The organism is Streptomyces sp. NPDC046759, from assembly GCF_040645475.1.
GTDB lineage: Bacteria > Actinomycetota > Actinomycetes > Streptomycetales > Streptomycetaceae > Streptomyces.
In genome coordinates, this window is record NZ_JBEYYJ010000006.1 from 1 (window position 1) to 56704 (window position 56704).

A 56704-nucleotide genomic window follows, 5' to 3' on the forward strand; every position below is an offset into this window, starting at 1 on the left:
AACAGCGAACTGGTCGCCGAAGAGATCGTACGCACCCTGGTCGGATCCATCGGACTGGTCGCCTCCGTACCGGTCACCACACTCCTCGCCGCCCTCGTCGTCTCAGCCGACCGCCCCGGCGCGGACAGCCCGGGCCGGGCCGAGCGCACCCCGGTACGCGGTGGCCGGGGGCGGCGCCGCAAACGGTAGGCCCAGCAGCCCGGCGGTGGACCCGACCGGGCCGGCGTGAGCCACTGTCTGCCCGGCTGAGTCCGGACAGCCCCTGCAGAAGCGTTCCTGCACGATTCCATGCGGCTCGGCGGAGCGCTCGGCGCCCGATGCCGTAACGCTTCAGCCGGCGCTCTGCTCCTCCCGCAGGATGCGGTCGAGAGCCTCTTCCAGATGAGCGTCGAAATCGGCGAGCGCACCCTCCTGACCGAGCGGCACCAGCTTGTCCGTACGGTCCAGGAAGGCCACGAGTGGAGGAACGGAGGAGCGGAACAGAGCCTGGTCGCTGCCGACCTGAAGCCTGATCAGCACCTCGCCCAGCACCTCGCAATCTGCGGGAGCGATGCGGACATCCCCTTCCCCGCACGGCCGTCCGACACCGTCGATCAGCAACTCACGTCCGAAGGCCCAGGTCACCGGTGCATCGCCGGGCAGATGAAAGGTGAGCCGCACGGCATAGGGATCACTGGTCTCATAGCGCAACTCCACCGGGATGCGGAAGGAGAGCTCCTCCGAGACGAGAAAGCTCATCATGACTTCTGCCTGTACGGAATCGCGCATCGTCTACCCCGTCATATGGACATGGACTGGCCGGGATCGATCCCCCTGACCGTGGTCAAATCTTGCTGAAAGTACACGGGAGATCACAAGGAGTAAGATTTCAGATACTGATAGAGAGGGTGAGCGTCCCCAGATGCCGGCCGATCTCCGCCTGCAGCCGACGGGCCGCGGGCAACAGCCGGTCGGCGTGGTGGAGGGGAAGCGACATGGCCATCGTGGCCACGGTGGTGCCGACCGTGATCGGTACCGCCGCGCAAACCGTTCCGACTGCGTATTCCTGCCGCTCCACCACGGGTTCCATGCGTGGCATCCGGGCGAGGCGCCGCAGCAGGGCGTCGTTGTCGCGCACGGTGTACGGCGTCAGGGACTGCACGGGATAGCGGGACAGGTGGTCGCGGCGTGCGTCCTCGTCCACCTGGGCGAGCAGGCACTTGCCGATCGCGTGCGCGTGGCCGGTCTCGCGGAAGTCGGCCCATTCCTGCACCGCCGGCGCCGTGGGGGAGTCGGAGACGCACATGACCTCGATCTCGCCGTCCCGGTACATCGCGTAGTACACGGGGACACCGATGGAATCGCGCCAGTGCGCGAGCGTGTCCGCCACCGCGCTGCGACGTTTCTGCTGTGCTCCACTGCTACCCAGCCGTTCGGCCGCGTCGCCGAGGAAGAACAGCCCCTTCTCACGGCGCAGATAGCCCTCGTGCACCAGGGTGCGGAGCAGGTGGTACGTCGTCGGAAGCGCGAGGCCGGTCTCGCGGGCGAGCTGTTTGGCGGGGGCGCCGTACACGTGTGTGGCGACGGTCTCCAGCAGACGCATGGCGCGCTGAACGGATCCGATCAGGGTGGCGGCCGCTGGCGGACCGGGGGCATCGACGGGGTGCGGTTGTCCGGGGACCGTGACCGAGGGCGGCCGCTGGGTGGGGGGTGCGCAGGAGCGCGGCGGGGCGGGGGGTGCGTGCGGTTCTGCCGGTGTGGTGTCGACCGTGGCCAAGGGTCACTCCCTGAGCGCGAGGGGCAGCCCGTGCGGGGCAGCACGGAGGGGATCTGCGCCGCCCGCGGGGGTCGGACCCCGCGGGAGTTCCGGACTCTAACCGTCCGTCGCCGTGCGCAGACGGCCTCACGGGGAAACTTCCCTCGCGCGAGGGAAGCCGGTGATCGCCTTGCCAGGACCGGTGGTTCCGTCGCCGGTCACCAGTCCCGGGCCGTCACCAGTCGCCGCGCGACGAGGAGTTGGACATGAACTTCCGCACGATGTAGATGAGTCCGCCGACCAGCGCGACGAAGACCAGCGCCTTGAACAGCAGGCCGATCACGAATCCGACCACGGTCGCTATCAGGCCGCCGAACACGACCAGGGCGATGACCGGCACCGCGACCCACTTCACCCACCACGGCAGTCCCGCGAAGATCTCTCGCATCGCCCTCGTCCTTTGCGTTCTCGTACGTCTGTCTTCTCTGACAGCGGTTGATGTTCTGCACTCGATGCTAGGGCCGAAGAGGGGTCCCGCGGACGCCTCGCGTCCCTTGTCCTCCCCTGACCCGTCCCCTAGGGAATCCCGGGGCGGGGGTCACGCCTCGGGCGGAGAGAAGACGACGAGAACCCTCAGGTCCTCGCTGATGTGGTGGAACTTGTGGGAGACCCCGGCCGGCACGTACACCACGCTGCCGCGCGCCACCTCGGTCGTCTCCAGTCCGACCGTGATCGACGCCCGGCCGCTCACGACGAAGTACACCTCGTCCTGGTTGTGCGGCTTCTGCGGGTCGTGCCCGCCCGCGTCGAGGGCGTACAGGCCGACGGACATGTTCCGCTCCCGCAGGAACTGAAGGTAGGCGCCTTCGTTGGCGGTACGCTCCGCCTCCAGTTCGTCCAGCCGGAATGCCTTCATCGCCGCTGTCGCCCTCGCCTCACTGCTCAGTTCCGATCCGGTCTGCCACGATCAGACACATGAAGAATTTCGTAGTCAAGACGATCGCCAACGCGGGCGCCCTGGCGGTCGCCGTGTGGCTGTTGGACAAGATCACACTCACGGGTGACAACACCGCCAAGAAGGCCGGCACTCTGATCGTCGTCGCGCTGATCTTCGGTCTGGTGAACTGGCTGGTCAAGCCCATAGTCAAGGTGCTCACCTTCCCGCTGTTCATCCTCACCCTGGGCCTGATCACCCTGGTCGTGAACGCGCTGATGCTCCTGCTGACCTCCTGGGTGTGCGGCAAGCTCGACCTGAGCTTCCATGTGGAGGGCTTCTGGACGGCCGTCCTCGGCGGTCTGATCGTCTCCATCGTCTCCTGGGCGCTGCACGTCGTCCTGCCCGACGAGGACTGAGCGCTCCATGAGTTACCGCGTCTGCTTCGTGTGCACCGGCAACATCTGCCGTTCCCCGATGGCCGCATCCGTCTTCCGCGCCCGTGTGACGGAGGCCGGCCTCGAGGAACGGGTCGAGGTCGACAGCGCCGGAACCGGCGGCTGGCACGAGGGGGAGCCCGCCGACCCGCGGACCGTCTCGGTCCTCGAGGAGCACGGCTACGACGGTGATCACGTCGCGCGCCAGTTCCAGCCGTCGTGGTTCTCCCGCCTCGACCTGGTGATCGCTCTCGACACCGGTCACCTCAAGGCCCTGCGCCGCCTCGCGCCCTCCGAGGAGGACGCGCGCAAGGTCCGTCTGCTGCGCTCGTACGACTCCGCCGCCGGTGACGATCTCGAGGTGCCCGATCCGTACTACGGACACCGGGACGGCTTCGAGGAGTGTCTTGAGATGGTGGAGGCGGCGAGCACCGGCCTGCTCGCCGCCGTACGCGAGCACCTGGAAGGACGGGCCGCATGAGCGACACTGGCGAGGACGAGGGTCGTACCGGCGAGGGCACGCGGGCGGTGCGCGCCGGACTGCCCGAGCCGGTCAAGCACGAGCCGACCCTGCCCGGGCCGGTGTTCGCGGCGCACTTCCATCTGCCCGGCGAGGTGACGGGCCCGTACTCCTACGGCCGCGACGACAACCCGACCTGGACGCTGCTGGAGCGGGCCATCTGCGAGCTGGAGGCGCCCGGGCGCGACGACGTCGAGACGCTGGTCTTCGCCTCCGGCATGGCGGCGATCTCCTCCGTGCTCTTCTCCCAGCTGCGCGCCGGTGACGCGGTCGTTCTCCCCTCCGACGGCTACCAGGCGCTGCCGCTGGTCCGCACCCAGCTGGAGGCGTACGGCATCGAGGTGCGCACCGCCCCGACCGGTGGTGATGCGCAGCTGCAGGTCCTTGACGGCGCGCGGCTGCTGTGGATCGAGTCCCCGTCGAACCCGGGGCTCGACGTGTGCGACATCCGGCGGCTGGTGGCAGCGGCCCACGCGCAGGGCGCCCTGGTGGCCGTCGACAACACCCTCGCGACCCCGCTCGGGCAGCGGCCGCTGGAGCTGGGCGCCGACTTCTCCGTGGCCAGCGGCACCAAGCAGCTGACCGGCCACGGCGACGTGCTGCTGGGCTATGTCACCGGCCGCGACGGCGAGGCGATGGCCGCCGTACGGCGCTGGCGCAAGATCGTCGGGGCGATCTCCGGCCCCATGGAGGCGTGGCTCGCGCACCGGTCCATCGCCACGCTGCAGATGCGCGTCGACCGGCAGAACGCCACCGCCCTGGCCGTCGCCGAGGCCCTGGAGCAGCGGCCCGAGGTGTCCGGCCTGCGCTATCCCGGGCTGGCCGGCGACCCGTCGCACAAGATCGCCACGCAGCAGATGCGCCGCTACGGCTGCGTGGTCTCCTTCACGCTGCCCACGCGCGCGCGTGCCGAGCGTTTTCTCGCAGCTCTGCGCCTGGTGGAGGACGCGACGAGCTTCGGCGGGGTGCGTTCGACGGCCGAGCGCCGCCGCCGCTGGGGCGGGGACGCGGTCCCGGAGGGCTTCATCCGCATGTCCGTGGGCGCCGAGGACCCCGATGACCTGATCGCCGATGTGCTGCGGGCCCTGGACGACTCCGCCGGGTGAGCCCGTATCCGTCCTTCGCCCCGTACCGACCTCGGGCTGTCGGCGCACGACGGTCCGAGCCTCCCCCCTCGTGGCTCGGACCGTCTTCGGCTCCGCGCGCGAAGAACCGCGTGACCAAGGCTAGTTGACTCTGTGTCAGTGTCCAATCACGCTAGCGACAGAGACCTATCGACTTATTTATAGTTGGAGCCTGCCTGGGGGCCGGAGGAGGGCAGAGACAGAGGAGGGCACACCATGGACCTGGCCTTGCTGCGCACTTTCGTCACTGTGCACCGGGCTGGTTCCTTCACCCGCGCTGCCGCCCTGCTCGGCCTCTCCCAGCCCGCCGTCACCTCGCAGATCCGCACACTGGAACAACAGCTGGGCAGGCCTCTCTTCCTCCGCCAGGCGCGCGGCGTGACGCCGACCACCATCGGCGACGAACTCGCACACAAGGCCGCGCCCCATCTCGACGCACTGGTGGAGATAGCGGAGACCGGCCTGGACGAGGAGTCCTCGCTCAGAACCCTGCATCTCGCCGGGCCACCGGAATTCACCGCCGAACGCGCCCTGCCCGCCCTGACGGAGCTCACCGGCGACGACGGCCAGGGGTTCGCGCTCCGCGCCTCCTTCGGCACGGCGGAGGAGACGCTGGAGGGACTGGCTTCCGGACACCATGATCTGGCCATCAGCACGGCCCGCCCGCGTGGTTCCCTTCTCACCGCGACTCCGCTCTGCGACGAGGAACACGTGCTGGTCGCGGCTCCTCGCTGGATGGATCGGATCGGTGCCGAGGCGCTACGGCGGAAGGGTGCGCCCGCGCTGGAGGATCTGCCCGTCGTCGAGGTCCACGAGTCGCTGCCCTTCGTCTCTCGCTACTGGGCCTCCGTCTTCGACTGCCGTCCGGCCGCCTCGGGCACGGTCATCGTCCCGGATCTACGGGCGGTGCTCACCTGCACGATCGCGGGCGCCGGACTCGCGGTGCTGCCCCGCTACTTGTGTGCTGCGGCCCTCGCCGACGGCACCGTCCAGGCCCTGCAGGATCCTGCGGTACCGCCGTTGCGCACCTACTTCCTGGTGGTACGCACCGGCACCCTCGCCATGCCGCATATAGCGCGAGCCCACGAGTGGCTTCAGCGGGCGGCCACGGCCTGGTGCTGAGGCCCTCACGTTCGGCTTCTACACGCAGTGAACGGGGGGTGACTTTTTGCGATGTTTCACGTGGAACCAGCCGGGCCACATTTCTCCCATGACCGTCCGACCCGTGGTCAAGCGCACCGCCCGTGCCGTTCTCCTCGACGGTGACGACCTGATCCTCATCAAGCGCACCAAGCCCGGTGTCGATCCCTACTGGGTCACCCCCGGTGGCGGGGTCGAGCCCGGGGACTCGACCGTCGTCGACGCCCTGCACCGAGAAGTGTCCGAGGAGCTCGGCGCCAAGATCACCGACGTGGTGCCGTGTTTCGTGGACACCGTTGAGCACATCGGTGAGGACGGTGGCGCGACCGGTGTGAAGGTGCAGCACTTCTTCGTCTGCCGGCTGGAGTCCATGGATCCAGCTCTGCGGCACGGTCCCGAAATGGACGAGCCCGCCGGCGAGTACGAGATCGTACGCGTCCCGTTCACGCGTGTCGGCATCGCCTCCGTCCACCTGGTCCCGCTGTCACTGCGGCACTATCTGGACGGCAATATCGAGGGGGTACGCGCCATGCACGCCCCCGACCTCGGTTAGCGCACTCAGTTCACGGCAATGAGCATTTCGTCCACCGAGTCGTGCCGGATACGGCTCGACGGGATGCCGATGTCCCGGAGCGTGTCGACACCGCTGCGGATCATTCCGGGCGGGCCCGAGAGATAGGCGTCGTACCCGGTCCAGGGGCCGTGGTCGCGCAATGCGTCAGGGAGCTGGATGCGTGCCTGCTCGTCGACGACCGTCCGGACGGACAGCCAGGGGTGGCGCTGCTGGAGCCGGAGCATGGTGTCGACGTCGTAGAGGTCGTGATCGGTGCGGGCGCCGTAGAACACCTCGACGGGCCGACGCTCGCCACGCTCGGCGACGTCCTCGACCAGGGCCTTGATGGGCGCTATACCGGTGCCACCACCCAGGCAGAGCAATCCGCTGCCGGTCGTATGGTCGACGGTCATGGAGCCGACAGGCGGCCCGAGGCGTATGACGTCTCCGGGCCGGGCGCGGTGCACCAGTGCGTTGGAGACCCAGCCGGCCGGCACGGCCTTCACATGGAACGTCAGCAGACCGTCCGAGCGGGGCGCGGAGGCGAATGAGTAGTGCCGCCACACACGGGGCCACCAGGGTGTCTCCACGCTCGTGTACTGACCGGCCAGGAAGGGATAGGGCTGGTCCGGGCGGATGGTGAGCACGGCGACGTCCGGGGTTCTCAGGTCGTGCATGACGATCTCGGCCTGCCACCAGGCCGGAGCCCGCAACTCGTCCGCCGCCGCTGCGTCGATCATCACCTGGGACATCGTCGTGTACGCGCGCACCCAGGCCGTCTCGGCCTCCGGGCTCCAGACGGTGGTGGCGTACTTGCCCAGTGCGTCGATCAGGCACTCCCCGAGTGGCGGATAGTACGCGGCGTGCGTGCCGTACTTGCGGTGTCCACGGCCCAGATTCTGCAGGTAGTCGACGAGCACCCGGGTGTTGTCCAGGTGCTCGGCCGCGGTGAGCAGCGCCTTCAGCAGGCGTTCCCGCTGGATGTCCATCGCTGCCGGGAACAGCGTCCGCAGCTCGGGATGGCGGACGAAGAGCAGCGCGTAGAAGTAAGAGGTGACCTTGTCGGCGACCGGCCCTATCTCGGCCAGCGTGCGGCGTATGAGGACAGCATCCGAAGACCTTTCGACGGGCGGGCCCAGCTGCTCAGCCGGCGCCGGGGCCGTGGGTGTCATGCGTGGCAGGAACCAGCCGTCCCCGCCGGACATGCCGTTCTCCCCCGGCTCGGTGGTCGGAGCGTCCATGGTGTGCCTCGCCTCAAACATCTTTCGGTCGTTCTGCGCACCTCCTGCCCTGAAGGTGCACACTTTCCCCCGGCGGGCGGCCAGCCGTAGCACGGCGTGAACCGGAGTCGACCCTACCGGCCGGCACCACGCACACAAGTCCCCCACCCTTCCTCTCGAGTCAGGCAAGGGCGCGCACCAGGGCGCTCGTCACCTAGCGGACCACGCGCACGAGTTCATAGGCATCCCACAGGTCCCGCCCCAGGTAGGAGTGCGTCGCGAGTCCAGCCAGATGGGCATCCGCATTGACCGCCACGGAAACCGGTACGGCAGCAAACAGATCCTTGTCCGACAGCGAATCGCCGTACGCCACGCAGTCCGCCCGCGTCACCCCGAACTCCTCGCAGAGCCGGTCCGCGATGGACACCTTGGCGGCTGCACTGAGCACCCCCGACGGATCGACGGGCTCGGTGAACGGCACGGCCGGGAAGCGGGATCCATGCGCCGCATGAGCGCCCCAGTCGAGAAGCCGTTCCACGAAGAAGGACGGCGAGAGAGACACCACAGCACAGTATTCGCCCATCTCTCTGATCTCTGTCCAGACCTCACGGATGCGGGTCAGCCAGGGAGCCGTGGCGAATGCTGCGCCGACATGCGCCTCGGTCAGTTCGGCCCACAGGTCGTACACCTGCGCCGCGTACTCCGGCGGTCCGATCCGCCCCTCCGAGATCGCCCGGTCCAGGGCCACCGTCTCCGCTTCCAGCCCCAACTGGCGGGAGATCTCCACGGGTGCCGTACTGCCGTGCAGCAAGGTGCCGTCGAGATCGAAGATATGAAGTCTCGCCACGGACCGAGGCTATCCGGGGGTCTATGTTTCACGTGAAACACATCTGGCTGACCACAGGTTGTGCATAGGGCCACGGCATGACCAAAAGCACGTCCGTCTCCCTCGAAACGGGTGGACGCCGGGGGTGCCGGTCGGACAGCCTGACCTGCGTGTCGACTCCTTCCCTCGCTGCTCTGCCCATTCGCCGTCTGACGCTCCGCGATCTCACCGCCTGCGCCGACTTGTCCGAGGACAGGGGGTGGCCACGCGAGGAGCACAAGTGGGGATTCCTTCTCGCGGCCGGAAAGGGATTCGGCATCGACGATCCCCAGGGCGGTCTCGTCACTGCATGCGTCGTCACGCAGTACGGATCTTGGGAGCGCCCGGATCTCGGCGCCATCGGCATGGTCCTCGTGGCCGAACGTCATGCCCGCCGGGGCGTCGGGCGCCGCTTGATGCGCCATGTCGTGTCGACCATGGGAACCACTCCGCTCACCCTGCACGCCACTCCCAACGGACGTCCGCTGTACGAGGAGTTGGGCTTCAAAGTGACGGGCCGGGCGGAGATGCTGATGGGCCGCTTCACTCCGGACAGTCGGACCGGTGTGCTCACCCGTGACGCCACCGCGGAGGACCTGCCCTCGATTCTGCGTCTCGACGAGGAGGTGTTCGGCGCCGACCGCACTCCCCTGATCACCCGGCTGCCCGCCTTCGCCGACCAGTTGCGGGTGGCCGAGGAGGACGGCCGGATCATCGGCTACACAGCCGCCTGGCCCAATATGGACACCCACGTCGTAGGTCCGCTTGTCGCCCGGGACACGGAGACGGCCAAGGCTCTGATCAGCTCGCTGGCAGCCCGTACGCACCGTCCGCTGCGCACCGACATCGATGTGCGCCATGAGGAGTTGCTGACCTGGGCGAAGGCACGGGGGCTGGCCTCCGTGGCCTTCAACGCCGTGATGACCTACGGCATCACAGAGCTCCCGGGGGACTGGACCCGCCGGTTCGCCCCGCTGACCGTGGCCGCAGGCTGATCCGACGCACGACGGACGCCGGCCCCGCCGCGTCTTGAGGCGGGGCCGGCGCTGTCCCTGCACGGTTCGGCTCAGGCGAACGCCCGTACGGCCGCGGCGGCGAAGCCGTGGTCCTGCTCGGGTGTACCGCCGCCGACGCCGATCGCTCCGATCAGCCGCCCGTCCCGGTGGACAGGCACACCTCCTGCGATGAACAGCAGGGGCCGGTCCAGGGCCGTGGGCAGCGTGTGGAAGAGGCCACCGGGCTGGACGGCCTCGACCAGGTCGGCGGTGGGGGTGTTCAGCTGGAGGGCCGTGTAGGCCTTGCGGGTGCTGGTCTCGCCGGAGATCAGCACGGCCCGGTCGTCCCGGCGGAAGGCCAGCAGATGGCCTCCGGCGTCCAGGACCGTGACGCTGACGGTCACCCCGGCGTCCTCGGCCGCGCGGCGGGCCGTGGCGACGAGCAGTTCGGCGTCCTCGATGGACAGCGGGGCGACGGCGGTGGTCATGAAGGTCTCCTAGGCGCTGCTGAGAGGGGTGCTTGCCGCACCAGGGCCCCGCCCCGGTACGGAGGTGTGTCGGATGGGCTGGTGAGGCGCCCGGGGCTGTCGGGGGAACTCAGCGATGGACCGGCATCCGCCGCTCGGCAGGCGCCCCGGAGGCGATCACGTTGCCGCGGCCGGCGTCGTGGCGCTCCAGTGCCGCCGACAGGACGGCCAGGACCAGGGCGGCCGCTGCCAGGGCGGCACCGACCCAGTTGGGGGCCGTGTAGCCGAAGCCGGCCGCGATCACGATGCCGCCGAGCCAGGCGGACAGCGCGTTGCCCAGGTTGAAGGCACCGATGTTCACGGCCGACGCGAGCGTCGGGGCATCGTGCGCCTGGTCGAGCACGCGCTTCTGCAGCGGCGGCACGGTCGCGAAGCCGAGCGCGCCGATCAGGGCGATGGTGACGGCCGCCGCGATCTTGTTGTGTGCGGTGAGCGTGAAGAGCGCCAGAACGAGAGCCAGGGCGCCCAGGGAGACGTACAGCATCGGCATCAGGGCGCGGTCGGCGAACTTGCCGCCGACGAGGTTGCCGCCGACCATGCCGAGGCCGAACAGGACCAGCAGCCAGGTGACCGAGCCGTCGGCGAATCCCGCGATGTGGGTCATCATCGGCGCGATGTACGTGATGGCTGCGAAGACGCCACCGAAGCCGAGGACGGTCATCGCCATGGCGAGCAGAACCTGGGCGTTCTTGAAAGCCGCCAGCTCATGCCGAAGGTGCACACCCTCGGGCCGCGGCATCTCGGGCACCAGTTTGGCGACGCCGGTGAGACCCACGACCCCGAGCGCGGCGACGATGCCGAAGGTGACACGCCAGCCGACGTGCTGGCCGATGAGCGTGCCCAGCGGGACGCCGACGACATTGGCGACGGTCAGGCCGGTGAACATCATGGCGATGGCGCCGGCCTTCTTGTGGGGCGCCACCAGCTCGGCGGCGACGACCGAACCGATGCCGAAGAAGGCACCGTGCGCGAGCGAAGCGACCACGCGTCCGATCAGCATGACGGCAAAGGTGGGGGCCACCGCGGACAGCAGGTTTCCGGCGATGAACAGGCCCATCAGCAGCATCAGCATCCGCTTGCGCGAGACCTTGGTGCCGACCACGGTCATCAGCGGAGCGCCGATGACCACCCCGAGGGCATAGCCCGTCACGAGCAGGCCCGCCGTGGGGATGGAGACCCCGAAGTCGCCCGCGACCTGGGGCAGCAAGCCCATGATCACGAACTCGGTCGTTCCGATACCGAAGGCCCCGATCGCGAGGGCCAGAAGCGCGAGAGGCATGAAGGGGTACACCTTCCCAGACGATTGCAGGTGCGCTTTGCGTGCGTCCACAATAATTGCAGACGCGGGCTAACTGCAAGCGCCCACTATTGCGGGCTTGCTCTACCCTTGATGCAGCCGCTCCGGGACGGAGGAGAACGCCCATGACAGCGACGGATCCCGCGCTCACTGCCCTCGCACAGGGCTGGTGTGCCCTCTCTGCCCTGCACGGACGGATCGAGGCGCACATCGAGCGCGCCCTGCAGGCGAGGCACGACCTGAGCGTGCGCGAGTACTCGCTGCTCGATGTGCTGAGTCGCCAGCACGACGGCGAGGGCGGCCATCTGCAGATGAAGCAGGTTGCCGACGCGGTCGTCCTCAGCCAGAGCGCCACCACACGCCTGGTGACCCGGCTGGAGGACCGCGGCCTGCTGGAGCGCTATCTGTGCCCCACCGACCGGCGCGGCATCTACACGAACGTCACCGAGGCAGGTCTGCGGCTGTTGGAAGAGGCACGGCCCACCAATGACGCCGCGCTGCGAGAGGCCCTGGACGCGGCGTCCGGGAGCCCCGAACTGGCTCCGCTGGTACGAGTGGTGGAGTCGCTGCACGCGTCCGCATAGGGTGCGCTCATGGGAGATCTTGAAATACGGCGTGCGACCGCCGACGACCTTCCGGCGATCGTCGCGATGCTTGCCGACGACCCACTGGGCGCAGCGCGCGAGTCCCCCGATGACATGGCCCCCTATCAGGCCGCCCTGGAACGCCTGGAGACCGATCCCCACCAGCATCTCGTCGTCGCAGTCCGCGAAGGCCGCTTGATCGGAACCCTGCAGCTCACGATCGTCCCCGGGCTCTCGCACCGAGGGGCGACCCGCGCGCTCATCGAGGCCGTACGCGTCCACGCCGACGAACGGGGAAGCGGGCTGGGCAGCCTGCTGATCGAATGGGCGATCGACACCGCGCGCCGGCTGGAGTGCGGGATGGTGCAGCTGACGTCCGACAAGACCCGCACCGACGCCCACCGCTTCTATGAACGGCTCGGCTTCAGCGCCACGCACGAGGGATTCAAACTGCGGCTCTGACGGCGCTGCCGAACGCGAGCGCCGCGGGGCTGTGTTTCACGTGAAACACAGCCCGGCATCACGGAGACCTAGCCGATGCCCCGCCACCCCTGCGGGTCCACCCCGCCCGGCACCGGAGCCTCGGGGTCATAGGGCCGACGGGTGAACATGAACGAGCCTAGGTCGAGATGGCTTAGGCCCCCGTCCGCGCGCCGTACCGGCCGCAACAGCTCTCCGGCGTAGTACCCCTCCAGTCCCGTCCAGGTGCCGTCACCGTTCGAGCGGAAACGGGAGCGCCGGCCGGTTCCGGTCAGCGGACCGAGCACCAGAAGGCCGTCCGCGGTCACCCGCAGGCCGAAGGCGTTGGTTCCCCAGTACCACTGCCCCGCCAGCTCCAGGACCGTCTGATCGACGTCGCGCAGCGGGCGCCAGGGCTCTGGGATCCGTGGCTCCGCCTCGGCGACGATCCGCACGAGGTCGGCGCCCACCGCTCCCAGCAGCGGTCCACTGGTGCAGTTGGCGAGCACCACTGCGGCCACGTCGTCCTGCACGCTGATGGTGAGGTTCGCCAGGAAGCCCGGCAGCGAACCGGAGTGTCCGACCAGAAGCCGGCCGTCGCGACGCTGGATCTGCAGGCCGAGACCGTAGGTGGCCCCGTCCAGCACATCCGCCGGCTCACCCGGGGCCGCGGGCGTGCGCATCTCCTCCACCGACTCCGCGCTCAGTACCCGGTCGTCCCCCGTGGCCAGGAACACAGCGAACCGTGCCAGGTCCCCCGCGGTCGACCACAGCTGGCCGGCCGGTGCCATCCTGCCCAGGTCCTCCAGCGGCTCCGGCAGCATGGCGTCCGCCCACGGATGCACGGCCCAGCCGCCGGCATGCGGGGCCTGCGGCTGCATACTCGTGCGGTGCAGGCCAAGAGGTTCGAGGATCTCGGCGCGCAGCACGTCCTCCCAGGGGGCGCCGCGCACCTCCTCCACCAGGGCGCCCAGCAGCGTGTAGCCGGGGTTGGAGTAGTGGTGCCGCCGGCCGACGGGATGCAGGAGGGGCTGCTCGCCGAGCACATCACTCAGCTCGGGCCGCAGTGAACCCGGCGTCCGCTCCCACCAGGGCCCCGGCGACTCGGCCGCCAACCCCGCGGTGTGGGCGAGCAGTTCGGCGATCGTCGCCTCGCCCGCGCCCGTCCCCGGCAGATGCTTTTCCAGTGGATCGCCGAGGCCCAGCAGTCCCTCGTCGCGCAGCCGCATCACCAGGACGGCGGTGAAGGTCTTGGTGATGGACCCGATCCGGTACTGCACGTTCTCGTCCGGCCCGTGCCCGTCCACCGAGGTCCGCCCCCCGTGCCATACGGCGCGACCGCCCCGCACCACGGAGGCCACCAGCGAGGGAGCCCTGCCTTCGGCCTGGGCGACGGCGATCCGGTGCAGCAGCGCACGGCGCGTTCCGGGGAGCAGCTCTTCCTGAGATGAGGTCATGCGCCCAGTCCACCGGCTGGGAGGGCGCACGTCGAGTGCATTTCCCCAGGCGGAAGGCGCTCTGCCCGGACCACTCGGATCAGGTCTGAGCCATGTCCACGAAGCGGGAGTAGTGGCCCTGGAAGGCGACCGTGATGGTGGCCGTGGGGCCGTTACGGTGCTTGGCCACGATCAGGTCGGCTTCGCCCGCACGCGGGGACTCCTTCTCGTACGCGTCCTCGCGGTGCAGCAGGATGACCATGTCGGCGTCCTGCTCGATGGAGCCCGACTCACGCAGGTCGGAGACCATCGGCTTCTTGTCGGTGCGCTGCTCGGGTCCACGGTTGAGCTGGGACAGCGCGATGACCGGGATCTCGAGCTCCTTCGCGAGCAGCTTGAGGTTACGCGACATGTCCGAGACCTCCTGCTGACGGCTCTCGGCGCGCTTGGAGCCGCCGGACTGCATCAGCTGGAGGTAGTCGATGACGACCAGCTTCAGGTCGTTGCGCTGCTTCAGGCGCCGGCACTTGGCACGGATCTCCATCATCGACAGGTTGGGAGAGTCGTCGATGTACAGCGGAGCGGCCGAGACGTCCGGCATGCGGCGGGCGAGCCTCGTCCAGTCCTCGTCGGTCATCGTGCCGGACCGCATGTGGTGCAGCGCGACCCTGGCCTCGGCGGACAGCAGACGCATCGCGATCTCGTTGCGGCCCATCTCGAGGGAGAAGATGACGCTGGGCAGGTTGTGCTTGATCGAGGCAGCCCGCGCGAAATCCAGCGCCAGCGTCGACTTACCCATGGCGGGCCGGGCCGCGATGACGATCATCTGGCCCGGATGCAGACCGTTCGTCAGCGAGTCGAAGTCGGTGAAGCCGGTCGGCACACCGGTCATCTCGCCGCTGCGCGAACCGATCGCCTCGATCTCGTCGAGGGCACCTTCCATGATGTCGCCGAGCGGCAAGTAGTCCTCGCTGGTGCGCTGCTCGGTGACGGCGTAGATCTCGGCCTGGGCCCGGTTGACGATCTCGTCCACGTCGCCGTCGGCCGCGTATCCCATCTGCGTGATGCGCGTGCCGGCTTCGACCAGGCGGCGCAGGACCGCGCGCTCATGGACGATCTCCGCGTAGTACTCGGCGTTGGCCGCCGTCGGCACGGTCTGGACGAGGCTGTGCAGATATGCGGCCCCGCCGACCTTGTTGATCTCGCCACGCTTCGTCAGTTCGGCGGCGATGGTGATCGGGTCGGCCGGCTCACCCTTGGCGTAGACGTCCAGGATGGCCTGGTAGATCGTCTCGTGTGCGGGCTTGTAGAAGTCGTGGCCCTTGAGGATCTCGACGACGTCGGCGATGGCGTCCTTGGACAGGAGCATGCCGCCCAGCACCGACTGCTCGGCGTCCAGGTCCTGTGGCGGCACCCGCTCGAAGGAGGGAGCTCCGCCGTCCCAGGAGGCGTTCTCCCGGCCCCGGTCGTGCTGTTCGTCACGACCCCGGCCGCCGTCGCCGCGTCGACGGGAGGCCGGCAGACGATCACTGGGTCCGGCTTCGGCCCACGGATCGTCCAAGGGCTCGGAAATGCTCACCGAGCCACCTCCTCCCGTCCGCGCGGCGGACCTCGCCGTGTCCTCTTTTGTACGGCACGACACTGACAAATGAGAGGCCCAACTCCGGTTCTGGCGCGTCGGATTTATGACGATTCCATGGCCGAGGAAGGCACACTTTCCAGGCCGGAGGAAGGAGCGGGCGCCGGACAACGGTAGGCCTCCCGGCACCGTCAGCCAATCTGGTTATCCACAGGCCATGTGGACGACACCCCAGATGCTGTGGAGAACTCGCCGAAACCTGTGCACGACCCAGTGGACAGCCCTGTGAACAAGCCCTCCATCACTCTCGACAGAACGCTGTGACCTGCACTTTCGACGTCCACCGGCTGTGTAGAAGAAAAACTTCCCCTGTCGGATCAAGATCGCTTCGAACGGTGCGCGAAAGGACACACGTCCCGAGGGTGAGTAAGGGTCACTAGCTATTTGCGTCACTTACCTGTGGACGGTTAGATTAGTGCTCATGACACAGGCTCCCGCGATACCCGAGGTCACCCGTCGGCGGCACGACGGAGAGATCGTCGCGCTCGCCGTCCCCGCCTTCGGCGCGCTCGTCGCCGAGCCTCTCTTCGTCATGGCGGACAGTGCCATCGTCGGCCATCTCGGAACCGCCCAGCTCGCCGGTCTCGGCGTTGCCTCTGCCCTGCTCACCACCGCGGTGAGCGTCTTCGTCTTCCTCGCCTATGCAACCACCGCCGCCGTGGCCCGGCGCGTCGGCGCGGGCGATCTCCAGGCCGCCATTCGGCAGGGCATGGACGGCATCTGGCTGGCACTGCTGCTCGGCATCACCGTCATCGCTGTCGTCCTCCCGCTGGCCCCCGACATCGTCGACCTCTTCGGCGCCTCCACGACCGCCGCGCCCTACGCCACCACGTACCTACGCGTCTCCTCACTGGGCATCCCGGCCATGCTCATCGTCCTCGCCGCCACGGGAGTGCTCCGCGGACTGCAGGACACCAAGACACCTCTCTACGTCGCAGTCGCCGGCTTCGTCGCCAACGGAGCACTCAACGCAGGGCTCGTCTATGGCGCCGGGCTGGGCATCGCCGGTTCAGCCTGGGGCACGGTCTTCGCCCAGTGCGGCATGGCGGCCGTCTATCTGACTGTGGTCGTGCGCGGGGCCCGCAGACACGGGACACTCCTGCGCCCGGACACCGCCGGTATCCGGGCATCGGCCCAGGCAGGCGTGCCACTCCTGGTGCGCACCCTGTCGCTGCGAGCAATCCTGATGATCGCGACGGCGGTCGCGGCACACCTGGGCGACGCCGAAATCGCCGCCCATCAGATCATCCTGTCCCTGTGGAGTCTGCTGGCCTTCGCTCTCGACGCGATAGCGATCGCGGGACAGGCGATCATCGGCCGCTATCTCGGTGCGAACGACGTCCATGGCGCCCGCGAGGCCTGTCGTCGCATGGTGCAGTGGGGCATTGCTACCGGTGTGGTTCTCGGGCTGCTCGTGGTGGCCGCCCGTCCGCTCTTCCTGCCGCTGTTCACCAGTGACTCCGTCGTCAAGGGCACGGCGCTGCCCGCGCTGTTGATGGTGGCTCTCTCTCAGCCCATCTGTGGAATCGTCTTCGTGCTGGACGGAGTCCTGATGGGGGCGGGCGACGGTCCGTATCTGGCTGGAGCCATGCTCGTCACCCTCGCGGTGTTCGCTCCGGTCGCTTTGCTCATCCCGACCCTCGGTGGCGGTCTCACCGCGCTGTGGGCTGCGATGACGCTGATGATGAGCATCCGCATGCTGACCCTGTGGCTGCGCACACGTTCGGCTCGCTGGATCGTCACCGGCGCCACCCGCTGACCGTTTCACGTGAAACATGCTCCGGCGACCGCACCGGCCACGTGAAAGGGGCCGCACCGTGATGGTGCGGCCCCTCTCAGAGCTGCTCAAGCAGAGCGCAGCGATCAGGCCGCGACGACCTCGATGTTGACCTTGGCGGCAACCTCGGGGTGCAGACGCACGGACGTCTCGTGGGCGCCCAGGGTCTTGATCGGCGCACCGAGCTCGATGCGGCGCTTGTCGACCTCGGGGCCACCGGAAGCCTTGATCGCGGACGCGATGTCGGCCGGGGTGACGGAACCGAAGAGACGGCCGGAGTCGCCGGAGCGGACGGCCAGGCGGACCTTCACGCCCTCGAGCTGGGCCTTGACCTGGTTGGCCTGCTCGATGGTCTGGATCTCGTGGATCTTGCGAGCGCGACGGATCTGCTCGACGTCCTTCTCGCCACCCTTGGTCCAGCGGATCGCGAAGTTCCGCGGGATCAGGTAGTTGCGAGCGTAACCGTCCTTGACGTCGACGACGTCGCCCGCGGCACCGAGGCCGGACACCTCGTGGGTGAGGATGATCTTCATGAGTCGGTCACCCTTCCCTTAGCGCGCGGTGGACGTGTAGGGCAGCAGCGCCATCTCACGGCTGTTCTTGACGGCCGTGGCGACGTCACGCTGGTGCTGCGTGCAGTTGCCGGTCACGCGGCGGGCACGGATCTTGCCGCGGTCGGAAATGAACTTCCGCAGCATGTTCGTGTCCTTGTAGTCCACGTACGTGACCTTGTCCTTGCAGAATGCGCAGACCTTCTTCTTCGGCTTGCGCACAGGCGGCTTCGCCATGGTGTTTCTCCTGTGTGATCAAGAAGTTTGGGGTACGAACCGCCCCTGGTCCGAGGACCTAGAAGGGGGGCTCGTCCGAGTAGCCGCCACCGCCGCCGGAGCCTCCGCCCCAGCCGCCGCCCTGGTTGCCACCGGCGGGAGCGCCGGTTGCCCACGGGTCTTCGGCCGGAGCACCCCCCTGCTGGCCGCCACCGGAGCCTCCGCCCCAGCCGCCGCCCTGCTGGCCGCCACCGCCGCCGTAACCGCCCTGGCCACCGCGAGCGCCACCGGCGGTCTTGGTGACCTTGGCCGTGGCGTTGCGCAGGCTGGGGCCGACTTCCTCGACGTCCAGCTCGTAGACCGTGCGCTTGACGCCCTCACGGTCCTCGTAGGACCGCTGCTTCAGCCGGCCCTGCACGATGACGCGCATGCCGCGCTGCAGCGACTCGGCGACGTTCTCCGCCGCCTGACGCCAGACCGAGCAGGTCAGGAAGAGGCTCTCGCCGTCCTTCCACTCGTTCGTCTGGCGGTCGAAGGTGCGGGGAGTAGACGCGACACGGAACTTCGCGACCGCCGCACCGGACGGGGTGAAGCGCAGCTCGGGGTCGTCGACAAGATTGCCGATGACCGTGATGACGGTCTCGCCTGCCATGGGGGAACCTCTCGGCGGGTTTGCTCTGGCTGCTTGCTTGCTACTCGAATCCCGAGATCAGCTGAGCGGAAGGGCTCAGTGAGTCTCGGGACGGAGGACCTTGGTCCGGAGGACCGACTCGTTCAGGTTCATCTGGCGGTCGAGCTCCTTGACGACCACAGGCTCGGCCTGCAGGTCGATGACCGAGTAGATGCCCTCGGGCTTCTTCTTGATCTCGTAGGCGAGACGACGACGGCCCCAGGTGTCGACCTTCTCAACCTTGCCGCCGCCGTCACGGACGACGGACAGGAAGTTCTCGATCAGCGGGGAGACAGCACGCTCCTCGAGATCGGGGTCGAGGATGACCATCACCTCGTAGTGACGCATGTGGAACCCACCTCCTTTGGACTCAGCGGCCACGGTCGTTCCGTGGCAGGAGGGTCGTGATGCGTACGCAACGGTATCGGCCGCCACTGACAATCGGGTCCTCGAGAGATCCCGCAGTGCGCCTGGCAGTGTGAGCTGAGCAGGCCTGGGCAGACACCAGTGCAGACGCTACAGACTACCCGCACACCCGCTTCCGGTTGAAATCCGGCCCTGAAGGCCGTCAATCTGTACACGTCGGGTGTGTACGGCGCTACGATGCGCCGCCTTCCGCAGGAGGTGCCCTATGGCACAGGCATTGCAGCCCAATACCGCCGGATCCCTCTTCGCCACGGACGGCAAGCCCCATCCGCTCCAGGACACCCTGGCGGTGGCCACGCTGGTCCTGGGCGTGCTGGCCTTCATCACCTCGTTCTTCCCCGGTCTGCACCTGCTGTCGTCCTGGGCGGGCCTGGTCGGCATCGTCGGCGGGGCGTACGGGCAGTGGATCTCGGTGACCACGCGCGAGCGCTTCGCGCTGGTACTGGGTATGGGCGCCTCCGGCGTCGGTTTCCTCATCAGCATGGCGAACGGCGGATTGTTCGGCGGCCTCTTCTAATCCGTACGCCCGGTCGGGGCGCTGGCGCGGCGCAGTAGGCTTCGGCGCGAGAGCCGGAGCCCCTGAACCCATGGGGACACACCAGCCCGAGGAGCGCCCCGACATGAGCCTGACCCTGAGGACCATCAGCCGCGAGCAACATCTGGCCTACATCCAGAGCCTGCCGGCGGCGAGCCACATGCAGGTTCCGGCCTGGGCTGATGTGAAGGCGGAGTGGCGTTCGGAGAACCTCGGCTGGTTCGACGAGCGCACGGGCGAGATGGTCGGTGCGGGCCTGGTTCTGTACCGCCAGCTCCCCAAGATCAAGCGCTACCTCGCCTATCTCCCCGAAGGTCCGGTCATCAACTGGTTCGCACCGAACCTGGACGACTGGATCCAGCCGATGCTGGCGCACCTGAAGCAGCAGGGCGCCTTCTCCGTGAAGATGGGCCCGCCGGTGATCATCCGGCGCTGGAGCGCCGAGACCATCAAGAAGGGCATCCAGGACCAGGACGTCAAGCGTCTGCGCGACATGGAGGCCGACTTCATCGAGCCGCGCGCCTTCGAGGTGGCCGACAAGCTGCGCCGTATGGGCTGGCAGCAGGGCGAGGACGGCGGTGCCGGCTTCGGTGACGTGCAGCCGCGCTATGTCTTCCAGGTGCCGCTGGCCAACCGCTCTCTGGAAGAGGTCCACAAGAACTTCAACCAGCTGTGGCGCCGCAACATCAAGAAGGCCGAGAAGGCCGGCGTCGAGGTGGTCCAGGGCGGCTACCAGGACCTGGCCGAGTGGCAGCGGCTGTACGAGATCACCGCTGTGCGCGATCACTTCCGGCCCCGCCCGCTGTCGTACTTCCAGCGCATGTGGACGGCCCTCAACACCGAGGACCCGAACCGGATGCGGCTGTACTTCGCACGCCACAACGGTGTGAACCTGTCCGCGGCGACGATGCTGATCGTCGGCGGACACGTCTGGTACTCCTACGGCGCCTCCGACAACATCGGCCGTGAGGTCCGGCCCTCGAACGCGATGCAGTGGCGGATGCTGCGCGACGCCTACGCGATGGGCGCCACCGTCTACGACCTGCGCGGCATCTCCGACTCGCTGGACGAGACGGACCACCTGTTCGGCCTGATCCAGTTCAAGGTCGGCACCGGCGGCCAGGCCGCCGAGTACCTCGGCGAGTGGGACTTCCCGCTGAACAAGCTGCTCCACAAGGCGCTCGACATCTACATGTCGCGTCGGTGAGCCGCGGGCGTTTGATTCCATAGGCTTCACAGCGTTCACCCCTCTGCTCCACCGCAGCCACGAAGAAAGGTTCCGGGTCCGGCCATGGCGCTCACGCTCTACGTCGACACCGCGCGCTGGCGGGCGCACCACAAGCACGTGCACGAGCAGTTCCCGGGTCTCGTCCCGGTCTGCAAGGGCAACGGCTACGGCTTCGGGCACGAGCGGCTGGCCGAGGAGGCCACCCGGCTGGGCGCGGACCTGCTCGCCGTCGGCACGACGTACGAGGCCGCGCGCATCAAGGACTTCTTCGGCGGTGACCTGCTGGTGCTGACGCCGTACCGGCGCGGTGAGGAGCCCGTGCCGCTGCCGGACCGCGTGGTGCGCTCGGTGTCGTCGATAGACGGCGTGTACGGCCTCGTCGGCGCGCGCGTCGTCATCGAGGTGATGTCCTCGATGAAACGCCACGGCATCAGCGAGCAGGATCTGCCCCAGCTGCACCAGGCCATAGAGAACGTCCGGCTGGAAGGCTTCGCCATCCATCTGCCGCTGGACCGCACCGACAGCTCGGACGCCGTCGAGGAGGTCATCGGCTGGATGGACCGGCTGCGTGCGGCCCGGCTGCCGCTGCACACGATGTTCGTCAGCCACCTCAAGGCGGACGAACTGGCCCGGCTGCAGCAGCAGTTCCCGCAGACCCGGTTCCGCGCCCGTATCGGCACCAGGCTGTGGCTGGGGGACCACGAGGCCACCGAGTACCGCGGTGCCGTCCTGGACGTCACGCGCGTGGCCAAGGGCGACCGGTTCGGCTACCGGCAGCAGAAGGCGGCTTCCGACGGCTACCTGGTGGTCGTGGCGGGCGGCACGTCGCACGGGGTGGGCCTGGAGGCCCCGAAGGCCCTGCACGGCGTCATGCCGCGCGCCAAGGGCGTCGCACGGGCCGGCCTCGCCACGGTCAACCGGAACCTTTCCCCGTTCGTCTGGGGCGGCAAGCAGCGCTGGTTCGCCGAACCGCCGCACATGCAGGTGTCGATCCTGTTCGTCCCGTCGGACGCCCCGGAGCCGAAGGTCGGCGACGAGCTGGTGGCCCATCTGCGACACACCACCACGCAGTTCGACCGGCTCGTGGACCGCTGAGCCCCCTCAGGACAGTGTGAAGGCCGTACACGCGTCGCGCGTGTACGGCCTTCCTTCATGGCCGCCCGACGGTGCGTTCGCTCAGAGCGAACGATCCTCCGGGGCCGGGGGGACCGGCCTGCCCCAGTCCACCTGAGGCCCCTCGAAGTGAGCGGCGTGCCGCGGCGGATGCGCCGCCGCGCCGAGCACGAAGACGTCCGGCGCGCCGTCGAGCACCCCGCCCGAGGGGTCGTCGTCGCCCGACCGTCGCACCACGTCCCGGTCCGGCATCAGGATGTCCCGTACGACGACCGCGCACAGGTACAACGTTCCTACCAGGTGCAGCACGATCGTCCATTGATAGCCGTGCGTCGGCAGCCCCTTGTGGGCGTCACCGCTGGTCGTGTAGGCGAGGTACATCCAGATGCCCAGGAAGTACGCCACCTCGCCCGCCTGCCAGATCAGGAAGTCGCGCCACTTGGGCCTGGCGAGCACGGCCAGCGGCACCAGCCACAGGACGTACTGCGGGGAGTAGACCTTGTTGGTGACGATGAAGACCGCCACCAGCAGGAAGGCCAGCTGGGCGAAGCGCGGCCGGCGCGGCGCGGTGAACGCGAGCACGGCGATGCCGAGGAAGCACAGCACCACCAGCACCGTGGCCGCGGTGTTCACGAAGCCGGTGGTGGGCGGACTGGTGGAGTTCTGTACCCAGATCAGCCAGAACGAGCCGAAGTCGATGCCCCGTTCCTGACTGAACGTGTAGAACTTCGACCAGCCCGGAAAGGCGAAGAGCATCACCGGCACGTTCACCACGAGCCAGGCGACCACGGCGCCGGCCACGGCCTGGGCGTACTCGCGCCACTTGCCGGCCCGCCAGCAGAGCACGAGCAGAGGGACGAGCAGGAACACGGGGTAGAGCTTGGCGGCCGTGGCGAGGCCCAGGAGGACACCGAACGCGACGGGACGGCTCCGGGACCACATCAGCATCGCGGCGGCGGTGAGCGCCACCGCCAGCAGGTCCCAGTTGATCGTCGCGGTGAGCACGAAGGCGGGCGCCAGGGCGACCAGCAGGCCGTCCCAGGGCCGCCGGCGGTGCGTACGGGCCACACAGACGGCGATGACGGCCGTGCACACCATCAGCATTCCGGCGTTGACGAACCAGTACCACTGCTCCTGGTGCTGGATGGTGCCGCTGTGCGGGGTCAGCCAGGAAGCCACCTCCATGAAGACACCGGTCAGTACCGGATATTCGAGGTACCCCATGCCCCCGGACATGTCGTCCGGGAGCCTGTCGAAGTACGGCACGAGATGGTCGGCGAATCCACGGCCCTGGTAGAGGTGCGGGATGTCCGAGTAGCAGGCCTTCGTGTACTGGCTACTCGCGCCGAAGAACCAGGCGCTGTGGTAGCAGGGCGCCTTCTGGACCAGGCCGAGGGCGAACATGCCGATGGCCACGAGCGCGACAACCCGTACGGGGGTCCACCAGGAGGTCCCGAGCAGGGCCCGCCTCCCCAGGGGACCGCCGATCAGCTCACTGCCGGCCCGGGCGATCTCGTCCTCGTCGGTGGGGCGCACCGGTTCTGCCGTGGCGGGCCGCACGGGCTCGGGCTCGTGCATGCTCGCGGGCGTCATCTCTGCACTGGGCATGGGGCACATCCTGCCGTACCTGTCTAGGAAAACGCCGAGGGCCGCCACACCTGGTGGGGTGCGGCGGCCCATGTTTCACGTGAAACACCCGCAGCCGGCGAAATGGCCGCCAACCGGTCAGGTTCTGTGGCTAGCCGTTCGGACCTCCGAAGATGGTGCCGTTTCCGTTGCCCCGGGTGTTACCGCCTGGACCGGTCGTGTCCGTGACCGTGGGCGTCGGATCGGTGCCTCCGGTGGTACCGCCCGTGTCCGTGCCACCGATGCCGTTGCCATTGCCGTTGCAGTTATTGCCCCAGCTCCACTGGCAGGTGTCGCTCGATGACGGGGACGGGGACGGCGAGGTGTTGCTGGGCGACGGGCTCGGCGACGGACTCGCCGTCGGGCTCTGAGTGGCCGAGGGAGTCGGTGTAGGACTCGGTTCGGCGTTGAGCACCGTGCCGATGGGCTCCGGAGTCGGGAAACTCATCGCCGGCTCGTTCTGCAGCGCCTGAGCCATGTAGTCGTGCCAGATCTCAGCCGGGAACGACGCACCGTGGATCTTCTCCTGGCCGCCGGTTCCGTACATCTCCAGGAACGTCCGGTTCTTGTTCTTCGCGTTGTCGTCCAGCCGGAACATGCTGATCGCCGTCGACAGCTGCGGGGTGTAGCCGACGAACCACGCGGACTTGTTGCCGTCCGTGGTACCCGTCTTACCGGCGACGTCGCGGCCGGGGAGCTGGGCTTTGGTGCCGGTGCCCTTGTCCACCACGGTTTTGAGCACATCGGTCACGTTGTCGGCGACCTTCGTGGTGAAAGCCTCGGTGGACTTGTCCTGGTGCCTGAAGATCACGCCGTCCTTGTCACTCACCTTGACGACGGAGTAGGGATCCCGCTGCTGCCCCCTTGCCGCGAACGTGGAGTAGGCGGAGGCCATGCGGATGGCACTGGGATCGGACGTACCGATCGAGAAGGACGGGTAATTGGCGCTGGCGAGGCTCCCCTTGAGAATGCCGGCGTCCATGGCACTCTCCTTGACCTTGTCCAGCCCCACGTCCATGCCGAGCTGGACATAGGCGGAGTTGACCGAGTACTGCATCGCCTCGCGAAGGTCGATCTTGTAGTCCGGCGCATGTCCGACGGACTCACCGCCGTCGTTGGTCTGCAGCCACTCGTTGCCGTCCTTGTCGGTCCAGACCTTCCCGTTGTATTCCTTGATCTTGAGCTTGTTCTTGCCGCTGTACAGGCTCTTGGGGGAGGCGACCGTGCGGGCGTCCTGGGGCTGTGACTCCGGACCGTTCGGGTCGCGCACGCCCCACTGCATGGCCGCCGCCAGCACGAACGGCTTGAATGTCGAACCCACCTGGGCGCCGGTCGAGTCGGCGTTGTCGGTGAAGTGCTTCGTGGCGTCCTCACCCCCGTAAATGGCCTTGATGGCACCCGAGGTCGGGTCCACGGAAGCCCCGCCGAACTGGACGTAGGTGTCCGTCTTGGGCCGCTGCTTGGGCTTGATGTTGGCCTTCTGGACGTTCTTCACCGCGGCCTCGAGCGCGTTGACCTTCTTCTTGTCGAAGGTCGTGTAGATCTGGTAGCCGCCCTTCTGCAGATCGTCCGCGGTGACGTGCGAGGCAGGGTTGTTGACCAGGTACGCCTTGGCGAGGTCGACGAGATAGCCGATCTGGCCCCCCAGCTGGCCGTTCGACCGGGGATTCTGGATCTTGGGAAGGGTCGTGTACTTGGCGCGCTCCGCAGCGCTCAGATGGCCGTACTTGACCATCTTGTCGAGAGTGTCCTGCATCTGCGCCAGGGCCCGCTGCCTGTTGGCCTCCGGAGTCGCCGAGGGATCGAGGGAAGTAGCGCCCGCCGGGTCGTAGTAGGTGGCGCCCTTGACCATCGCCGCGAGGAAGGCGCACTCACCCGGGTCCAGCTTCGTCGCGTCCTTGTTGAAGTAAGCCCGGGATGCGGCCTGGAGCCCGTAGGCCCCGCGGCCGAAGTAGGTCGTGTTGAGGTAGCCCTCCATGATCTTGTCCTTGGGGACCTGGGCTCCCACCTTGATCGAGACGAAGATCTCTTTGACCTTCCGGGACAACGTCTGCGCCTGGTCGTTCAGCATCGCGTTCTTGACGTACTGCTGGGTGATGGTCGAACCACCCTGTGTCTGACCACCGCGGGCCATGTTCAGGACGGCACGCGCGATGCCCTTCGGGTCGATGCCGCTGTCCGTCTCGAAGGTCTTGTTCTCCTGCGAGATGACCGCGTAGCGCATCTCCTTGGGGATGCTGGCGTAGTTCATGTTCTGGCGGTTGACCTCACCGCCGGTCGCGACCATGACGGAGCCGTCGGACCAGTAGAAGACGTTGTTCTGCGCCTTGGCGACCGCGGCCTCGTCGGGAACGCTCACCATCGCGTACGCGATGCCCGCCACTGCCACGAGGCTTCCGACGAACGCGATGCAGAGTCCGGTGACGAGCCTCCAGGACGGCATCCATCGGCGCCAGCCGTACCTGTCGGCACGCGGATAGTCGATGATCCGTTTCCCGGAAGGGGGAGCCGCACGGCCCGTACCGCCGCCAGGACCGCGTCGACCACCACGGCCGACGGGCTCGGCCGCTCTGCGGCGGCCTCCTCTCTGAGCGGCGCGCCGCGCCTCGGCGCGGCCACTGTACGGCGATGCATTGCCTCCCGGCCCATAAGGTCCATCTTCGTACGAGTCGGATGTAGACCCGGTGGCGCCTCGCGGTGCCGCACGGCGACCGGAGGACGAGCCGGGCTGACCGCGTCGGGCCGCGGCACGTCCGCCTCCCTGCGGCTGCGGCGGTTTGCGACGGTGCTCGCTCATCGAACGACTACTCCTCGGGCAGGCGCACCCGTGCGCGCCTGGAACGGCGGCTGGTTTCCGGTCCCCCCGAAGTACGGATGCGGTCGCTTCTGCATTCACCCGTACTGCACCGGGGACAACGACGCTCCCCAGGCGTCACTTGGTTCCCGGTGGTCTGCATGCCGCACAGACTACGCACCGCCAAAACCTGCCGAGAGTAGAAGTTCACCTCAAAACAGGCAACTTGCCCCGTACCAATCAGTGATGTGACCCCGTTCACCGCCGTCCCTCTTGTCGCCTGCGGACGGCCGTTCTATCGTCTTGATGTATCGAGTCGATACATCAGCGCGAGATAAAGACGCTGAGAGGTACCGCGAGACCCGCGTGAACGATCATGAGGCCGAGAGGAGGCGACGATGAGCCGGCGTTCCGGCATCCTCGAGTTCGCCGTACTCGGCCTGCTGCGCGAGTCCCCGATGCACGGCTATGAGCTGCGCAAACGACTCAACACGTCCTTGGGTGTGTTCCGGGCGTTCAGCTACGGAACTCTGTATCCCTGTCTCAAGACGCTGGTCGCCAACGGCTGGTTGATCGAGGAGACGGGCAGCGCCCACGAGGACACCGCTCCTCTCGCCGGACGCCGAGCGAAGATCGTGTACCGATTGACGGCAGAAGGCAAGGAGCACTTCGAGCAGCTGCTCTCGCAGACCGGCCCCGACGCGTACGAGGACGAGCATTTCGCTGCGCGCTTCGCCTTCTTCGGGCAGACGTCGCGTGATGTGCGCATGCGCGTGCTGGAGGGCCGGCGCAGCCGTCTCGAGGAGCGCCTGGAGAAGATGCGCGCCTCGCTGACGCGGACGCGGGAGCGCCTCGACGACTACACACTTGAGCTCCAGCGCCACGGGATGGAGTCCGTGGAGCGCGAAGTGCGCTGGCTGAACGAGCTCATCGAGAGCGAGCGGGCCGGGCGGGATCTGAAAGGTTCCGCATCCGGGGAGTCCGCTCAGCAGGACACCACCACTGGATCGACGGGCGGCCTGCCCCGTCGCGGGGACACCCCCCGCACGGATACGCCCGACGACACCGCCACGTGAGACCCACCAGGGCCTCACTCGTACACACAGGGAGCAACCGGAATGGGTTCGGTTCGCGTAGCCGTCGTCGGCGTGGGCAACTGCGCCGCGTCGCTGGTGCAGGGAGTCGAGTACTACAAGGACGCCGACCCGGCGTCCAAGGTCCCCGGCCTGATGCACGTGCAGTTCGGTGACTACCACGTGCGCGACGTGGAGTTCGTCGCCGCCTTCGACGTCGACGCGAAGAAGGTCGGCCTGGACCTCGCGGACGCCATCGGCGCCTCCGAGAACAACACCATCAAGATCTGCGACGTGCCCTCCACCGGTGTCACCGTCCAGCGCGGTCACACCCTCGACGGACTCGGCAAGTACTACCGCCAGACCATCGAGGAGTCCGAGGCCGAGCCGGTCGACGTCGTCCAGGTCCTGAAGGACAAGCAGGTCGACGTCCTGGTCTGCTACCTGCCCGTCGGTTCCGAGGACGCCGCGAAGTTCTACGCGCAGTGCGCCATCGACGCCAAGGTCGCCTTCGTCAACGCCCTCCCGGTCTTCATCGCCGGCACCAAGGAGTGGGCGGACAAGTTCACCGAGGCCGGTGTGCCGATCGTCGGTGACGACATCAAGTCCCAGGTCGGCGCCACCATCACGCACCGCGTCATGGCGAAGCTGTTCGAGGACCGCGGGGTCATCCTCGACCGCACGATGCAGCTGAACGTCGGCGGCAACATGGACTTCAAGAACATGCTCGAGCGCGAGCGCCTGGAGTCCAAGAAGATCTCCAAGACGCAGGCCGTCACCTCCCAGATCCCCGACCGGGACCTCGGCGAGAAGAACGTCCACATCGGCCCGTCCGACTACGTGGCCTGGCTCGACGACCGCAAGTGGGCCTACGTCCGCCTCGAGGGCCGTGCCTTCGGTGACGTTCCGCTGAACCTGGAGTACAAGCTCGAGGTCTGGGACTCCCCGAACTCCGCGGGCGTCATCATCGACGCCCTGCGCGCCGCGAAGATCGCCAAGGACCGCGGCATCGGCGGCCCGATCCTCTCCGCGTCCTCGTACTTCATGAAGTCCCCGCCGGTCCAGTACTTCGACGACGAGGCCCGCGAGAACGTCGAGAAGTTCATCCGCGGCGAGGTCGAGCGCTAAGGCGCTCGAAGGCGATCGCCCGCTTCAGAACGCTCCTGCCAGGGCTGTGAAGGTCCCCGGGTTCCCTGACCCGGGGACCTTCCGCTGTGTGAGGCTGTGCCCCATGCCTGTCGTCCGTGACCTGCGCGTCCTGCTGCGCCTGCGGTACTTCCGCCGCCTGCTGTGCATCCGCCTCCTGTCCCAGGGCGCCGACGGCGTCTACCAGGTAGCGCTCGCCGCGTACGTCGTCTTCTCCCCGGAGAAGCAGACCTCGGCCACCGCCATCGCCTCGGCCATGGCGGTCCTGCTGCTCCCCTATTCCCTGGTCGGCCCGTTCGCGGGCGTCCTGCTGGACCGGTGGCAGCGCCGGCAGGTGTTCGTCCACGGCAATCTCCTGCGCGCCCTGCTGGCCGCGGTCACCGCCGTGCTGATGGTCAGCCAGGTCCCGGACTGGCTCTTCTACGTCTCGGCGCTGTGCGTCACGGCCGTCAACCGCTTCATCCTCGCCGGACTGTCCGCGTCCCTGCCCCGCGTGGTGGACGCCGAGCGTCTGGTGCTCGCCAACTCCCTGTCCCCGACGGCCGGAACGCTCGCCGCGACCGCCGGTGGCGGCCTCGCCTTCGTCGTACGGCTCGTGGCGTCGGGACCCGACGCGGCGGTGATACTCCTCGGTGCCTTCTTCTATCTGTGTGCCGGCCTCACGTCCCTGACCATGCCGCCCGCACTCCTCGGCCCCGACCGACGTCCCGAACGCCCGCACATGACCACCGCCCTCGCCATAACGGCACGCGAGCTCATGGCGGCCGTCCGTCATCTGGCCGCACCCTCGCGCAGGGAAGCCGCCTGGGCGCTGGCCGCGATGACGCTGCTGCGCTTCTGCTACGGCGCACTCCTCGTCCTTCTGCTGATGCTGTGCCGCTACGCCCTGTCCGCCGGTCCCGAGGCCGGGCTCCGGTTGCTCGGACTCGCGCTGACACTGTCGGGTGCGGGGTTCTTCGCGGCGGCCGTGGTGACACCGTGGGCCGCGGGACGTCTCGGTCCCGGACGCTGGATCGCGGTGTGCTCCGGCACCGCCGCCATACTGGAGCCCGTCCTCGGACTCTCGTTCACCACCGGGCCCCTCCTGGTCGCGACCTTCGTCCTGGGGCTCATCACCCAGGGCGCCAAGATCGCCACGGACACCATCGTCCAGGCCTCCGTCGACGACAGCTTCCGCGGCCGGATCTTCTCCGTGTACGACGTGCTCTTCAACGTGGCCTTCGTCGGCGCGGCCGGAGTGGCAGCCCTGGTGCTTCCCCCGGACGGCCGCTCGGCGTTCTTGGTCAGCGCCGTTTCCGTGGCCTACGCGATGATGACTCTCGTCTATCTGAACACTCAGCGAGACGGGGAAGCACCGGTCAACGTCTGACTCACCCGCATTCTGCATGCGCTTGCCGGCGGCGGACTTTCGGAGCGGGAAACAGCGAGGGGCGATGTTTCACGTGAAACATCGCCCCTCGAGCATCCTCGGACCGGGCGGGTGTTTCACGTGAAACATCGTGGATCCGGCCCAGCAGAGATCAGGCCTGCCCGGCCCACCAGTCCTTGAGAGCCGTCACCGCCGCGTCGTGCTCCATCGGGCCGTGCTCGAGACGCAACTCCAGCATGTGCTTGTACGCCTTGCCGACGACGGGGCCAGGGCCGACCCCCAGGATCTCCATGATCTGGTTGCCGTCGAGATCCGGCCGGATGGCGTCCAGCTCCTCCTGCTCCTGCAGCTGGGCGATGCGCTCCTCGAGGCCGTCGTAGGCCCGGGACAGAGCGGCCGCCTTGCGCTTGTTGCGGGTGGTGCAGTCCGAGCGGGTCAGCTTGTGCAGGCGATCCAGCAGCGGGCCGGCGTCACGGACATAGCGGCGCACGGCGGAGTCCGTCCACTCTCCGGTGCCATAGCCGTGGAAGCGCAGGTGAAGTTCCACCAGCCGTGAGACGTCCTTCACCAGCTCGTTGGAGTACTTCAGGGCGGTCATGCGCTTCTTGGTCATCTTGGCGCCGACCACCTCGTGGTGGTGGAACGAGACCCGGCCGTCCTTTTCGAAGCGGCGCGTGCGCGGCTTGCCGATGTCGTGCAGCAGCGCGGCCAGCCGGAGAGTGAGATCGGGCCCCTCCTGCTCCAGAGCGATCGCCTGCTCCAGAACGATCAGCGTGTGCTCGTAGACGTCCTTGTGCCGGTGGTGCTCGTCCCGCTCGAGACGCAGTGCCGGCAGCTCGGGCAGCACATGGGCGGCAAGCCCGGTGTCGACGAGCAGAGCCAGCCCCTCGCGCGGGTGCGTGGAGAGGATCAGCTTGTTCAGCTCGTCCCGGACCCGCTCGGCCGAGACGATCTCGAGGCGTCCGGCCATCTCCGTCATCGCGGTGACGACCTCGGGGGCGACCACGAAGTCCAGCTGGGCGGCGAACCGGGCGGCCCGCATCATCCGGAGCGGATCGTCCGAGAACGACTCCTCGGGCGTACCAGGCGTCCGCAGCACGCGTGCCGCGAGATCCTCCAGGCCTCCGTGCGGGTCGATGAAGTCCTTCTCCGGCAGTGCCACGGCCATCGCGTTGACCGTGAAGTCCCGGCGGACCAGATCCTCCTCGATGGAGTCGCCGTACGACACCTCAGGCTTGCGCGAGGTGCGGTCGTAGGCCTCCGACCGGTAGGTGGTGATCTCGATCTGGTAGCCGCCCTTGTTCGCTCCGACGGTGCCGAAGGCGATGCCGACCTCCCAGACGGCGTCCGCCCAGGGACGCACGATCTTCAATACGTCCTCGGGTCGGGCGTCCGTCGTAAAGTCCAAGTCGTTGCCGAGCCGGCCGAGCAGCGCGTCGCGCACCGACCCGCCGACCAGGGCAAGGGAGAACCCGGCTTCCTGGAATCGGCGAGCGAGATCGTCGGCGACAGGGGCCACCCGCAGCAGCTCGGCGACCGCGCGCTGCTGCGCCTGACTCAGGGCGGAGGGAGTGTCTTCGTTGGGGTTCGGCACAACAGAAGAGGGTACGTGCCCCGGCGACCAGGGGCGCCTCCATTTGAGCGGGGCACTCCCCGCCGGCAGGGCCTGGACAGCTCCCTGCATACCCGTCGCAAGCACTGCCCTCAAGGCGTACGGAAGCTCTCCCCTCGATACTGGATATAGAGGACGGCCCGCCGGTGTTCCCCGATCTTGGGGAGGAGACCGCGGCACTTCCGCTCCGCGCGCATCGTTACCATGCGTGGACGCACATTCCGACGACCACTGACGACGACGAGGGACGGGCGAGCGCGTGGCCGAGGCGGCTGACTTCCAGGGGACCAGTGCCTCACCCGCGCGTCGGTGGCTGCGACGCGCCGGCGCGCTGCTCGCCGGTGCGCCTCTGCTGGCCGGGCTGCTCCAGCTGCCCGCTGCGACGCCCGCTCAGGCCGCCTCCTCGGACACGGTGTCCGTCTCCCTGGACTCACTTACCCCCAGCGCCCCCACGGACGGGGACACACTGACCGTGTCGGGCACGGTGACCAACAACGGCAAGCAGGTCGTCACCGGCGCCCATGTGGGCCTGCGGGTCGGCCCCCTGCTGGACACCCGCTCGGCGATCGACTCCATCGCCCAGCACTCCGACGACCTGCAGGGCACCACCGGCTCCGAGGTCGGCGGCAAGTACGTGGAGAAGTTCGCCAAGCTGACCCCAGGGGTCGCCGAGCACTTCAGCATCTCCGTTCCGGTGAACAAGCTGGATCTCGGCGACGACGGCGTCTACCAGTTCGGTGTCTCCCTTTCCGGTGAGACCGCTGCCCAGCCCTGGGACCAGGTGCTCGGCATCCGGCGGACGTTCCTGCCGTGGCAGCCGTCGGAAGCCGGCACCAAGACGAAGACGACGTACCTGTGGCCGCTGATCTCCACGGTCCACATGACGGCCAAAACGGGGGCCGGTGAGCTCCAGACGCCGGTGTTCCTCGACGACGCCCTGGCCAAGGAGCTCCAGCCAGGCGGCCGGCTGGACCAGATGGTGGACCTGGGCAAGGACCTCGACGTCACCTGGGTGATCGACCCGGACCTGCTGGCCTCGGTGGACGCGATGGCGACCGGCAACTACCGGCTGCCCGGCGACGGGGGCACCACCACGCCCGCTCCGAAGGAGCACCAGACGATCGCCAAGCAGTGGCTGGCGAGACTGCAGAACGCGGTGGCGGGCAAGGAGGTCGTCGCGCTGCCCTTTGCCGATCCGGACCTAGCGTCCCTCGCGCACAACGGCACCAGCGTGACCGGCTCGCTCAGCCACCTGAAGGACGCCACCGACGTCGCCGCCATCACCGTCAAGACCGTGCTCCACGTCACACCCAGCACCGACTTCGCCTGGCCGGTGGAGGGTGCCGTGGATCCGGCGATCATGAAGGTCGCGACCTCTGCCGGAGCCGACCGGGTGATCGCCCGCAGCGACAGCCTCCAGGAGACCGCCGGACTGCCGTACACGCCCTCCGCCGCCCGTCCGGTCGGCGGGGGCACCACGGCGGTGGTTGCGGACGCCCGGCTGTCCACGGCCTTCCAGGGCGACCTGACGAAGGCCGGCCCGGCCACGCTCGCCGTGCAGCGGTTTCTGGCGCAGAGCCTCGAGGTGAACGCACAGACCGACAAGCAGCGCAGCATCGTCGTCGCCCCGCAGCGCATGCCCACGGGAACCCAGGCACAGGCGATGGCCGCGGCACTGAAGGCCCTCCAGGACGGAAACTGGTCGGAGTCCCAGGACCTCGGCGCGGCGGCCAAGGACAAGCCGGACCCGAACGCCACCACGCGTATCCCGTCGGGCTCCGCGTATCCCTCTTCGCTGCGTTCGCAGGAGCTGCCGCGGGCGGCCTTCGAGCAGATCGCACGTACGCAGGACAAGCTCGCCGGCTTCCAGGTGATCCTCTCCGACCAGTCCCGCGTCGTCACGCCGTTCGGGCGGGCCATAAACCGCGAGATGTCCACGTCGTGGCAGGGCAGGAACACGGGGGCGGAGAGCTACCGGAACGGCGTGGAGCGATGGCTCGACGATCTGGCCGATCAGGTCAAGCTGATCGACAAGTCGGAGACCAAGCTCTCCGGCCGCAGCGCCACCATCCCGGTCACCGTCCAGAACAACCTGGTCCAGCCAGTCGGCCATCTGGTCCTGCGCCTCACCTCGACCATGCCGACCCGCCTGAAGATCGGCGGCAAGGCCTACTCCGAGCAGCCGGTCGAGATCTCCGGCGGGCACAGCCAGTCCGTGAAGTTCACCACCTCCGCGAACGCCAACGGCCGCGTCTCGGTGATCGCCCAGCTGTACACCGAGGACGGCCAGAGGTACGGCGACCCCGTCAGCTTCGACGTGAAGGTGACCGAGATCACGCCCACCGTGATGCTGGTCATCGGCGGCGGTGTGCTCCTCCTCGTCCTCGCCGGCTTCCGCATGTACACCCAGCGCAAACGCGCCGCGGCCGGCCAGCCGGAGGACGGCGGTCCCGGCACGTCGGAGGACACTCCGGACGAGCCCGGGAACCCCGACGCCCCCGCAGACCGTCTCCCGGAGAAACCGGAGGAATCCGACCGCGCCTCCGGGGCAGACACCCCGGAGCACCCGAGTGACCCTGCTCCGGACACCGCACCGGAAAGCACCGACCCGTCCGGCACGGGTGAGAGAGTGGACCGTTGAGCGATGTCGTGGCCGTGGGCCAGGGACGATGAGGTGGGGTAAGCATGAACGCGCCGTACGACGGTGATCGCGGCCAGGGCGCGGCCGGCTCGGGCTACCCCGAGACGCCGCCTGAGCCCGGCCAGGTACCGCCGCAGCAAGCAGCGGACATGTACCTCCAGGACGCCTACACCCAGGACCCCTTCCGGGCGCACGACCTGGCGGCCCAGGACCCGGTCGCCGAGGCCCTCTACGACCGCGCCGCGCACCCGCCTCCCCCTCCGGGCAGCTACGAGCAGCAGCAGCCGCTGTACGGACCGCCCGCCCAGTCGCCGTACGCCCCCGACCCGCGCGTGTGGGCGCAGACCCCCGCGCCGGAGCCGGAGGGCGCAACCCCGTACCTGCCGTACGGTGACGACCCCCGCACGACCCAGTTCGTGGGCGTGGACGACCTGGTCACGCACTCCGGCGAGGAGCGCCACGAGCCGGACGCCTTCGCGCACCTCTTCAAGGACCAGCAGCAGAGCGGTGGGCCCGCGCCCATGGACCCGCCGGCCTTCTCCCCGTCGGGTCCCGCTCAGGGCGCCGGCGGGTACGGTCCCGCCGCCCCGTACCCCCCTGCGCCCGGGCAGGGCCCTCAGCAGGGCAATCCGTACGCCGAGCCGTCCCATCCGGCTGCCCCGGGCAACCCGGGGCAGCCGCCGCTACCGGCTCCGGCCGCGGCGCCCGATCCCGGCGGTCCGTTCAAGGACGCGGAACCCGAGGTGGCAGCGGCTTCCGCAGCCTCCGCGGCGCCCGCGAAGAAGGGCGGCAAGGCCGGCGGGCTGCTGAAGTCCAGTGCCGTGATGGCGGCGGGCACGATGGTCTCCCGCCTCACCGGTTTCATCCGATCCGCACTGATCGCCGCCGCCCTGGGCCTCGGCTTCCTCGCCGACTCCTTCCAGGTGGCCTACCAGCTGCCGACGATGATCTACATCCTCACCGTCGGTGGCGGCCTGAACTCGGTCTTCGTGCCGCAGCTGGTGCGGTCCATGAAGGAGGACGAGGACGGTGGCGAGGCCTTCGCCAACCGTCTGCTGACCCTCGTGATGGTGGCGCTGGCCACGCTCACCGGCCTCGCGATGTTCGCCGCGCCGCTCCTGGTACGGGCGCTGTCGCCCACCATCGCCGGCAATCCGTCCGCCAACGAGGTCGCGGTGACCTTCACCCGCTACTTCCTGCCCTCGATCTTCTTCATGGGCATCCATGTGGTGATGGGTCAGATCCTCAACGCGCGCGGGAAGTTCGGCGCGATGATGTGGACGCCGGTGCTGAACAACATCGTCATCATCATCTCGCTGGGCGCGTTCATCTGGGTGTACGGCACCGCCGCCAACTCCCACATGACGGTCACGAGCATCCCGCCGGAGGGCCAGCGCCTGCTCGGTGTCGGGGTGCTGCTCGGCCTGGTCGTCCAGGCCCTGGCGATGATCCCCTACCTGCGTGAGACCGGCTTCCGGATCCGTCTGCGGTTCGACTGGCGTGGGCACGGACTGGGCAAGGCCGCGATGCTCGCCAAGTGGACGGTCCTGTTCGTCCTCGCCAACCAGGCGGGCGCCATGGTGGTCACCCAGCTCTCCACCGCCGCCGGCGAGGGCTCCGGAGTCAAGGGCACCGGCTTCGCCGCCTACGCCAATGCCCAGCTGATCTGGGGTCTGCCCCAGGCGATCATCACGGTGTCCCTCATGGCCGCGCTGCTGCCGCGCATCTCGCGGTCGGCCGCCGAGGGCGACGCCGGTGCCGTGCGCGACGACATCTCCCAGGGCCTGCGTACCACCGCGGTCGCCATCGTGCCCATCGCCTTCGGCTTCCTCTCGCTCGGCATCCCGATGTGCACGCTGATCTTCGGTTCGGCGGGCACGAGCTCGGCCGTCAACATGGGCTACATGCTGATGGCCTTCGGCCTCGGCCTGATCCCGTACTCGGTGCAGTACGTCGTCCTGCGCGCCTTCTACGCCTACGAAGACACCCGCACGCCCTTCTACAACACCGTCATCGTCGCCGCCGTCAACGCGGGCGCCTCGGCGCTCTGCTACTTCCTGCTGCCCGCCCGCTGGGCGGTGGCCGGCATGGCGGCCGCGTACGGCCTCGCCTACGCGATCGGTGTGGGAGTGGCCTGGCGGCGGCTGCGCAAGCGGCTCGGCGGTGATCTGGACGCTGCCCGGGTGCTGCGAACGTACGCGCGCCTGTGCATCGCCTCGGTGCCGGCGGCCCTGCTCAGCGGCGCGGCCTGCTACGGCATCGGGCACACTCTCGGTCAGGGCGTCATCGGTTCCTTCGTCGCGCTGCTCGTCGGCGGTGCCGTTCTTCTCGGCATCTTCTTCGTCGCCGCCCGGAGGATGCGCATCGAGGAACTCAACTCGCTCGTGGGCATGGTCCGCGGGCGTCTGGGCCGCTGAGGCGGGGGTAGGCGCACAACCATCGTCCGCCGTCGTGTGTCGTGCATAGCAGCGGACTGTGGGCACAATTGGTTTCGGCGTCGGACAGCGTGCAACGGATGGGGAGGCAGGGACGACGGTGGCGGAACGGAGCACGGCTGCCGTCGACGTGGCAGACAACAGCGGTGAGCAACCGCTGACCGCCAAGGCGGACCAGTCCACGGCCGACGGGGTGGCCAAGAACCCGGAGCGGGACACGGACAGCGACGAGGCAGTGGGAAGCGGCGGCACCGACGATTCCAGGCAGCAGGTTTCGCCTCCCGAACTGCACAGCGGTCACAAGCTCGCCAGACGCTACCGACTGGAGGAGTGCGTCACCCGTCTGGACGGATTCAGCAGCTGGCGTGCGGTCGACGAAAAACTCCGTCGTGCCGTCGGCGTCCACATCCTGCCCGCGAAGCACGCACGGGCCCGCTCCGTCCTCGCCGCCGCCCGTTCCTCCGCGCTGCTCGGCGATCCCCGTTTCGTCCAGGTCCTCGACGCCGTCGAGGAGGACGACCTCGTCTACGTCGTGCACGAGTGGCTGCCCGACGCCACCGAGCTGACCGCGCTTCTCGCGCTCGGCCCGCTGGAGCCGCACGACGCCTACCAGATGGTCAGTCAGGTCGCCTCGGCCATGGCCGCCGCGCACCGCGAGGGCCTCGCCCACCTCCGGGTCAATCCGAACGCCGTCCTGCGCACCTCGTCCGGACAGTGGCGCATCCGGGGCCTGGCCGTGAACGCCGCCCTGCGCGGCATCAGCTCCGACACCCCGCAGCGCACCGACACCGAGGCGATCGGCGCCCTGCTGTATGCGGCGCTGACCCAGCGCTGGCCGTACGAGAGCGATGCGTACGGCCTCTCCGGGCTCCCCAAGGGTGTCGGCCTCATCGCACCGGACCAGGTGCGCGCCGGTGTTCACCGGGGCCTGTCCGAACTGGCCATGCGCGCCCTCGCCAACGACGGGGCTACCGCCTCCCGTCACGAGGCTGCGTGCACCACGCCGGAAGAGCTGGTGAAGGCGATCGGCGAGATGCCGCGGATCCGCCCGCCGGAGTCGGCGTTCACGGCCCCGCCGGAGTACCAGCGCACGACCTACCAGCAGGGCACGTACGGCCGTCCGGCACCGCACCCCGGTGTCACGCAGCCGATCACGACCCCGCCGCCCCCGCTGCAGAGCCGTACCGGCAAGGCCCTGAAGTGGGCGGTCTCCGCCCTCCTCATCGCCGCCCTCGGCCTCGGCAGCTGGCAGCTGGCGGACGCACTGATGGGGCAGAGCGGAAAGTCCGACGACACCAACAAGAGCCAGCAGACGAACGACGGGGACAAAAGCCCGAAGAAGCCGGCTCCCATCAAGCCGATCGCCGTACAGGGCGCGCGCGACTTCGACCCGTTCAGCGAGGACCACTCCGAAAAGCCCGCTGACGTAGGAAAGGCCTACGACAACAGTCCGTCCACCTACTGGCAGACGGACTTCTATCGCAGCCCGGAGTTCGGAAACCTGAAACCGGGCGTCGGCATCATCCTCGACCTGGGCAAGGTCCAGCAGGTCGGCAAGGCAACCGTCACCTTCCTGGGAGAGACCTCGGTCGAGCTCCGTACCGCAGGCGCGGACGCGGGATCCGAACCCACGCTGTTCGACGCCTACACCAAGGTGGCCAGCGGCTCGGGTACGACGGTGGTGCTCAAGCCCGGCAAGCCCGTCAACACGCGGTACCTCCTGGTGTGGCTGACCAAGCTGCCCTCTGACGGGGCGGGCCAGTGGCGGGGCAGAGTGGCGGACGTCAAGGTGACCAGCTGAGGTCTCCACTCGGGAGGGGTAGATGGCGGAGGGCGCCGGATACGACGGCGTGAGCGACAAGGACCTGCTCGCTCGCCACGTGGAAGGCGACTCCCATGCCTTCGGTGAGATCGTGCGGCGGCATCGGGATCGGCTCTGGGCGGTCGCGCTGCGGACGCTGGGGGACCGCGAGGAGGCCGCAGACGCGGTCCAGGACGCCCTGGTGTCGGCCTACCGTGCTGCGCATACCTTCCGGGGCCAGTCGGCCGTCACGACGTGGCTGCACCGCATCACGGTGAACGCCTGCCTGGACCGTGCCCGCAAGGCAGCCTCGCGGAAGACCTCGCCGGTCGACGACACCGAGCGGCTGGAGCAGCTCCTGGAGCCGCACGAATCGGCCTCGGCACCGGCCGAGCGCAACGATGTGCATCGCCAGCTCCTCGAGGCGCTCGGTACGCTCCCGCACGACCAGCGCGCCGCGTTGGTTCTCGTGGACATGCAGGGCTATCCGGTGGCCGAGGCCGCCCGGATCCTCGAGGTCCCGACGGGCACGGTGAAGAGCCGGTGCGCCCGCGGCAGAGCCCGGCTACTGCCTCTTCTCACCCATCTGCGGCCCGAAGGTTCCGGGAGCGGAAAAGAAACCGACGCGGGACGGAACCGGGTGCAGGGGACATCCGTCCCACCGGCATCGGGGGCTCCGACCGGGGGCCCCGATGACACGGGACCGAGCGATTCAGCCGTAGTGAAGGGCGGAGGTGGGCGAGCGTGACTTCCAGGACGGACACGGCCGGGCACCCGGACGTCGAGGAGATCTCCGACCTCACCGAAGGCCTTCTTCCTCCGAACCGCAGCGCTGACGTACGGCGCCATCTGGCGACATGCGAGCTGTGCGCGGACGTCCGGACCTCGCTGGAGGAGATCCGCGGGCTGCTGGGTTCCGCATCGGAGGCAGAGCGCATGCCCGCCGACGTGGCCGGTCGTATCGATGCCGCCCTTGCCGCCGAAGCACTGCTCAGTGCCTCGGATAAGGGGTTGCCGAGCGCCAGGGTCATCTCGGAGGCCGAACCGGGCGGCGAGCGCGTCGAAGACGGTGACGGCGATGTTTCACGTGAAACATCGCTTCCCTCGGACCGCCCTGCGGGACGTCCGCAGGCAGCGACCGGTCCAGGACGCAAGGAACGCGAGCGAGGGCGGCGGCGCAGGCGTGTGGTTCTGGGAGCCGTCCTTACCGCGGCGATCCTGGGGGCCGGATCGCTGGTGCTGCAGTCGCTCGGCGATCACTCTTCCGACACCGCCGCCCCCGGGAAACAGACAGCTTCCATCGGTCCCTTCTCCGGCGCGAGCGTCCAGAGCCAGGTGAAGGATCTGCTCACCACCAAGAACAAGCCGCAGCGAGGTTCGGGCAGCGAGCAGCCGCGATCGGGCCTTCAGTCGGAGCAGCAAACCTCCCAGGCCCCCCAGGGCGCAAACACGCTGATCCAGACCAGCGTCGCCGTCCCCGACTGCATTCGGGCGGCGCTTCACCAGGGTGATGACGTCCTGGGCGCCAAGAGGGGAACGTACGACGGGAAGTCGGCCTACCTGGTCGTGGTGCCCGATGGCAACGACGGCACACATGTCACGGTCTACATCGTCGACACGGCCTGCATGGGGCAGCAGTCCGGCTCCGCGGGCAGGGTTCTCCTGAAGCACTCCTTCACTCGTCCCTGAGCCTGGCTGGTGGGCTCCTCCGTCCGTGTCTCCGACGCACGCGTGTGCCCCGACACACCGGGAATGCGCGCCCCGTAGGATCCGTTGGGTGGGGTGAGAGTCCTGAAAGGGGCTCCCGCCGGTCGACTGATACAGACCAGAGACGAGGAATCAAGCCGTGAGCGACGTCCGTAACGTGATCATCATCGGCTCCGGGCCCGCAGGCTACACGGCGGCGCTGTACACCGCGCGCGCCTCGCTGAAGCCGCTGGTGTTCGAAGGGGCCGTCACCGCCGGTGGCGCGCTCATGAACACCACCGAGGTCGAGAACTTCCCGGGCTTCCGCGACGGCATCATGGGCCCCGACCTCATGGACAACATGCGGGCGCAGGCCGAACGCTTCGGCGCCGAGCTCATCCCGGACGACATCGTCTCCGTCGACCTCAGCGGTGAGATCAAGACCGTCACCGATACGGCGGGCACGGTCCACAAGGCGAAGTCCGTCATCGTGACCACCGGGTCCCAGCACCGCAAGCTCGGCCTGCCGAACGAGGACGCACTCTCCGGCCGAGGCGTCTCCTGGTGTGCCACCTGTGACGGGTTCTTCTTCAAGGACCAGGACATCGCCGTGATCGGCGGCGGTGACACCGCGATGGAGGAGGCCACCTTCCTCTCGCGGTTCGCCAAGTCCGTGACGATCGTCCACCGCCGGGACACGCTGCGTGCCTCCAAGGCGATGCAGGAGCGCGCTTTCGGCGACCCGAAGATCAAGTTCGTCTGGGACAGCGAGGTCGCCGAGATCCAGGGGGAGCAGAAGCTCTCCGGCCTGAAGCTGCGCAACATCAAGACCGGCGAGCTGTTGGAGCTGCCGGTGACCGGTCTGTTCATCGCGATCGGTCACGACCCGCGCACCGAGCTGTTCAAGGGCCAGCTGGACCTGGACGAGGAGGGCTACCTGAAGGTTGCCTCCCCCTCCACCCGCACCAATGTGACCGGGGTCTTCGCCGCCGGTGACGTGGTCGACCACACCTACCGCCAGGCAATCACCGCGGCCGGCACTGGCTGCTCCGCCGCTCTGGACGCAGAGCGCTTCCTCTCCGCCCTCGCGGACGAGGACAAGGCGGAGCCCGAGAAGACCGCTGCCGTCTGATCTTCCCCCTTCCCCCCCGCCCCACCGCACGAACGAGCTAAGGAGCCTCACGTGGCCGGCACCCTGAAGAATGTGACCGACGATTCCTTCGAGCAGGACGTCCTCAAGAGTGACAAGCCCGTCCTGGTGGACTTCTGGGCCGCCTGGTGCGGCCCGTGCCGCCAGATCGCTCCGTCCCTGGAGGCGATCGCTGCCGAGTACGGCGACAAGCTCGAGGTCGTCAAGCTGAACATCGACGAGAACCCGGGTACGGCCGCCAAGTACGGCGTCATGTCCATCCCGACCCTGAACGTGTATCAGGGTGGCGAGGTCGCCAAGACCATCGTCGGCGCCAAGCCGAAGGCCGCGATTGTTCGCGACCTCGAGGAGTTCATCGCCGAGTAAGGCGCAGCACCGAGCAGTCGCATCGGCGGCGGGTGTTTCACGTGAAACACGAATGGGCCAACCCTCATGGGTTGGCCCATTCGCATGAGAGCGCAGTCGATACCGACTGCCACCAACATGTTCCTACAGCGGCCTCAGCGCAGGCTCCTTCTGGACCGCTCCGAGAAGCCGGTCGAGCGCCATCTCCACGTCTTCCTTCCAGGAGAGCGTCGACCGCAGCTCGAGCCGCAGCCGGGGGTGCGTGTGATGCTGCCGGACAGTTTTGAAGCCGACAGCCAGAAGATGGTCCGCCGGCAGCAGGCAGGCGGGTTCCTTCCAACGGGCATCACCGAAGGCCTCGATCGCCTTGAACCCTCGGCGCAGCAGATCCTTGGCGACCGTCTGCACGAGCACACGGCCCAGCCCCTGGCCCTGATAGCCGGGCATGATGAACGACGTCATCAGCTGAACGGCGTCCGGGGAGATGGGACTCGTGGGGAACGCCGTAGAGCGCGGGACATAGGCCGGAGGTGCGTAGAGCACAAACCCCGCCGGCACGTCATCGACGTAGACCACTCGGCCACACGACCCCCAGTCCAGTAGGACGGCGGAGATCCACGACTCCTTCTCCAGGGCCGAGGTGCCTGCCTTTACCGCCGCTTCGCCGCTGACGGGGTCCAACTCCCAGAAGACACACGAGCGACAGCGTCGGGGAAGGTCCTGAAGGTTGTCCAGCGTGAGCGGCACGAGCCGACGCCCCATGAAGGCTGTTCCTCGCTTCCTTCGCCCGCCGCATCACGAGCGGCTGTCAGAGCACTGCGTTCCCTGAGCAGGCTGCCGACGAATCCGCCGACCGCTCCCAGGCTCAGGCCCGCGCTCACCAGTCCGGTGCGGCTCATCGATCGCATGGCCCCCGTCTCCCCACTCAGAGATGAAGATGCTGTTCGGTGGATGCGCCAAACCCGTTCGCATCGTATCCACGATGCGATTCGCTCGATACTGCCTCAAAGCAAAGAGCGGGCCGTGTTCCGGTACACACCGGACACGGCCCGCTCTCTGTGCGATCGGGTCGGGCCAGGATCAGTCGTCCTGGTCGTCCGTCGCATGCTGCAGCTCCTGCTGGAGCACCGGCCCTTCTCCCGGAGCAAGGGCGCTCAGAATCCGCTGCAGATCGTCCACCGAGGCGAACTCAACGGTGATCTTCCCCTTCTTCTGGCCCAGGTCGACCTTCACCCGGGTCTCGAAGCGGTCCGACAGGCGGGTCGCCAGGTCATTCAGTGCCGGAGAAAGCCGGGAGCCGGCGCGCGGGCCCTTGGGGCGCTGGGGCTTCTGGGGCCGCGAGCCCATGAGGGTCACGATCTCCTCGACGGCCCGCACGGACAGCCCCTCGGCCACGATGCGGTGAGCCAGCCGGTCCTGCTCCTCCGGATCTGCCACCGACAGCAGCGCCCGGGCGTGACCCGCGGAGAGAACTCCGGCGGCGACCCGCTTCTGGACCGTCGGCGAGAGCTTCAGCAGACGCAGCGTGTTGGAGACCTGTGGACGGGAGCGCCCGATCCGGTCGGCCAGCTGGTCGTGCGTGCAGTTGAAGTCCTTCAGCAGCTGGTCGTAGGCGGCTGCCTCTTCCAGTGGGTTCAGCTGCGCGCGGTGCAGGTTCTCCAGCAGCGCGTCCAGGAGCAGCTTGTCGTCATCCGTGGCCCGGACGATCGCCGGGATGGCCTCCAGACCGGCCTCACGGCAGGCCCGCCAGCGCCGCTCACCCATGATCAGCTCATAGCGGGCGGGCCCCAGCTGCCGCACGACGACGGGCTGCAGCAGACCAACCTCCTTGATGGAGGTGACCAGCTCCTGAAGCGCGTCCTCGTCGAAGATGTCACGCGGCTGACGCGGGTTGGGAGAGATCGCGTCGAGAGGGATCTCGGCGAAGTGCGCCCCCATCGGAGGAGCAGGCGTCTCCTTGACCGGGACCGGGGACTCCTCGGTTTCATGTGAGACAGGCGGCAGCGTGGCCACCTTTGCCGCAGCCACCCCACGGTCGGTCGTCAGCACCGGGACGGCCGCGGGGGAGGCGGAGGGGCCGCCTCCCAGCGCCGCCGGAGCCGGGTTCTTCTCGCTCGGGGCAGCGGGGATCAGTGCGCCTAGACCACGGCCCAACCCCCTCCGTCGCTCGCTCACTGGATCCCCTCCACCATGCTCGGGTCGTTCTGGGCGCCGATGTGGGCCTGGCTCGCGTCGTAGCTGATGCCGGTGCCCTTCAGCGCGATTTCTCGGGCCGCCTCAAGATACGACAGGGCACCGCTCGATCCAGGATCGTATGTCAGCACCGTCTGCCCATAGCTCGGCGCCTCGGAGATACGCACCGAGCGGGGAATGCTCGTCCGCAGCACCTCGTCGCCGAAGTGGGTGCGCACCTCTTCCGCGACCTGGGATGCGAGACGCGTCCGGCCGTCGTACATGGTGAGCAGGATGGTCGACACATGCAGCGTGGGGTTGAGGTGACCCCGCACCAGGTCGACGTTACGCAGCAGCTGCCCCAGACCCTCGAGTGCGTAGTACTCGCACTGGATCGGGATGAGGACCTCCTGGCCGGCCACGAGCGCATTGACCGTCAGCAGGCCGAGCGAGGGCGGGCAGTCGATGAGGATGTAGTCCAGTGGCTGTTCGTACGCCTGGATCGCCCGCTGCAACCGGCTCTCACGCGCCACCAGCGACACCAACTCGATCTCCGCACCGGCGAGATCGATGGTCGCGGGAGCGCAGAAGAGGCCTTCCACATCGGGGACCGGCTGAACGACCTCGGCGAGAGGCTTGCTCTCCACCAACACGTCGTAGATGGAAGGAACCTCGGCGTGGTGGTCGATCCCGAGGGCGGTGGACGCGTTGCCCTGCGGGTCGAGGTCGATCACCAGGACACGGCCGCCGTGCAGAGCCAGCGAAGCAGCAAGATTGACGGTCGTCGTCGTCTTGCCCACGCCGCCCTTCTGGTTGGCGACCACGATCACTCGGGTCTGCTCCGGTCGCGGCAGACCTTCGCCGGCGCGGCCCAGAGCCTCTACCGCCAGTTGGGCCGCACGACCGATCGGAGTGTCGTCCATCGGAGGCGGTGTTTCACGTGAAACATCCACCCCCATCGACTCGGTACGGGGACCGGGGACCGGATCGGTCATCGGTCCCGCGATGTTGGCGTCGGACCGCAAGGATTCACTCTCCTCGACTTCAGGCTCGCAATGAACAGAGCCTCCCATGTCTTCGGGGTCGTGAACCAGTGAGCCCTGGTGTTCTGTGGAGAAATCCACCTCTGTGGACAACTCCGTGCCCCTGGAGAGGGAGGGAGTGCCTCCGGAGAAGGGTGGAGTGGCCTGGGAAGGCGATGAGGCGGCCTCGGAGAGGGGCGGAGTCCCCTGGGAGGAAGGATCCTCCCCCAGGGAACCGAGGGGCTTGCGGTCGCGGGGTTCGGCCGCAGCCCGGCCGCGACTGATGATGCCGTGCAGCAGTGAGCGACGTTTCACGTGAAACACGATGCACAGCGTCAGCGACCGGACCTTCGCGACACTCCGGCCTGCGTAGGTTTGGCAGCTTGTGTGGAGTACGTCTGGTCGTCAGGACGGATCAGCGGCGACGGCGCGCCCGGCCGGTCCTGGCCGCCTTGGCGCGCTTGGCTGCGAACCGCACACCGCCCGGACTCTCACCGACCTCGACGCGCACCACCGTCGACATCGGGTCCACGATGCCTTCACCCACATGCAGGATCGACGTCTCCACGGCTCCGAGCTTGCTGAGCGCCGTGGCCGCGGCCTTCAGCTCCTCCTCGGCCGTGTCTCCCTTCAGGGCGAGCATCTCGCCGTAGGGACGCAGCAAGGGGATGCCCCAGGTGGCCAGACGGTCCAGTGGTGCCACGGCCCGGGCAGTCACCACGTGGACGGGCGGCAGCTTGCCCAGGACCTCCTCGGCACGACCCCGCACGACCGTGACGTGGTCCAGGCCGAGCAGCTCGACGACCTCGGTGAGGAAGTTCGTGCGCCGCAGCAGCGGCTCCAGCAGAGTGATGTTCAGGTCCTCCCGGACCAGAGCCAGTGGGATGCCGGGCAGACCGGCGCCGGAGCCGACATCGCAGACCGTCACCCCCTCGGGGACGGCCTCGGAGAGCACTGCGCAGTTCAGCAGATGCCGCTCCCACAGGCGGGGCACTTCCCGCGGGCCGATCAGGCCACGCTGCACGCCCGCCTCGGCGAGCAGCTCCGCGTAGCGGACCGCATCGGTGAAGCGATCACCAAACACTTCCCGCGCCTCCTCGGGCGCGGGGGGAAGCACCGCTGCCTCCGTCACGGGGACCGTCCTTCCGTACAGCGCCGGCGCCTCGCGCACCGGCCACCAGAACTACCAGGCTGACAAAGTTCGGCCCCGTCTGCTCTACAGACGGGGCCGGTGAAACGTGGGGGCCGATCAGGCGGGCAGTACGACGACGAAGCGCTGCGGCTCCTCGCCCTCGGACTCGCTGCGCAGTCCCGCGGCCTTGACCGCGTCGTGGACGACCTTGCGCTCGAACGGGCTCATCGGCTTGAGCTGCTTCGGCTCGCCGCTGCTCTTCACCTCGGCGGCGGCCTCGGCGCCCAGCTCGGACAGCTCGGCCCGCTTCTTGGCCCGGTAACCCGCGATGTCCAGCATCAGCCGGCTGCGATCGCCGGTCTCCCGGTGCACGGCCAGGCGCGTCAGCTCCTGCAGTGCCTCGAGCACCTCGCCGTCCCGGCCGACCAGCTTCTGCAGGTCGCGGCCGCCGGCGTCGCTGATGATCGACACGGACGCGCGATCGGCCTCGACGTCCATGTCGATGTCGCCGTCGAGGTCGGCGATGTCGAGCAGACCCTCCAGGTAGTCCGCCGCGATCTCACCCTCCTGCTCCAGGCGGGTCAGGGTGTCTGCACCCTCGGCAGCGGCGGAGGTGGTGCCTTCCGTCACGGGATGGACTCCTTCTTACTTCTTGGACGGGGACTTGGGCCGCTGCGAGCCACCCTTGCGCTGGCCGGACTGGGCCTTGCTGCGGGTGCCGCCGGAGCCGGGCTTCGGGGCCTGCTCGTCAGCGGTGGGCTTGGCGTCCTGCGGCTCGTCGGACTTCTCCAGCGAGGTGGTCTCGTCCGCCTGCTTGGGCCCGCCGGACTGACGCTGCGCCTTGCTCTGGCGCTTGGGCTGCTGACGCCGGGCGGCCGTGGCGGTACCGGGTGTGGCCGTGGTGGTCACGCCGTCCTCGGTCTGTGCCTCGGCCTGGACCGCGCTCTGCACCACACTGCCGTCGGCCTGGGCGGCGAGACCGGACTTGTTCAGGGCGTTGATGAACTTGCGCTCGAACTCGTTGCGGTCGCGACCCTTGGCGACGATCGCCTTGACGATGGTCTTCTCGCTCCGGCGGCGGACCTTGCCGTGGTGCGTGACGTGCTTGGTCAGGCGCTCCAGGTAGGCGGCCTGGGCCTTGGAACCGGGGGTCGGGTTGTTGTGGATGACGTACATCTGCTGGCCCATGGTCCACACGTTGGTGGTCAGCCAGTAGATGAGGACACCGACCGGGAACCGGATGCCGAAGAAGGCGAACATGATCGGGAAGACGTACATCAGCATCTTCTGCTGCTGCATGAACGGCGTCTTCACCGTGGTGTCGACGTTCTTCGTCATCAGCTGGCGCTGCGTGTAGAACTGCGACGCAGACATCAGGACGATCATGATCGCCGTGACGACGCGCACATTCACCAGCGAAGCACCGAGCTGCTCGACCTGCGAGGCGCTGTCGAGGAACTTCGCGGCCAGCGGGGCACCGAAGATGTGTGCCTTCTGGGCGCTGGCGAGCAGCTGGTTGTTGATGACACCGACGGTCTTGCCCGACGCGATGCCGTTGAGCACGTGGTACAGGGCGAAGAAGAAGGGGGACTGCGCCAGGATGGGAAGGCAGGAGGAGAGCGGGTTGGTACCCGCCTCCTTGTACAGCTTCATCATCTCTTCGGACTGGCGCTGCTTGTCGTTCTTGTAGCGCTCCTGGATCTTCTTCATCTCGGGCTGCAGTGTCTGCATCGCCCGGGTGGCCTTGATCTGCTTGACGAACAGCGGGATCAGGCAGATACGGATCAGAATCACCAGGGACACGATGGACAGGCCCCAGGCCCATCCGGTGTCAGGGCCGAAGATGGCGCCGTACACCGTGTGGAACTGGACGATGACCCAGGAAACGGGTGTCGTGATGAAGCTGAAGAGGCTGGCAATCGTGTCCACTAATCATGCTCCTTGGGCATGGGACGAGGTCTCTGCGGCCGGGCTCGGAGGAAGCTCGGAAGACGGCGTCTCGGGCTTCGCTTGGGTGGCCGGTTCGGCGGCGGAGGTCCCGCCCTTGCGTGCGCGCCAAGCGTTGCGCAGCATTTCGTGCCATCGCGGACGCTTGCGCGGCGGAACGTGGTCCACACCGCCCAGCGACCAGGGATTGCACCGGAGGATGCGCCAAGCGGTCAGTGCCGTGCCCTTGATCGCACCGTGCCGGTCGATGGCTGTGTAGCCGTAGTGGGAGCACGACGGGTAGTACTTGCACACCGGCCCCAGCAGTGGACTGATCGTCCACTGGTACAGCTTGATCAGAGCCAGCAGCGGGTACTTCATCGCGCGCCCCCTCCCAGCAGCCGCTGAAGGGCGGCGTCCAGGTCTTGGGCCAGCTGTGCATGGTCTGCGTCGCCCGCTCCGGGCAGCGCTCGTACGACTACCAGGCTACCGGGGGGAAACAGGGCGACTCGGTCACGCATCAGATGGCGCAGTCTGCGCTTCACTTTGTTGCGCACGACCGCGCCACCCACAGCCTTGCTCACGACGAAACCCGCACGCGTCGGGGGAGCGCTCTCCCCAGGCGCGTGCGGGTCCGTGGCACCGCTACGAAGGTGGACGACGAGGGTCGGGCGTCCTGCCCGGCGACCTCGTCGAACCGCGGTCGCGAAGTCCTCGCGCCGCCTCAGCCGGTTCTCGGTGGGCAGCACGACGTCATGACCTGATCGGAATCAGGCGGACAGGCGGGCGCGACCCTTGCTACGGCGGGACGCGAGAATCGCGCGGCCGGCACGGGTGCGCATACGCAGCCGGAAGCCGTGGGTCTTCGCGCGACGACGGTTGTTCGGCTGGAAGGTGCGCTTGCTCACTCGGGGGCTCCAGAAAGAAATCGGTAGTTGCGGGGTGCCGTCTTGGCTGTCACCGTGCGCCCACGAGTAGCTCGCGTCACGCCCGAGTGCACCGCTTCCCGATCACCTGAAGTGATCTGTGCCCATCGGAGGCAGGCGGCAGCAGCCATCGACAACTCGACCTGGTTACGGTACGCGGGGCCGCACCATCCGGTCAAACCGGGGGTCACGGAGAGACACTATCCACAGGCTGGGGACAACAACTTGAACCGTACCCGCCGCGCTGACTACCGTGGCTGAACTCCGATTCGTTCTTTTGTCCCCCGCCCCGGCGGGTTTGACCCACCGACCACCCGAAGTACCCCCCGACCCGTCCCGCGATCACACGTTCGTGGGACCTGTGAGAGAGCGTGCCCTGTGGCTGACGTACCCGCCGATCTTGCCGCAGTGTGGCCGCGAGTACTGGAGCAGCTTCTCGGCGAAGGCCGCGGACAGGGTGTCGAGGCGAAGGACGAGCACTGGATCAGGCGCTGCCAGCCGCTCGCGCTGGTGGCGGACACCGCTCTGCTCGCCGTACCGAACGAATTCGCGAAGGGCGTGCTGGAAGGCCGTCTCGCGCCGATCGTCAGCGAGACCCTGAGCCGCGAATGCGGCCGCCCCATCCGCATCGCGATCACCGTGGACGACTCCGCGGGTGAACCACCCGCTCCCGCGGCACCGCCGCAGCAGGCGCCCAAGCCGCGCTACGAGGAGCAGGAGCTGCCGGCCGCGCCGTACGAGGGCTACGGCCGCCACCGCGCCGCCGAGCAGCCGCCGGCCGAGCAGTCCCGCCCCGACCGGCTCCCCGAGGTGCACCCGGCGTATCCGTCCGAGTACCAGCGCCGCGAGCCGGGCGCCTGGCCCCGTCCCACGCAGAACGAGTACGGCTGGCAGCAGCCCCGGCTGGGCTTCCCCGAGCGCGATCCGTACGCCTCGCCGTCGTCCCAGGACGCCTACGGCTCCGGATCCGGCACCTACGGCTCGCCGTCCCCGGACTACCGCTCGCAGGGCAGGGAGCGGCCGTCGTACGAGCAGCAGCGCAGCGAGTACGACAGCCCCCGCGGGGACTACGACTCCGCGCGCACGGACTACGACTCGGTGCGCCCCGACTACGACTCCGGACGCACCGAGTACGACTCCGGACGCACCGAGTACGACCCGTCACGCACCGAGTACGACCAGCGCGACCCCGTCCGCCGTGAGCTGCCCGAACAGGCGGGTGGCGGCCCGGCGCACCGCGGCGGCCCCGGCCGCCCCGGCCGCCCGGACCTGCCCACGAGCGGCGGCACGGGAGCGTCCGGTCCGCTGGCCGCGCAGCCCGCGCCAGCGAGCGGACCCGGCGAGCCGACGGCGCGGTTGAACCCGAAGTACCTCTTCGACACGTTCGTCATCGGCGCCTCCAACCGGTTCGCGCACGCGGCCGCGGTCGCCGTGGCCGAGGCACCGGCCAAGGCGTACAACCCCCTTTTCATCTACGGGGAGTCGGGGCTCGGCAAGACGCATCTGCTGCACGCCATCGGGCACTATGCGCGCAGCCTCTACCCGGGCACGCGCGTGCGGTACGTGAGCTCCGAGGAGTTCACCAACGAGTTCATCAACTCCATCCGCGACGGCAAGGGCGACAGCTTCCGCAAGCGCTACCGCGAGATGGACATCCTGCTCGTCGACGACATCCAGTTCCTCGCGGACAAGGAGTCCACGCAGGAGGAGTTCTTCCACACCTTCAACACCCTCCACAACGCCAACAAGCAGATCGTGCTCTCCAGTGACCGGCCGCCCAAGCAGCTGGTCACGCTGGAGGACCGGCTGCGGAACCGTTTCGAGTGGGGTCTGATCACCGACGTCCAGCCGCCCGAGCTGGAGACGCGCATCGCGATCCTGCGCAAGAAGGCGGTGCAGGAGCAGCTCAACGCCCCGCCGGAGGTGCTGGAGTTCATCGCCTCCCGGATCTCGCGGAACATCCGTGAGCTCGAGGGCGCGCTGATCCGGGTGACGGCCTTCGCCTCGCTCAACCGGCAGCCGGTGGACCTCGGCCTGACCGAGATCGTTCTCAAGGACCTGATCCCCGGCGGCGAGGACAGTGCGCCCGAGATCACGGCCTCCGCGATCATGGCGGCCACCGCCGACTACTTCGGGCTCACGGTGGAGGACCTGTGCGGCACCTCGCGCGGGCGCGCCCTGGTCACCGCCCGGCAGATCGCCATGTACCTGTGCCGGGAGCTGACCGATCTCTCGCTGCCCAAGATCGGCGCGCAGTTCGGCGGACGCGACCACACCACGGTCATGCACGCCGACCGGAAGATCCGGGCGCTGATGGCCGAGCGGCGCTCCATCTACAACCAGGTCACCGAGCTGACTAACCGCATCAAGAACGGCTGACGTACGGCTGACGCCGGTCGCACACCGACGCTGAGGGCGCCCCCGGGACACCTGTTCCCGGGGGCGCCCTTCGGCGTGGCCGCCGTGCGCAGTGGGGGCTGCCCAGCGCTGGAAACGGCCGCAGTGACGGCTGCCCAGCGCGCTGGAAACGGCCGCCGGCGGGTCGCTTGCCGGCGCGTGCAGGGCCCATCGACCGGCGGCACGACTGCCCGCGGCCACGGCGCATGTTCCTCCGCCGCCATCGGGTGTTCGATTAAGTGCCGGGTTACGGCCATCCTCCACAGATTCGCTGGGTTTCTTCCGTCCACATGCTGGGGACTGCCGAGTTGTCCCGAACGGCGTCCACAGGGAGTCTCTGCGGAACGCGTTCGCGCAGCTCAGCAGCCTGTGGAATCGTGGACAAATGATCTGCACAGGCTGTGGAGGAAGCGGAGATCCACAGGCTGTGCACGAGGTTTTCCACGGCCGACTCACAGGCTGGAGCCGGTTGTCCCCAGTGATCCCCAGCTTCTCCACATGGCTGTCCACTGTTCGGCAACGCGACGCACCCGGTCACCGCGTCGAGTGAAAGGCGTCACACGAAGGTGCCGGATTGGGGTGTGGGAAACGTGGGTAAACCTGGGGACGCAGCTGGGGAGAACTGCCCTCGGGCTGTGGGCGGGATGTGCAGAACTTTCTGTTCTCCACAGATACCCCCGGTTGTCCACCGGCACCACCCACAGGCCCGGTGGACAAAATATCGGCTCTGAGCTGGGAAAACGTGGTTATCCACCGTATCCACAGGCCCTACTACTACTCCCGACTAGAGAGAGCTCGGCATTCGTTTCGAAGCGGGGCCTGTGCACAACTCGCTGTCTCGCGTCCGGCTGCCGCCCGGAGCGACTTGACCCCGACAGGCACCTACTGTCAGTGCGGTGCGTCAGACTGGTCCCCGGTGTCCTTCCCGTCGCAGTGGGCGGTGACACCGAGTCGGAGGACTCAGTAGCAACAGCAGGAGGCGGCTTACGGTGAAGATCCGGGTGGAACGCGACGTACTCGCGGAGGCAGTGGCGTGGGCGGCACGCAGCCTCCCGGCCCGTCCGCCGGCGCCTGTCCTCGCCGGCCTCCTCCTCAAGGCCGAGGACGGCCAGCTGAGCCTGTCGAGCTTCGACTACGAGGTCTCCGCGCGCGTGTCGGTGGAGGCAGAGGTCGAGGAGGAGGGCACCGTCCTCGTCTCCGGCCGGCTGCTCGCCGACATCTCCCGCGCCCTCCCCAACCGGCCGGTGGAGATTTCCACAGACGGTGTACGGGCGACCGTGGTCTGTGGATCCTCCCGGTTCACCCTGCACACACTGCCTGTGGAGGAGTACCCGGCACTGCCGCAGATGCCGAACGCCACCGGCACCGTGCCCGGCGAGGTCTTCGCGGCCGCCGCGTCCCAGGTGGCCATCGCCGCCGGCCGTGACGACACGCTGCCCGTCCTCACCGGTGTGCGCATCGAGATCGAGGGCGACACGGTCACCCTGGCCTCCACCGACCGCTACCGCTTCGCCGTCCGGGAGTTCCTGTGGAAGCCGGAGAACCCGGACGCCTCCGCGGTGGCCCTGGTCCCGGCCAAGACGCTCCTGGACACCGCCAAGTCGCTCGGCGCCGGTGACAGCGTGACGCTGGCGCTGTCCGGGTCCGGCGCGGGCGAGGGCCTGATCGGTTTCGAGGGCGCCGGGCGTCGTACGACCACGCGGCTGCTCGAGGGAGACCTGCCGAAGTACCGCACACTGTTCCCGACCGAGTTCAACTCCGTCGCCGTGATCGAGACCGCGCCCTTCGTGGAGGCCGTCAAGCGTGTGGCGCTGGTGGCCGAGCGGAACACTCCGGTGCGGCTGAGCTTCGAGAAGGGCGTGCTGATCCTCGAGGCCGGGTCCAGCGACGACGCACAGGCTGTGGAAAGGGTCGACGCCGAACTGGACGGCGACGACATCTCCATCGCCTTCAACCCGACCTTCCTCCTGGACGGTCTGAGCGCGATCGACTCCCCGGTGGCCCAGCTGTCGTTCACGACGTCGACCAAGCCGGCGCTGCTCAGCGGAAAGCCGGCGGTGGACGCCGAGGCCGACGACGCCTACAAGTACCTGATCATGCCCGTGCGGCTCAGCGGCTGATCCTCTGTCCACAGCTGTGCACGGCGCCGGGTGTCTTTGTGGGTATCCGGTGCCGGTGCCGGCCGGGGCCGGGTCGCTTGCCGGCGCCGCCCGGGTGCCGTAGGGAAAGTCCCAGGTCGCAGGGGCTACGCATGAGCGCGTATGCCCACAACTGTGCGTGAAGAGTGCGGTTTAGGCTCGGCTCGGCACGAAGGTGCCTGTCCCGCCACAGCGACCTAAGGAACACAACTGATGGAGCTCGGTCTCGTCGGCCTCGGCAAGATGGGCGGCAACATGCGCGAGCGGATCCGCCGCGCGGGCCACACCGTCATCGGATACGACCGCAACGCCGACCTCGCGGATGTCCACAGCCTGGAGGAGCTTGTGGGCAAGCTCAGCGGGCCGCGCGTGGTCTGGGTGATGGTCCCGGCCGGAGAGCCCACCCAGTCGACGGTCGACCAGCTGGCCGAGCTGCTGGAGCCGGGCGACCTGGTCGTGGACGGCGGCAACTCCCGCTGGACGGACGACGAGAGGCACGCGCAGGAGCTGGCGGCCAAGGGCATAGGCTTCGTCGACTGCGGCGTCTCCGGCGGCGTCTGGGGCCTGGAGAACGGGTACGCGCTGATGTATGGCGGCGACGCCGAGAACGTCGCCAGGGTGCAGCCGATCTTCGACGCGCTGAAGCCGGAGGGCGACTTCGGCTCGGTGCACGCGGGCAAGGTCGGCGCGGGCCACTTCGCGAAGATGGTCCACAACGGCATCGAGTACGCGATGATGCAGGCCTACGCCGAGGGCTGGGAGCTGCTGGAGAAGGTCGACTCCGTGGAGAACGTCCGCGAGGTCTTCCGTTCCTGGCAGGAGGGCACGGTCATCCGCTCCTGGCTGCTCGACCTCGCGGTCGACGCGCTCGACGACGACGAGCACCTGGAGGGCCTGCGCGGCTACGCACAGGACTCCGGTGAGGGACGCTGGACGGTGGAGGCCGCGATCGACAACGCGGTGCCGCTGCCGGCGATCACCGCGTCGCTGTTCGCGCGGTTCTCCTCGCGCCAGGAGGACTCGCCGCAGATGAAGATGATCGCCGCGCTGCGCAACCAGTTCGGCGGCCACGCCGTAGAGAAGAAGTAATCCACAGTCCACAGCACTCTGGGGAAGGCCGGCGGAACGACCATGCACGTCACGCATCTTTCGCTGGCCGACTTCCGCTCGTACGCCCGGGCCGAGGTTCCGCTCGACCCGGGCGTCACCGCCTTCGTCGGCCCCAACGGGCAGGGCAAGACCAACCTGGTGGAGGCGGTCGGCTATCTCGCCAGCCTCGGCAGCCACCGGGTGGCCTCCGACGCCCCGCTCGTCCGCATGGGCGCCGAGCGCGCCGTCATCCGGGCGCAGGTCCGGCAGGGCGACCGGCAGCAGCTGGTCGAGCTGGAGCTGAACCCGGGCAAGGCGAACCGCGCCCGCATCAACCGGTCCTCGCAGGTCAGACCGAGGGACGTGCTGGGGATCGTACGGACCGTGCTGTTCGCGCCCGAGGATCTCGCCCTGGTGAAAGGCGATCCCGGGGAGCGGCGGCGGTTCCTGGACGAGCTGATCACGGCGCGGTCGCCACGTATGGCGGGGGTGCGCTCCGACTACGAGCGCGTCCTCAAGCAACGGAACACGCTGCTCAAGACGGCCGCGCTCGCCCGTCGGCACGGCGGGCGGTCCCTGGACCTGTCGACGCTCGACGTGTGGGACCAGCACCTCGCCCGCTCGGGCGCCGAACTGCTGGCCCAGCGGCTGGACCTGATCGCCGCGCTGCAGCCGCTGGCGGACAAGGCGTACGACCAGCTGGCCCCCGGCGGCGGACCCCTGGCGCTGGAGTACAAGCCGTCCGCGCCCGGCGACGCCCACGCGCGCGAGGATCTCTACGCCCAGCTGATGGCGGCGCTCGCCGAGGCGCGCAAGCAGGAGATCGAGCGCGGTGTCACGCTGGTGGGCCCCCATCGCGATGATCTGGTTCTCAAACTCGGTCAGCTGCCGGCCAAGGGGTACGCCTCGCACGGCGAGTCCTGGTCCTACGCGCTCGCCCTGCGACTGGCCTCCTACGATCTGCTGCGGGCCGAGGGCAACGAGCCGGTGCTGGTCCTGGACGACGTCTTCGCCGAGCTGGACGCGCGCCGCCGGGAGCGGCTGGCCGAGCTGGTGGCGCCCGGGGAGCAGGTGCTGGTCACCGCTGCTGTGGACGACGACGTACCGCAGGTGCTGACCGGGGCGCGCTACGCCGTGTCCGGCGGGACGGTGGAGCGCGTATGAGCACCGACGAACCGGCTTCCGGCGAGCCCGCTCCCCGGAACCCGAAGAAGAAGACCGAACCGTCCGGGGTCGACCTCGCACGCGTGGCGTTGCGCGCGGCGCGGGAGCAGGCACGCGCGCGTGGGGACGCGGCGCGGGACAAGAAGCAGGCCCGGCGCGGTGGCGGGCTGCGCTCCGGCGCGCGCGCCGACGGCCGCGATCCGATGGCGCTGGGCGCCGCGATCAACCGGCTGCTGACCGAGCGCGGCTGGGAGACCCCGGCGGCGGTGGGCGGTGTGATGGGCCGCTGGCCGCAGATCGTCGGCGAGGACCTGGCCAAGCACTGTGTGCCGCAGCGGTACGACGAGGACGAGCGCGTGCTGATCGTCGGCTGCGACTCGACGGCCTGGGCCACCCAGCTGCGCCACCTCGCGCCCGCGCTGGTGGCCCGGCTCAACGAGGACCTGGGGCACGGCACCGTACGGATGATCAAGGTGCTCAATCCGGGCGGCCCGGTCCGTCGCTACGGCCCGCTGCGGGCTCCGGGGAGCACCGGGCCCGGCGATACGTACGGGTGACGTACCTCACGTCGAGGAGGGGCGCCGTGCTGTCGGCGCGCCGTCATGCACAGCTGTGGAGGACGGCCGCGGCACCAGCGGATCGCCATCTGACCCCCCAGTAGCCAAGGGTTGACGGCGCGAAGCGCTGAGTGCCGCTGTGAGCCCCTCGGAGCCCCCATCCGTATATCGGGACCCGGTCGCGGTCGGTTCAGGGCGGCACATGGGGACTCAGGTACCGGCAAACCCCCATCGATGTCAGCGGTACCGGTAGACTGGGAGACAATCCCGCCCCAATGTGGGGACCGCCCGGGAAAAGCTGAGCAACGCTGATCAAGGCTTACCAACGCAACATGCCGCAGCCGCTCCGGCAGCCCTCCCCCAGCGGGGGTCCCCCAGGAGCCCGGCTCGTGCTGTGCCAGAAAGGGCGCTTCGTGGCCGATTCCGGCAACCCCAACGAGAACATCCCGTCCACCGACGCCGGCGTGAACGGCGAGGCCGCAGCCTCCGCCTCCTACGACGCCAGCGCCATCACCGTGCTCG

55 protein-coding genes (1 of these 55 cut by a window edge) are annotated in these 56704 nt (G+C 68.5%); 29 read left to right on the plus strand and 26 right to left on the minus strand.

Translation table 11 applies throughout. The annotated features are described in order from the left end of the window. On the plus strand, positions 1 to 189 hold a 189-nt coding region (locus tag ABZ919_RS10030; protein ID WP_361244966.1), incomplete at its 5' end, for a YibE/F family protein. A 141-nt stretch (positions 190 to 330) separates the two neighbouring features. On the opposite strand, the gene ABZ919_RS10035 is transcribed toward ABZ919_RS10030, so the two are convergent. The 4 genes from ABZ919_RS10035 to ABZ919_RS10050 all read right to left on the minus strand — a co-directional run bounded on the left by ABZ919_RS10035 (position 331) and on the right by ABZ919_RS10050 (position 2651). After that, entirely contained in the window at positions 331 to 768 is a 438-nt protein-coding gene (locus ABZ919_RS10035; RefSeq protein ID WP_361244969.1) for an SsgA family sporulation/cell division regulator, read from the minus strand. A gap of 100 nt (positions 769 to 868) precedes the next feature. Next, positions 869 to 1606 carry an IclR family transcriptional regulator C-terminal domain-containing protein gene (locus ABZ919_RS10040; RefSeq protein WP_361245748.1) on the minus strand — a complete coding sequence of 246 codons (738 nt, stop codon included), beginning with the start codon at positions 1604 to 1606 and terminating at the stop codon, positions 869 to 871. A 364-nt stretch (positions 1607 to 1970) separates the two neighbouring features. Next, positions 1971 to 2183 (minus strand): DUF5326 family protein, encoded by a 213-nt coding sequence (locus ABZ919_RS10045; protein ID WP_351802827.1) that lies wholly within the window; start codon positions 2181 to 2183, stop codon positions 1971 to 1973. Positions 2184 to 2333: 150 nt separating this feature from the next. Then, positions 2334 to 2651, minus strand: a complete 318-nt coding sequence (locus tag ABZ919_RS10050; RefSeq protein WP_361244972.1) for a cupin domain-containing protein — start codon at positions 2649 to 2651, stop codon at positions 2334 to 2336. A 59-nt stretch (positions 2652 to 2710) separates the two neighbouring features. Between ABZ919_RS10050 and ABZ919_RS10055 the strand changes: the two genes are divergently transcribed. From ABZ919_RS10055 to ABZ919_RS10075, 5 genes are all read left to right on the plus strand, one after another. After that, positions 2711 to 3088: a phage holin family protein gene (locus tag ABZ919_RS10055; protein ID WP_361244975.1), complete on the plus strand. Its 378-nt coding sequence runs from the start codon at positions 2711 to 2713 to the stop codon at positions 3086 to 3088. Positions 3089 to 3095: 7 nt separating this feature from the next. Continuing rightward, a complete protein-coding gene (locus ABZ919_RS10060; protein ID WP_361244977.1) occupies positions 3096 to 3587 on the plus strand; it encodes a low molecular weight protein-tyrosine-phosphatase in 492 nt (163 codons plus the stop codon). After that, a complete protein-coding gene (locus ABZ919_RS10065; RefSeq protein WP_361244980.1) occupies positions 3584 to 4732 on the plus strand; it encodes a cystathionine gamma-lyase in 1149 nt (382 codons plus the stop codon). The genes ABZ919_RS10060 and ABZ919_RS10065 overlap by 4 nt, the downstream gene beginning before the upstream one ends. A 234-nt stretch (positions 4733 to 4966) precedes the next feature. Beyond that, complete coding sequence (locus ABZ919_RS10070; protein WP_361244983.1) at positions 4967 to 5872, plus strand: LysR family transcriptional regulator; 906 nt, start codon at positions 4967 to 4969, stop codon at positions 5870 to 5872. Positions 5873 to 5960: 88 nt separating this feature from the next. Then, the gene (locus ABZ919_RS10075) at positions 5961 to 6443 is read left to right on the plus strand and encodes an NUDIX hydrolase (protein WP_361244985.1); all 483 of its coding nucleotides are present in this window, start codon (positions 5961 to 5963) and stop codon (positions 6441 to 6443) included. Between the two features lie 5 nt (positions 6444 to 6448). Here ABZ919_RS10075 and ABZ919_RS10080 read toward each other — a convergent pair whose 3' ends face one another. Beyond that, positions 6449 to 7684, minus strand: a complete 1236-nt coding sequence (locus tag ABZ919_RS10080) for a globin domain-containing protein (protein ID WP_361244988.1) — start codon at positions 7682 to 7684, stop codon at positions 6449 to 6451. A gap of 193 nt (positions 7685 to 7877) precedes the next feature. Then, positions 7878 to 8510, minus strand: a complete 633-nt coding sequence (locus tag ABZ919_RS10085; protein ID WP_361244992.1) for an HAD-IB family phosphatase — start codon at positions 8508 to 8510, stop codon at positions 7878 to 7880. A 149-nt stretch (positions 8511 to 8659) separates the two neighbouring features. Between ABZ919_RS10085 and ABZ919_RS10090 the strand changes: the two genes are divergently transcribed. Beyond that, positions 8660 to 9523 carry a GNAT family N-acetyltransferase gene (locus ABZ919_RS10090; protein ID WP_361244995.1) on the plus strand — a complete coding sequence of 288 codons (864 nt, stop codon included), beginning with the start codon at positions 8660 to 8662 and terminating at the stop codon, positions 9521 to 9523. A gap of 71 nt (positions 9524 to 9594) precedes the next feature. Here the strand turns inward: ABZ919_RS10090 and ABZ919_RS10095 are convergent, their stop codons facing one another. Beyond that, on the minus strand, positions 9595 to 10011 hold the full coding sequence (locus ABZ919_RS10095) for a heme-binding protein (protein ID WP_361244998.1): 417 nt from the start codon (positions 10009 to 10011) through the stop codon (positions 9595 to 9597). Positions 10012 to 10120: 109 nt separating this feature from the next. Then, complete coding sequence (locus ABZ919_RS10100) at positions 10121 to 11329, minus strand: MFS transporter (RefSeq protein ID WP_361245000.1); 1209 nt, start codon at positions 11327 to 11329, stop codon at positions 10121 to 10123. Positions 11330 to 11472: 143 nt separating this feature from the next. Here ABZ919_RS10100 and ABZ919_RS10105 point away from each other — a divergent pair, with 143 nt between their 5' ends. Beyond that, positions 11473 to 11931, plus strand: coding sequence for a MarR family transcriptional regulator (locus ABZ919_RS10105; RefSeq protein WP_361245003.1), 459 nt, complete (start codon positions 11473 to 11475; stop codon positions 11929 to 11931). 9 nt (positions 11932 to 11940) lie between these two features. Continuing rightward, a complete protein-coding gene (locus tag ABZ919_RS10110; protein WP_361245006.1) occupies positions 11941 to 12393 on the plus strand; it encodes a GNAT family N-acetyltransferase in 453 nt (150 codons plus the stop codon). Positions 12394 to 12461: 68 nt separating this feature from the next. Here ABZ919_RS10110 and ABZ919_RS10115 read toward each other — a convergent pair whose 3' ends face one another. Then, on the minus strand, positions 12462 to 13847 hold the full coding sequence (locus tag ABZ919_RS10115; protein ID WP_361245009.1) for a serine hydrolase domain-containing protein: 1386 nt from the start codon (positions 13845 to 13847) through the stop codon (positions 12462 to 12464). Between the two features lie 79 nt (positions 13848 to 13926). Beyond that, positions 13927 to 15405, minus strand: a complete 1479-nt coding sequence (gene dnaB / locus ABZ919_RS10120; protein WP_361245012.1) for a replicative DNA helicase — start codon at positions 15403 to 15405, stop codon at positions 13927 to 13929. A gap of 481 nt (positions 15406 to 15886) precedes the next feature. On the opposite strand from dnaB, the gene ABZ919_RS10125 reads away from it, so the two are divergent. Next, a complete protein-coding gene (locus ABZ919_RS10125; RefSeq protein ID WP_361245015.1) occupies positions 15887 to 17224 on the plus strand; it encodes an MATE family efflux transporter in 1338 nt (445 codons plus the stop codon). Between the two features lie 104 nt (positions 17225 to 17328). Here ABZ919_RS10125 and rplI read toward each other — a convergent pair whose 3' ends face one another. The 4 genes from rplI to rpsF all read right to left on the minus strand — a co-directional run bounded on the left by rplI (position 17329) and on the right by rpsF (position 19027). Continuing rightward, positions 17329 to 17775 (minus strand): 50S ribosomal protein L9, encoded by a 447-nt coding sequence (rplI, locus tag ABZ919_RS10130; protein ID WP_361245018.1) that lies wholly within the window; start codon positions 17773 to 17775, stop codon positions 17329 to 17331. Between the two features lie 18 nt (positions 17776 to 17793). Then, the gene (gene rpsR, locus ABZ919_RS10135; protein WP_003949403.1) at positions 17794 to 18030 is read right to left on the minus strand and encodes a 30S ribosomal protein S18; all 237 of its coding nucleotides are present in this window, start codon (positions 18028 to 18030) and stop codon (positions 17794 to 17796) included. Positions 18031 to 18088: 58 nt separating this feature from the next. Beyond that, positions 18089 to 18661, minus strand: coding sequence for a single-stranded DNA-binding protein (locus ABZ919_RS10140; RefSeq protein ID WP_361245021.1), 573 nt, complete (start codon positions 18659 to 18661; stop codon positions 18089 to 18091). A gap of 75 nt (positions 18662 to 18736) precedes the next feature. Further along, positions 18737 to 19027, minus strand: coding sequence for a 30S ribosomal protein S6 (rpsF, locus tag ABZ919_RS10145; RefSeq protein WP_351221260.1), 291 nt, complete (start codon positions 19025 to 19027; stop codon positions 18737 to 18739). 283 nt (positions 19028 to 19310) lie between these two features. Here rpsF and ABZ919_RS10150 point away from each other — a divergent pair, with 283 nt between their 5' ends. The 3 genes from ABZ919_RS10150 (at position 19311) to ABZ919_RS10160 (ending at position 21963) form a co-directional block, all read left to right on the plus strand. Next, positions 19311 to 19622 carry a hypothetical protein gene (locus ABZ919_RS10150; RefSeq protein ID WP_361245025.1) on the plus strand — a complete coding sequence of 104 codons (312 nt, stop codon included), beginning with the start codon at positions 19311 to 19313 and terminating at the stop codon, positions 19620 to 19622. A gap of 103 nt (positions 19623 to 19725) precedes the next feature. Then, positions 19726 to 20847, plus strand: a complete 1122-nt coding sequence (gene femX / locus ABZ919_RS10155) for a peptidoglycan bridge formation glycyltransferase FemX (protein ID WP_361245028.1) — start codon at positions 19726 to 19728, stop codon at positions 20845 to 20847. A gap of 84 nt (positions 20848 to 20931) precedes the next feature. Further along, positions 20932 to 21963 carry an alanine racemase gene (locus ABZ919_RS10160; protein WP_361245031.1) on the plus strand — a complete coding sequence of 344 codons (1032 nt, stop codon included), beginning with the start codon at positions 20932 to 20934 and terminating at the stop codon, positions 21961 to 21963. Positions 21964 to 22044: 81 nt separating this feature from the next. Here the strand turns inward: ABZ919_RS10160 and ABZ919_RS10165 are convergent, their stop codons facing one another. After that, positions 22045 to 23589 carry a glycosyltransferase 87 family protein gene (locus tag ABZ919_RS10165; protein ID WP_361245034.1) on the minus strand — a complete coding sequence of 515 codons (1545 nt, stop codon included), beginning with the start codon at positions 23587 to 23589 and terminating at the stop codon, positions 22045 to 22047. A 130-nt stretch (positions 23590 to 23719) separates the two neighbouring features. After that, the gene (locus ABZ919_RS10170; protein ID WP_361245037.1) at positions 23720 to 26404 is read right to left on the minus strand and encodes a transglycosylase domain-containing protein; all 2685 of its coding nucleotides are present in this window, start codon (positions 26402 to 26404) and stop codon (positions 23720 to 23722) included. Positions 26405 to 26799: 395 nt separating this feature from the next. Here ABZ919_RS10170 and ABZ919_RS10175 point away from each other — a divergent pair, with 395 nt between their 5' ends. From ABZ919_RS10175 to ABZ919_RS10185, 3 genes are all read left to right on the plus strand, one after another. Further along, positions 26800 to 27477 carry a PadR family transcriptional regulator gene (locus tag ABZ919_RS10175; protein WP_361245040.1) on the plus strand — a complete coding sequence of 226 codons (678 nt, stop codon included), beginning with the start codon at positions 26800 to 26802 and terminating at the stop codon, positions 27475 to 27477. Between the two features lie 42 nt (positions 27478 to 27519). Then, positions 27520 to 28602, plus strand: a complete 1083-nt coding sequence (locus ABZ919_RS10180; RefSeq protein WP_361245043.1) for an inositol-3-phosphate synthase — start codon at positions 27520 to 27522, stop codon at positions 28600 to 28602. A 103-nt stretch (positions 28603 to 28705) separates the two neighbouring features. After that, on the plus strand, positions 28706 to 29989 hold the full coding sequence (locus ABZ919_RS10185; protein WP_361245046.1) for an MFS transporter: 1284 nt from the start codon (positions 28706 to 28708) through the stop codon (positions 29987 to 29989). A 151-nt stretch (positions 29990 to 30140) separates the two neighbouring features. On the opposite strand, the gene ABZ919_RS10190 is transcribed toward ABZ919_RS10185, so the two are convergent. Next, entirely contained in the window at positions 30141 to 31583 is a 1443-nt protein-coding gene (locus ABZ919_RS10190) for a CCA tRNA nucleotidyltransferase (RefSeq protein WP_361245049.1), read from the minus strand. Between the two features lie 277 nt (positions 31584 to 31860). Here ABZ919_RS10190 and ABZ919_RS10195 point away from each other — a divergent pair, with 277 nt between their 5' ends. The 7 genes from ABZ919_RS10195 (at position 31861) to trxA (ending at position 41680) form a co-directional block, all read left to right on the plus strand. Continuing rightward, positions 31861 to 34242 carry a DUF6049 family protein gene (locus ABZ919_RS10195; RefSeq protein WP_361245052.1) on the plus strand — a complete coding sequence of 794 codons (2382 nt, stop codon included), beginning with the start codon at positions 31861 to 31863 and terminating at the stop codon, positions 34240 to 34242. A 44-nt stretch (positions 34243 to 34286) separates the two neighbouring features. Further along, positions 34287 to 36659 carry a murein biosynthesis integral membrane protein MurJ gene (gene murJ / locus ABZ919_RS10200; protein WP_361245055.1) on the plus strand — a complete coding sequence of 791 codons (2373 nt, stop codon included), beginning with the start codon at positions 34287 to 34289 and terminating at the stop codon, positions 36657 to 36659. A gap of 118 nt (positions 36660 to 36777) precedes the next feature. Next, the gene (locus ABZ919_RS10205; protein ID WP_361245058.1) at positions 36778 to 38478 is read left to right on the plus strand and encodes a protein kinase family protein; all 1701 of its coding nucleotides are present in this window, start codon (positions 36778 to 36780) and stop codon (positions 38476 to 38478) included. 22 nt (positions 38479 to 38500) lie between these two features. Continuing rightward, positions 38501 to 39226, plus strand: coding sequence for an RNA polymerase sigma factor SigM (gene sigM / locus ABZ919_RS10210; RefSeq protein ID WP_361245060.1), 726 nt, complete (start codon positions 38501 to 38503; stop codon positions 39224 to 39226). Next, entirely contained in the window at positions 39223 to 40167 is a 945-nt protein-coding gene (locus ABZ919_RS10215; RefSeq protein WP_361245062.1) for a zf-HC2 domain-containing protein, read from the plus strand. Before sigM ends, ABZ919_RS10215 begins: the two co-directional genes overlap by 4 nt. A gap of 157 nt (positions 40168 to 40324) precedes the next feature. Then, positions 40325 to 41296 carry a thioredoxin-disulfide reductase gene (gene trxB / locus ABZ919_RS10220; RefSeq protein WP_361245065.1) on the plus strand — a complete coding sequence of 324 codons (972 nt, stop codon included), beginning with the start codon at positions 40325 to 40327 and terminating at the stop codon, positions 41294 to 41296. A gap of 51 nt (positions 41297 to 41347) precedes the next feature. Continuing rightward, on the plus strand, positions 41348 to 41680 hold the full coding sequence (gene trxA, locus ABZ919_RS10225) for a thioredoxin (RefSeq protein ID WP_361245068.1): 333 nt from the start codon (positions 41348 to 41350) through the stop codon (positions 41678 to 41680). Between the two features lie 123 nt (positions 41681 to 41803). On the opposite strand, the gene ABZ919_RS10230 is transcribed toward trxA, so the two are convergent. From ABZ919_RS10230 to rpmH, 9 genes are all read right to left on the minus strand, one after another. Next, on the minus strand, positions 41804 to 42421 hold the full coding sequence (locus tag ABZ919_RS10230; protein ID WP_361245070.1) for a GNAT family N-acetyltransferase: 618 nt from the start codon (positions 42419 to 42421) through the stop codon (positions 41804 to 41806). Between the two features lie 318 nt (positions 42422 to 42739). Next, positions 42740 to 43834, minus strand: a complete 1095-nt coding sequence (locus tag ABZ919_RS10235; RefSeq protein WP_361245072.1) for a ParB/RepB/Spo0J family partition protein — start codon at positions 43832 to 43834, stop codon at positions 42740 to 42742. Then, positions 43831 to 44904, minus strand: a complete 1074-nt coding sequence (locus tag ABZ919_RS10240) for a ParA family protein (RefSeq protein ID WP_361245749.1) — start codon at positions 44902 to 44904, stop codon at positions 43831 to 43833. Before ABZ919_RS10240 ends, ABZ919_RS10235 begins: the two co-directional genes overlap by 4 nt. A gap of 364 nt (positions 44905 to 45268) precedes the next feature. Further along, positions 45269 to 45985, minus strand: coding sequence for a 16S rRNA (guanine(527)-N(7))-methyltransferase RsmG (gene rsmG, locus ABZ919_RS10245; RefSeq protein ID WP_361245075.1), 717 nt, complete (start codon positions 45983 to 45985; stop codon positions 45269 to 45271). Between the two features lie 117 nt (positions 45986 to 46102). After that, positions 46103 to 46615, minus strand: a complete 513-nt coding sequence (locus tag ABZ919_RS10250; RefSeq protein WP_361245077.1) for a R3H domain-containing nucleic acid-binding protein — start codon at positions 46613 to 46615, stop codon at positions 46103 to 46105. 15 nt (positions 46616 to 46630) lie between these two features. After that, entirely contained in the window at positions 46631 to 47914 is a 1284-nt protein-coding gene (gene yidC / locus ABZ919_RS10255) for a membrane protein insertase YidC (RefSeq protein ID WP_361245080.1), read from the minus strand. 3 nt (positions 47915 to 47917) lie between these two features. Continuing rightward, positions 47918 to 48292 (minus strand): membrane protein insertion efficiency factor YidD, encoded by a 375-nt coding sequence (gene yidD, locus ABZ919_RS10260; RefSeq protein WP_361245082.1) that lies wholly within the window; start codon positions 48290 to 48292, stop codon positions 47918 to 47920. Next, entirely contained in the window at positions 48289 to 48660 is a 372-nt protein-coding gene (rnpA, locus tag ABZ919_RS10265; RefSeq protein WP_361245084.1) for a ribonuclease P protein component, read from the minus strand. Before rnpA ends, yidD begins: the two co-directional genes overlap by 4 nt. A gap of 21 nt (positions 48661 to 48681) precedes the next feature. Next, entirely contained in the window at positions 48682 to 48819 is a 138-nt protein-coding gene (gene rpmH / locus ABZ919_RS10270; RefSeq protein ID WP_003956500.1) for a 50S ribosomal protein L34, read from the minus strand. Positions 48820 to 49215: 396 nt separating this feature from the next. Here rpmH and dnaA point away from each other — a divergent pair, with 396 nt between their 5' ends. The 6 genes from dnaA to gyrB form a co-directional block, all read left to right on the plus strand. After that, positions 49216 to 51216: a chromosomal replication initiator protein DnaA gene (dnaA, locus tag ABZ919_RS10275; protein WP_361245087.1), complete on the plus strand. Its 2001-nt coding sequence runs from the start codon at positions 49216 to 49218 to the stop codon at positions 51214 to 51216. Between the two features lie 1007 nt (positions 51217 to 52223). Continuing rightward, positions 52224 to 53354, plus strand: coding sequence for a DNA polymerase III subunit beta (gene dnaN / locus ABZ919_RS10280; protein ID WP_361245090.1), 1131 nt, complete (start codon positions 52224 to 52226; stop codon positions 53352 to 53354). Positions 53355 to 53585: 231 nt separating this feature from the next. Beyond that, entirely contained in the window at positions 53586 to 54461 is an 876-nt protein-coding gene (gene gnd / locus ABZ919_RS10285) for a phosphogluconate dehydrogenase (NAD(+)-dependent, decarboxylating) (protein ID WP_361245093.1), read from the plus strand. A 42-nt stretch (positions 54462 to 54503) separates the two neighbouring features. Next, a complete protein-coding gene (gene recF, locus ABZ919_RS10290; RefSeq protein ID WP_361245095.1) occupies positions 54504 to 55625 on the plus strand; it encodes a DNA replication/repair protein RecF in 1122 nt (373 codons plus the stop codon). Then, positions 55622 to 56182, plus strand: a complete 561-nt coding sequence (locus tag ABZ919_RS10295) for a DciA family protein (RefSeq protein ID WP_361245098.1) — start codon at positions 55622 to 55624, stop codon at positions 56180 to 56182. Before recF ends, ABZ919_RS10295 begins: the two co-directional genes overlap by 4 nt. A 389-nt stretch (positions 56183 to 56571) precedes the next feature. Continuing rightward, on the plus strand, positions 56572 to 56704 hold the 5' end (the start) of the coding sequence (gyrB, locus tag ABZ919_RS10300; RefSeq protein ID WP_361245751.1) for a DNA topoisomerase (ATP-hydrolyzing) subunit B. Its footprint extends 1937 nt past the window's final position; only the first 133 of its 2070 coding nucleotides appear in the window; the start codon lies at positions 56572 to 56574; its stop codon lies beyond the right edge, outside the window.

What these genes read in the sequence shown, in the direction of transcription:
- ABZ919_RS10095 (WP_361244998.1), bottom strand. Translation starts at nt 10,011, where the DNA reads ATGACCACCGCCGTCGCCCCGCTGTCCATCGAGGACGCCGAACTGCTC.
- ABZ919_RS10045 (WP_351802827.1), bottom strand. Translation starts at nt 2,183, where the DNA reads ATGCGAGAGATCTTCGCGGGACTGCCGTGGTGGGTGAAGTGGGTCGCG.
- ABZ919_RS10125 (WP_361245015.1), top strand. Translation starts at nt 15,887, where the DNA reads ATGACACAGGCTCCCGCGATACCCGAGGTCACCCGTCGGCGGCACGAC.
- ABZ919_RS10055 (WP_361244975.1), top strand. Translation starts at nt 2,711, where the DNA reads ATGAAGAATTTCGTAGTCAAGACGATCGCCAACGCGGGCGCCCTGGCG.
- ABZ919_RS10070 (WP_361244983.1), top strand. Translation starts at nt 4,967, where the DNA reads ATGGACCTGGCCTTGCTGCGCACTTTCGTCACTGTGCACCGGGCTGGT.
- ABZ919_RS10180 (WP_361245043.1), top strand. Translation starts at nt 27,520, where the DNA reads ATGGGTTCGGTTCGCGTAGCCGTCGTCGGCGTGGGCAACTGCGCCGCG.
- ABZ919_RS10050 (WP_361244972.1), bottom strand. Translation starts at nt 2,651, where the DNA reads ATGAAGGCATTCCGGCTGGACGAACTGGAGGCGGAGCGTACCGCCAAC.
- ABZ919_RS10170 (WP_361245037.1), bottom strand. Translation starts at nt 26,404, where the DNA reads ATGAGCGAGCACCGTCGCAAACCGCCGCAGCCGCAGGGAGGCGGACGT.
- rplI (WP_361245018.1), bottom strand. Translation starts at nt 17,775, where the DNA reads ATGAAGATCATCCTCACCCACGAGGTGTCCGGCCTCGGTGCCGCGGGC.
- ABZ919_RS10295 (WP_361245098.1), top strand. Translation starts at nt 55,622, where the DNA reads ATGAGCACCGACGAACCGGCTTCCGGCGAGCCCGCTCCCCGGAACCCG.
- ABZ919_RS10140 (WP_361245021.1), bottom strand. Translation starts at nt 18,661, where the DNA reads ATGGCAGGCGAGACCGTCATCACGGTCATCGGCAATCTTGTCGACGAC.
- rpsR (WP_003949403.1), bottom strand. Translation starts at nt 18,030, where the DNA reads ATGGCGAAGCCGCCTGTGCGCAAGCCGAAGAAGAAGGTCTGCGCATTC.
- ABZ919_RS10065 (WP_361244980.1), top strand. Translation starts at nt 3,584, where the DNA reads ATGAGCGACACTGGCGAGGACGAGGGTCGTACCGGCGAGGGCACGCGG.
- sigM (WP_361245060.1), top strand. Translation starts at nt 38,501, where the DNA reads ATGGCGGAGGGCGCCGGATACGACGGCGTGAGCGACAAGGACCTGCTC.
- ABZ919_RS10240 (WP_361245749.1), bottom strand. Translation starts at nt 44,904, where the DNA reads ATGGGAGGCTCTGTTCATTGCGAGCCTGAAGTCGAGGAGAGTGAATCC.
- ABZ919_RS10105 (WP_361245003.1), top strand. Translation starts at nt 11,473, where the DNA reads ATGACAGCGACGGATCCCGCGCTCACTGCCCTCGCACAGGGCTGGTGT.
- ABZ919_RS10075 (WP_361244985.1), top strand. Translation starts at nt 5,961, where the DNA reads ATGACCGTCCGACCCGTGGTCAAGCGCACCGCCCGTGCCGTTCTCCTC.
- ABZ919_RS10035 (WP_361244969.1), bottom strand. Translation starts at nt 768, where the DNA reads ATGCGCGATTCCGTACAGGCAGAAGTCATGATGAGCTTTCTCGTCTCG.
- femX (WP_361245028.1), top strand. Translation starts at nt 19,726, where the DNA reads ATGAGCCTGACCCTGAGGACCATCAGCCGCGAGCAACATCTGGCCTAC.
- ABZ919_RS10230 (WP_361245070.1), bottom strand. Translation starts at nt 42,421, where the DNA reads ATGGGGCGTCGGCTCGTGCCGCTCACGCTGGACAACCTTCAGGACCTT.
- ABZ919_RS10060 (WP_361244977.1), top strand. Translation starts at nt 3,096, where the DNA reads ATGAGTTACCGCGTCTGCTTCGTGTGCACCGGCAACATCTGCCGTTCC.
- ABZ919_RS10080 (WP_361244988.1), bottom strand. Translation starts at nt 7,684, where the DNA reads ATGGACGCTCCGACCACCGAGCCGGGGGAGAACGGCATGTCCGGCGGG.
- ABZ919_RS10165 (WP_361245034.1), bottom strand. Translation starts at nt 23,589, where the DNA reads ATGCCCAGTGCAGAGATGACGCCCGCGAGCATGCACGAGCCCGAGCCC.
- ABZ919_RS10175 (WP_361245040.1), top strand. Translation starts at nt 26,800, where the DNA reads ATGAGCCGGCGTTCCGGCATCCTCGAGTTCGCCGTACTCGGCCTGCTG.
- ABZ919_RS10185 (WP_361245046.1), top strand. Translation starts at nt 28,706, where the DNA reads ATGCCTGTCGTCCGTGACCTGCGCGTCCTGCTGCGCCTGCGGTACTTC.
- ABZ919_RS10110 (WP_361245006.1), top strand. Translation starts at nt 11,941, where the DNA reads ATGGGAGATCTTGAAATACGGCGTGCGACCGCCGACGACCTTCCGGCG.
- ABZ919_RS10160 (WP_361245031.1), top strand. Translation starts at nt 20,932, where the DNA reads ATGGCGCTCACGCTCTACGTCGACACCGCGCGCTGGCGGGCGCACCAC.
- ABZ919_RS10115 (WP_361245009.1), bottom strand. Translation starts at nt 13,847, where the DNA reads ATGACCTCATCTCAGGAAGAGCTGCTCCCCGGAACGCGCCGTGCGCTG.
- yidD (WP_361245082.1), bottom strand. Translation starts at nt 48,292, where the DNA reads ATGAAGTACCCGCTGCTGGCTCTGATCAAGCTGTACCAGTGGACGATC.
- gnd (WP_361245093.1), top strand. Translation starts at nt 53,586, where the DNA reads ATGGAGCTCGGTCTCGTCGGCCTCGGCAAGATGGGCGGCAACATGCGC.
- murJ (WP_361245055.1), top strand. Translation starts at nt 34,287, where the DNA reads ATGAACGCGCCGTACGACGGTGATCGCGGCCAGGGCGCGGCCGGCTCG.
- recF (WP_361245095.1), top strand. Translation starts at nt 54,504, where the DNA reads ATGCACGTCACGCATCTTTCGCTGGCCGACTTCCGCTCGTACGCCCGG.
- ABZ919_RS10150 (WP_361245025.1), top strand. Translation starts at nt 19,311, where the DNA reads ATGGCACAGGCATTGCAGCCCAATACCGCCGGATCCCTCTTCGCCACG.
- rpsF (WP_351221260.1), bottom strand. Translation starts at nt 19,027, where the DNA reads ATGCGTCACTACGAGGTGATGGTCATCCTCGACCCCGATCTCGAGGAG.
- ABZ919_RS10100 (WP_361245000.1), bottom strand. Translation starts at nt 11,329, where the DNA reads ATGCCTCTCGCGCTTCTGGCCCTCGCGATCGGGGCCTTCGGTATCGGA.